Source organism: Stenotrophomonas sp. 115C5 (assembly GCF_056861055.1).
Genome location: NZ_JBSPUQ010000002.1, coordinates 285,053 through 341,397, shown reverse-complemented (window position 1 = coordinate 341,397; position 56,345 = coordinate 285,053). Strand labels below are relative to the sequence as shown.

The window sequence follows — 56,345 nt, the reverse complement described above, 5'->3', positions numbered from 1 at the left end:
CGTGCATGATGTTGCCGGCACGGATCACGGTGCCGCCGTAGACCTGGCCGATGCCCTGGTGGCCCAGGCACACGCCGAGGATGGGCGTGGTCGGGCCGAGGCGCTGGATCAGCTCCAGCGACACGCCCGCCTCGTTAGGTGTGCACGGGCCGGGCGAGATGACGATGCGCTCGGGCTTCTGCGCGACGATCTCGTCCACGCTCATCGCATCGTTGCGCACCACCTTCACCTCGGCGCCCAGCGTCTGCAGGTACTGCACGAGGTTGTAGGTGAAGCTGTCGTAGTTGTCGATCATCCACAACATGGTCAGGTTCCGTCGCTTATCAGGAAAATGGCGTATACGTTTTCGGTGTAGGTGATGGGGCCGGCTTCGATCGACTCCGGCGCCATGGGTGCGGGCGCTGCAGCGCTGCTGGTCAGGGCGATATCGGTAAGGCGTGGCTCAGGCACGCCGCTCACCTCACCCTCGACCGGCTGTGGCCATCGGCCGGCCTGGATGCCATAGGCGAAGTCCGGGGCCACGTCGGAGATGCTGTACAGGCCTCGCAGCTGGGTGCCGTAGGCCTTGGCCAGGCCCTGCGCGGACTCGCGGGTCCTGGCTGCGGCCTCGCCCTTGAGTTCACGGCGCAGCGCCACTTCGCCCGAGTAGGTCGACGCGACACTGCTGACCTGCAGGTTCTCGTTGGCCTTCAGTGCACCCAGCGTTGCCTGCATGGCCTGCACGCTGGCGAAGCTCGCACGCAGCTGGCGCGCCACGCGGGTACCGATGAAAACCTGCTTGCCATTGTCATAGCGATGGGCCGGACCGATACGCAGGTTGTCCGCACGCACACTGCCTTCCACCGCCTTGTTCTGCTTGAACACCGCCAGCACGCGCGCGACGTTGTCCTGCACGCGGCGGCGCGCGGCGTCGGCATCCATGTCGGTCTCTTCGATGTTCAACTGCAGGCCGAACCGGTCCGGCATCACCACGCGGCGCGCCTCGCCTTTCACCAGCAGGTGCGGCTGCGAGGGAATGGTATTGGCCTGCGCCCACGCAGACGGGGCCATCGTGGCCAGCAGTGACGACCACAGCAATGCGCTCAGCAGCTTCATGCAGTACTCCTTGTCTTGAACGGGAACAGCGGAACGACCACGGCGCAACGGCCGTGGCGAGGCAGGCTCACAGGCCCTTGGCGGCCTGGGCGACGGCGCGGAACAGCGCGCGGCCCTTGTTCATCGTCTCGTCCCATTCCTTGTCCGGATCCGAGTCGTAGACGATGCCGGCGCCGGCCTGCACGTACAGGCGGCCATCCTTGATGACGGCGGTGCGGATCGCGATCGCGGTATCGGCATCGCCATGCCAGCCGATGTAGCCGATGCTGCCGGCGTAGACATTGCGCTTGATCGGTTCCAGCTCGCGGATCACTTCCAGCGCGCGGATCTTCGGCGCACCGCTGACCGTACCGGCCGGGAAGGTGGCGCGCAGCACGTCGGCGTAGCTCAGGCCCGGCTGCAGCTGTCCGGTCACTTCGCTGACGATGTGCATGACGTGGCTGTAGCGCTCGATCACGAACTGCTCGCCCACTTCCACGGTGCCGGCCCTGGACACGCGACCGGCATCGTTGCGGCCGAGGTCGATCAGCATCAGGTGCTCGGCGCGTTCCTTCGGATCGGCCAGCAGTTCGGCTTCCAGCGCCAGGTCCTGCTCGACGGTGGCACCGCGCGGACGGGTACCGGCGATCGGGCGCACGGTGACTTCGCCATCCTGCAGACGCACCAGGATTTCCGGCGACGAGCCGACCACCTGCAGGTCACCGACATCCAGGAAGTACATGTACGGCGACGGGTTCAGTGCACGCAGCGCGCGGTACACGTCCACCGGGCGCGCCTTGAACGGCACGCTCAGGCGCTGGCTCAGCACCACCTGGAAGATGTCACCGGCGCGGATGTATTCCTTGCTGCGCTGGACCGCATCGACGAAGCCTTCGCGGGTGAAACCGGAGACGAAATCGGACTCGTCCAGCACATCGCTGTTGAGCGGTGCGGGATAACCGGCGCCCGGTGCGCGCAGCTTGGCAGTCAGTGCATCCAGGCGGGCCTGGGCCTGCTCGAAGGCGCCCTCGACCCGGGGGTCGGCATGCACGATCAGGTACAGGCGGCCCTTGAGGTTGTCGAACACCGCCAGCTCGTTGGAGTCCAGCAGCAGGATGTCTGGCGTGCCCAGCTCATCGCGGCCGGCCGGCGGGGCCAGGCGCGGTTCGATGTAGCCGATGCACTCGAAGCCGAACCAGCCGACCAGGCCACCGGTGAAGCCCGGCAGGCCGTCCAGCTTCGGCACCGAGTGGGCGCTGCGCAGCGCCTCGACCTCGGCGAACGGGTCGGCCACCTCGCGGGTTTCCACCACCTGGCCGTCTTCGCGCACGGTCAGCGTATGGCCGTGGAAGGCGTACACGCGGCGCGCCGGCAGGCCGATGATCGAGTAACGACCAAAGCGCTCGCCGCCTTCGACGGATTCAAACAAGTAGGTATTGGGGCCGTCGGCGAGCTTCAGATAGACCGAAAGCGGCGTGTCCAGGTCGGACAGCACTTCACGGACGACGGGAATATGAGTGTGGCCTTCAGCGGCCTGCTGCTGAAACTGAGCGTGCGAGTTCAAGACGACTTTCCTTCCGGGACACAGCGTTATGGGGGCGGACGACGGCAACGGGCCACCATCGCCACCAACGGCGTGCGGAAGAAAGGGTATGCGGGGTCGTCAGGCTGGACACCCCTTGACTGTATCGCAGCCGGGGCGGGAGGGGAACCCCGCCGCGGCGTCGCGGTTCATTCGGCCATTAGCCCATCCGCCGGGCGTTCTCCTGGGCCTCCAGCCCCTGTTGCTGGGCCAGTCCAGCCGCCGTCGCCTGTTCGCGACCCGTGTTCAGGGCGTCAACCTGCGCCGTGCTCACGGCCAGCGGCTGGGCCATGCCGGCCGCCACGTCCACGTGCGCATGTCGGCGGTGGGCCGCCTGCAGATCCGGGGTGTCGACCGCGAATGCCCGCGTGCGGTCGTCACTGAGCAGCACATGGGAGATGGCCTGCAGCCCATCGCGCTTGGCCTGCGCAGCCAACGCCCCGGCCAGCTGGTCGCTCTGCAGGTTCGGGATGCGGCCATGTGCCACATCGAGGCCGTGCACGCCGGTCTGCGCGCCCTTGAACAGATGGAAATCGATGTGCCCCGGATCGTTCAGCGCGGGTATCTTCGCGGCCCCCTCCTGCAGCTGCGCATGCGGCCGTCCAAGCAGCTTGCGCGCGGCCGCCTCCTGGCTCGCGATTGCCGCGTCGAGACTGGGGTTCATCGTCTCGCTCATGCCATGCCGGTCCACCGACTCCCCCAGGGTCGCACTGCCGCGCCCGATCACCCACGACGTCTTGGCCAGGTTGACCAGGTTCTGCGGCAATGCCGGCGTGGGCAGGTGCGTGGCAATGCCCTTGTTGGCCATCGCGCCCAGCCCCACGGTACCGGCCAGCACGGCCGGCGCCTGCGAGGTCAGCCCGGTGATCTGATGGCTGCTCCAGTTCATGCCCATGTGGAAAGTTGCGCCGTACACCGCATAGCCGTTGCGCAGCCCATTGGCCACGCCATGCACACCCTGCTGCAGCTGGCCGCCCAGATGATGGCCGCCGGCGCGGATGCGGCCGGCATCCGCCGCCGCTTCACGGGTGGCTTCACGGGCCTTGGTTTCGTGTTGATTGCGCGCCGCGTCACCGTGCTCACGCATCTGCCTGGCCATGTCGTCGGCACCGAGCGCACCCAGCACGCTGGCCCCGATGTTCCAGCCATAACTGCCCTTGGCCTGCACGCGGTGGCTGACCGATTCGACCAGACCCTGCAGCTCGCGACCCTTGGCAATGACCGTCGCACCGCCTTCGATGCCCACCCGCATGCTCTTTCCACCGTAGTCGACCACGGTGCCGATCGCATTTCCCTGCAGGGTCGACGCACGCTCGACGGCAACGCCGGACAGGCTCATGCCCCGGCCCGCCAACGCGCCGACCTGCTCGACATGCTCACCGGCAACCCGTCCGGCACGCATGCCGCGCGCACCTGCGATCAGCACCTCGGCCAGCGGGCCACCGTATTCGGCAAGCTGGCTTGGCGCTTCTCGATGGCGGCGGTCCACCACCTTTCCGTTCACTTCGGTCTTGGCGTCCAGCAACAGTTCCATCCTGCCCGCGGCCACCGGAACATTGCGCAATGCTTCTGCCCCGGATTTCGACGCCAGCTGGTCAACCAGCTGGGCCGTGGCCGTCTGCGCGCCGGCCGGCATCATCTCCTGCAGCTTGCGGGTAACCATCTGCTGCACGCCCGGCTGGCGCAGCAGCTGGCTGGTCTCGCTGGCCAACAGGCCAAAGCCCTGCCGGTGATGCTCGTTGAGCCGCTTCAATCCGTTCTGCACATCGTTGAGCACTTCACCCGAGGTCTGGTAGGTGTGCACCGTGTCGCGCGTGTTGAACACCGGCAATCCGTGGGATTTCGCGTAGCGATCGGCGGTGGCCGGATGCAGGCCCGCCGAATTGAAGGTGGTCGCACGTACACCGGTCACCGCCGAAGCGGCAGAGGCCATGCCGCCGCCAAGCGAATGACCGGCGAGTTCAAAGTGGGTACCGGAGGTCTTCAAGCGACTGGCCAGTGCCATGGCCCGATCGTAGTAGTCGCTCTGCATGCCCACGCCCTGGCGTCCGTTGTTGAGGAAATCCTCGCCTCCGGACTCACGCCGCCCGCCTTTCGCCCGGGGATCGATGATTTCGCCCGTGGATCCCTTGAACACCAGCACCGGCTTGGCGTCATCACCGAACACTCTTTTGTCCGGAATGTAGATCTCTGCGCGGAAACCCGAGTCGTTCGGCCGCATCAGCTTCTTCAGGTCGGCTGCACCCAGGCTGATGCCCGCCGCTTTGAGCGTGTCCGGGTCGGTCACGGCACTGGCTCGCGTCCACCCGACCGGCGGTTCTCCTTTGCCCTTTGCCGAGGCATACACATCATCAGCAAGCGAACCCAGCTCGCGGGCGTGATAGGTCTCGCGCAAGCGCGCCGCTTCGGTGGCGTGTCCACCGCCCTGCAGTTGCTCGACCAGGTGCTGCTGCGCCTGGACGCTCCTGGCGCGGGCCTGCAGCAGGCGTTCCTGCTGCTCGGGATCGTGACCGCTCATGGCAGACTCCATTGCTCATCAGTGAAGACGCGGTCATCCAGGACCTGCTGGAATGACCACGGCCAACGCTATCATCCCCCGAACGCGTCCATGTCAAGGAATCACATGCACCGTCACCCTCACAGTTCCTTTACGCCATTTTCCTGCCTGGCGCTGATGCTGCTGATGCTGCTGAGTGCCTGCGCGCGCACGTCTTCACATGGCGCGGAGCGCTATTTCGAGGGCAAGGCCCTGGAGCTGGCCATCGCTGCCGAACAGGGTGATGCGGCGACGATCACGCGCCTGATCAAGACCGAAGGCGTGAACCCCGACAAGGAGTTCTCGAAGCAGGATGGCATTCCGCTCATCGCGTGGCCGTTGCGCGCGCAGAACCTGGAAGGCCTGCGCGCGATGCTCGACAACGGCGCCGACCCGAATGCACGGCGTATTGAAACGCTGGACGGCGAGACGTTCCGCCACAACAACGCCATGGTCTATGCCGCGAAGATGGACGATCCGCGCTACCTGGCCCTGCTGCTGGATCATGGCGGCGACCCGGACACGCGCACCTCCAATACCGAAACGCTGCTGTTCCAGGCCTTCATTTCCGGCAACCTGTGGAAGAACATCCAGCTGCTGGTGGAGCGAGGCGCACACGTCAACGAATCCAACATCGGCCAGGCCGATACCGTTCTCAGCTGGTACACCGGCCGTGGCGGCTTCGAGCAGGCCTACTGGCTGCTTGAACATGGTGCGGACCCCACGATTGCATCGCCGTCATCGGCGCAACCGGGCGCGCCCGATCGGATGGCCATGGTCGAAGCGATCTACTGGGAAATCACCACACCGGACCTGCTGCCGTGGCAGAAGAAGTGCCAGCAGTGGCTGATCGATCACGGCATTGCCCGGCCGCCGCTGCCGCAGTACATCCGCGAGAAGCGTGAAGCATTCGGGTTCCCGGCGAAGGAGCAGGACATACCGCCGTTGTAGGAGTTCCGGTCCGGCTCAGCGCGGCTCGGACAACAGTGCACAGCCCACGGGCAGGTGCATCCGCACCCGGCCCGGCACGCACGCGATGCGGAACTGGCGCGCCTGTACCGGTTCACCGTCCAGGTTGAGCGTCAGCGGGCGCTCGGACTCCACCTGCAGCCATGGCAGCCGCGCGCGCGTTGCCAGCTGTTCCAGTGCGGCCTGGGTGCCGGACTTCAGCATCTGGCCGAGCGTGGCGGTGACTTCCCCCTCCAGCTCCGGAAGCACCGTCACGTCCAGCTGCCCATCATCGATCAGTGCCTGCGGGCACAATTGCTGGCCTCCGCCGGCTTGGCGGCCATTGCCGATGCCGAGCGCGATGAAGTCGCCTTCCCACGTGAAATCCGGGCCGGTCAACCGTGCGGTGATCGGCTCGATGCGACCCAGCTTGGCGATGCCGGTGATCACGTAGGCCAGCCCGCCCAGCATCTTCTTCAAGCCGGCATCGGTCTCCACCGTCACCTGTGTGCCGAAACCACCGCTGGCAAGGTTGGCGCACCACCAGTGGGTGCCATCGGCGTCCACGCGCAGGAGATCAATCGCATGCGGCGTTGCCTGCCCGATCAATCCGAAGGCCTCCTTCGGCTCGGTGGGAATGCCGGCAGCCGTGGCGAAGTCGTTGGCGGTCCCCATCGGAATCAGCGCCAGTGATGGCAGCGCATCCGCCGGTTCCTCACGGTGGGCCAGGGTCTCGGCCACCGCACTGAGCGTGCCATCGCCACCAGCAGCCACGATCACGTCCACGCCATGATCAATCGCCTCGGCCACGTAGCGTTCGGCGTCGCCGTCCTCCCAGGTCACCCGCACTTCCAGCTGCACGCCCTGCCCGCGCCAATGGCCGACGGCGTCGCGCAACTCATCGTTGCCAGCGGATTTGCCATTGAGGATCAGGCGCCAGCGCGGTGCGGCCATGTGGTGCTTCCAGGACGGGGGCGCACAGGCTAGCAATGCGCTGTTTGTCCGCGGTGAATGTCACGCAGATGTCATTCAGCAACCGGAGAATGGAAGGCCATAGCAGGGACGACGGATGGAGGCAGGATCAGCCTCCCACGCATGCAGCGAGGCCACGCCAGTGATTGGCGTGGTCTTTTTTTTTTGGTTCTTCTCCCAGCTGGTTGGTAGATCCACGCCATGCGTGGATGCACTTCACTTCAACCGTTGGCGAAGTCGTGCAATGCCTGGCCCTGCAGCCGGTACACGGTCCACTCGTCCTGGGGCTTGGCACCAGCGGCGGTGTAGAACTCGATGGCCGGAGTATTCCAGTCCAGCACCGACCATTCGAAACGTCCGCAGCCCTCGGCTACGGCCTGGCGTGCGATGTACTTCAGCAGCGCTTTGCCGGCGCCTGCCCCGCGCTTTTCCTGGCTGACGTACAGGTCTTCCAGGTAGATGCCCTTGCGGCCCAGCCAGGTGGAGTAGTTGTAGAAGTACACCGCATAGCCGATGGCCTCGCCGTCGGCTTCGCAGATCAGCGCGCGCGCCGTGGCGTCGGCACCGAACAGGCTCTCGGCGATGCCGATCTCATCGGTCTGCACCGAATGCTCGGCCTTCTCGTAGATGGCCAGCTCACGGATGAAGTGCAGGATCAGGCCGGCGTCGGCCACGGTGGCCGCGCGGATGTTCAACAGTGCCATGGGCGGAAAAGGGGACGGAGGGGATCAGGCGAGCTTAATCCCCTCCGTCCCCTTTTTGTCAGCGCGCCGCAGCGACGTTGGCGCGCATCTGCGCGATCACGTCCTGGTAGCTGGTCTTGGCGTTGAAGATGGCCGAGCCGGCGACGAAGGTGTCCGCACCGGCGGCGGCGATCTCACCGATATTGTCGGCCTTCACACCGCCGTCGATCTCCAGGCGGATGTCCTTGCCGCTGGCGTCGATCATCTTGCGCACCACGCGCAGCTTGTCCAGCGCCGACGGGATGAAGGCCTGGCCGCCGAAGCCCGGGTTGACCGACATCAGCAGCACCAGGTCCAGGTCATCCAGCACCCAGTCGAGGATGTCCACCGGGGTGGCCGGGTTCAGCACGATGCCCGGCTTGCAGCCCAGCGAGCGGATCAGCTGGATGGTGCGGTGCACGTGGCGACTGGCCTCCGGGTGGAAGCTGATGTAGGTGGCACCGGCTTCGGCGAAGTCCGGGATGATGCGGTCCACCGGCTCAACCATCAGGTGCACGTCGATCGGCGCGGTGACGCCGTGCTTGCGCAGGGCCTGGCAGACCATCGGGCCGATGGTCAGGTTCGGCACGTAGTGGTTGTCCATCACGTCGAAGTGGACCCAGTCCGCACCGGCGGCGAGGACGTTGTCGACTTCCTCGCCGAGGCGGGCGAAGTTGGCGGACAGGATGGAGGGGGCAATGAGGCAGTGGGACATGGCCGGGCCTTGCAACGAGGGGAAAGTGGGTCAGCGCTTGCGCAGGGTCTTGATGCGATCGTAGGCGGCGTTGATCCGCCGCGACTTCTGCTCGGCCTGCTGCTGCAGCTCGGGGGCGGCGCCGCCAAGCTTGTCGGGGTGGTACTGCGAGATCAGCTTGCGATAGGCGCGCTCGACCTCGGCATCGGTGGCCTCGGAGGTCAGCCCCAGCTCCCGGTACGGATTCTCCTTGTTCAGGCGGAACCAGTCCGAGTCGAAGGCATGGCCGATCAACAGGCCGACCACCGCGCCAAACAGCGGATTGGGCCGGAACAGCAGGGCGCCGGCGATGAATCCGAGCAGTTTTCCGTACCAGCGCATGGCGCTCCGGGGGCGACCGACGAAATGGACGCTCATTTTACGTCACAGCGGGCCCGGACGGCTTTACACTAGGCCGCCCGCTGGTCAGCGGGCCCGCCGGGTCCGTTGGGCAGCCGTATCGACAACGCCCCAGGAGTGCCCGTGCCAACCACGCTGTTGCAATCCGATCTCCCCGGCCTGCCCTTGCGCCATCGCGGCAAGGTGCGTGATGTGTTCGATATCCCGCGCGAGCGGCTGCCCGCAGGGACCCCACCGGGCGACTACCTGCTGATGGTGGCCACCGATCGCCTGTCGGCGTTCGACGTGGTCCTGCCCGACCCGATTCCGGGCAAGGGCGAGATGCTCTGCCAGGTGTCCAACTTCTGGTTCGCCAAGACCGCGCACCTGATGCCCAACCACCTGACCGGCATCGACGTGGCCAGCGTGCTGCCCGAGGGCGTGGACCCGGCCCTGTATGCAAAGCGCGCGGTGGTCACCCGCAAGCTGAAGCCGGTGCCGGTGGAAGCGATCGCCCGCGGCTACCTGATCGGCAGCGGCTGGAAGGATTACCAGCGCACCGGCAAGGTCAGCGGCATCGACCTGCCCGACGGCCTGCGCCAGGCCGAGCAGCTGCCCGAGCCGATCTTTACCCCCTCGACCAAGGCCGCCGTCGGCGACCATGACGAGAACATCGATTTCGATGCGATGGTGAAGCAGGTCGGTGCGGACCTGGCCGAGCGCGTGCGCGATGCCACCCTGCGCATCTACAAGTTCGCCGCCGACTACGCCCGCGAGCGTGGCATCATCCTGGCCGATACCAAGTTCGAGTTCGGTACCGACGCCGATGGCCGCCTGTACATCATGGACGAGATGCTGACGCCGGATTCCTCGCGTTACTGGCCGGCCGACGAGTACGAAGTGGGCACCAGCCCGCCGAGCTACGACAAGCAGTTCGTGCGCGATTACCTGGAGACGCTGGACTGGGGCAAGACCGCCCCGGGCCCGAGCATCCCGGCCGAGATCATCGAGCGCACCCGCGCCAAGTACGCCGAGGCGCTGCAGCGCCTGGCCGGGATCAGCGTCGACTGATCCGCCTGCGCCCCCGGCCCGCCGGGGGCGTTTCATTTTGGTGGTAGTGCCGGCCGCTGGCCGGCAACCTCGGCGAATCCGCAGCCAGACATGGCCTGGCTCTACTGTCGGCCCTGGCGGGAGTATGCTGGCCGCATGCAGACATCCACCGAGCTTGCGCGGCCGATCGACCGCTATTTCGCCAGCTACTCCGACGACCACCGCAATGTGATCAACCAGCGCATCCACGTGGTGGCGGTACCGGCGATCCTGTGGTCGGTGGTGGCCCTGCTGTGGTGCCTGCCGCCGCTGATCACCTGGTTCCAGTACGGCATCTGGTCGGCGTTCGCGATGTTCAGCGCGTGGTGTTTCTACAACAAGCTGTCGCGCCCGCTGGGCATCGGCATGCTCATCCAGTTCTTCGTGTTCGGCTGCCTGTGCCGCCTGCTGGAGGCCGAGATCGGCCTGCAGGCCCTGCGCTGGCTGGCGGTGGGCGTGTTCGTGGTGGCCTGGATCGCGCAGTTCATCGGCCACACGTTCGAGGGCCGCAAGCCCAGCTTCCTGACCGACCTGACCTACCTGCTGATCGGCCCGGCCTGGGTGATGGCCAAGTTCTACCGCAAGCTCGACTGGCGCTATTGAACTGCGGCCGGCCGACGGCGACCGTCGTTTCCTGAACGGGCAGATTCCGTCACCCGCACTCCACGACGGCCCTGCCAGCCTGCCCCGGTGACTCGCTCCCCACTTCCCGCCCGTCGACGGCAGCCCCTGTGCGACAGGGCCTGCGGTCTCCCTGCGTGGGCGTAGGGTGTCCTCCCAGGGCTAGCGGGGAAGAGATGCAGGAACGCGATGCTGCACCGCAGAAAAAATGAATCAGCGAACGTTACATGCAATTGATCGCTGTTCGATGGGTTTCGGCGACATTTCGCAGCCTGTTATCCTCCCTGACCTGCTCGTGAATCATGGATTCCCTGCATGCTCCCCAGCCTGCCCCTGCTGCTGGCCCTGCCGTTCCTGATGGCAGCGGCTGTTGCGGCCTTCCCCCGTAGTTCGCGCTCGACTGCTGCCTGGCTGGCGGCGCTGGCGCCGTTGGGCGGACTGGCCATCCTCGGCTGGCTGACCCCGTCCGTACTCGACGGCCAGGTGGTGCGGACGATGGTCCCTTGGCTGCCACAGATCGGCCTGGACTTCACCCTGCGCCTGGACGGGCTGGCCTGGATGTTCGCCGGGCTGGTGCTGGGGATCGGCGCGCTGGTGGTGCTGTATGCGCGCTACTACCTGAGCCAGCAGGACAACGCGCACCGCTTCTACTGCTACCTGCTGCTGTTCATGGGCGCCATGCTGGGCATGGTGCTGTCGGGCAACCTGCTGTTGCTGATGATCTTCTGGGAAATGACCAGCATCAGCTCGTTCCTGCTGATCGGCTTCTGGTCGCACCGCCAGGACGCCCGCGAAGGCGCGCGCATGGCGCTGGTGATCACCGGCGGTGGCGGCCTGGCCCTGCTCGGCGGCGTGCTGCTGATCGGCCGCATCGTCGGCAGCTTCGACCTGGACGTGGTACTGGCCGCCGGCGAGCAGATCCGCGCCAGCGCGCTGTACCCGTATGCCCTGTTCCTGGTGCTGGCCGGCATCTTCACCAAGAGCGCGCAGTTCCCGTTCCACTTCTGGCTGCCGCACGCGATGGCGGCGCCCACCCCGGTCTCGGCCTACCTGCACTCGGCCACCATGGTGAAGGCCGGTGTGTTCCTGCTGGCGCGCCTGCATCCGGCGCTGGCCGGCAGCGACCTGTTCTTCTACACGGTCAGCGGCATCGGCGCGATCACCCTGTTGATCGGCGCCTGGAACGCAATCTTCCAGCACGACCTGAAGGGCCTGCTGGCCTATTCAACGATCTCGCACCTGGGCCTGATCACCCTGCTGTTCGGCCTGTCCACGCCGATGGCGGTGGTGGCCGGCGTGTTCCACATCCTCAACCACGCCACCTTCAAGGCCTCGCTGTTCATGGCCGCCGGCATCATCGACCACGAAACCGGCACCCGTGACATGCGCAAGCTCGGCGGCCTGCGTAAGCTGATGCCGTTCACCAGCGCGCTGGCGATCATCGCCTCGCTGGCGATGGCCGGCATCCCGCTGCTCAACGGCTTCCTGTCCAAGGAAATGCTGTTCGCCGAAGCGCTGACCGCCGGTGGCGGCCCGGGTGCGATGCGCACGGCGGTGTCGGTCGCCGCGCTGCTGGCCGGCGTACTGGGCGTGGCCTACAGCCTGCGCTTCGTGCACGACACTTTCTTCGGCCCTGGCCCGCACGACCTGGACCGCGTGCCGCATGAACCGCCGCGCTGGATGAAGGTGCCGGTGGAACTGCTGGTGGTCATCTGCGTGGCGGTAGGCATCGCCCCGGCACTGACCGTGGCGCCGGTGCTGCATGCCGCTGCGGCGTCGATCCTCGGCAACGCCATGCCCGAGTACAGCCTGGCGGTCTGGCACGGCTTCAACCTGCCGCTGGCGATGAGCGCGATCGGCGTAGTCGGTGGCGTGGCGCTGTACTTCGGCCTGCGCAAGCTGATCAACCTGCACGGCGTGGAAACCCGCACCACCGGCCGCAACGTGTTCCATGCGCAGCTGGATGCCCTTTCCGCGCTGGCCATGCGCCTGACCAATGGCATCGCCAATGGCAGCCTGCAGCGCATGCTGCTGGGCCTGGTGCTGGTGGCGATCGTGGTCGCCGCCGCGCCGTTCGTGGCCAACCCGGCCTCGCCGAACTGGACCGCGCCGCAGCCGATCCCGCTGCTGGGCTGGGTGCTGTGGCTGGTGATGATGGCCTGCGCCGTTGCCACCCTGCGCGTCTACAAGCAGCGCCTGCTGGCGGTGCTGCAGGTGGGCGGTGTCGGCCTGATGGTGGCACTGACCTTCGTGTTCCTGTCCGCACCCGATCTGGCCCTGACCCAGCTGCTGGTGGAGATGGTGACCCTGGTGCTGATGCTGCTGGGCATGAACTACCTGCCCGCGCAGTCCGGGCCGGAGCGGCCGCGCTGGCGCAAGCGCCGCGATGCGGTGATCGCGATCATCGCCGGTGCCGGGCTTGGCGCGCTGGCGTACTCCGCGATGACCCTGCCGCCCAACACCATGGCCGGCGAGCTGCTCGCCCGTGCCCTGCCCGAGGCATATGGCCAGAACGTGGTCAACGTGATCCTGGTCGACTTCCGCGGCTTCGATACCTTTGGCGAGATCACCGTGTTCGGCATCGCTGCGCTGGTGGTGCACGCGCTGCTGCGGCGTACGCGGATGGCACCTGAGCAGATCATGCCCGGCCCGCCGATCAAGCTGCCGGTGCCGGCCGACCTGGCGCAGATCATGTTCCCGCTCACCCTGACCGTGTCGATCTTCCTGTTCCTGCGCGGCCACAACGCACCGGGCGGCGGCTTCATCGCCGGCCTGGTGCTGGCGGTGCCGCTGCTGATCCAGTACGTGATCCAAGGCACCGCGTCGGTGGAGTCGCGCTTCGGCTTCGACTACATCCGCTGCATTGGCATGGGCCTGCTGATCGCCCTGCTCAGCGGCTGCGCCTCGATGCTGTTCGGCGTGCCGTTCCTGACCAGTGGCCACCTCGACCTGCACCTGCCGCTGATCGGCGACGTGCCGCTGGCAAGCGCGATCGGTTTCGACATCGGCGTCTACCTGGTGGTGTTCGGCGGCGCCATGCTGATGCTGTCGATGATGGGCACGATCAAGCCGTCGCGTACCCGCACTGCCCGCAAGGGTGAGATCGACCTGCAACGCCGTTCGGCCCGCACCGGGGAGATGCACTGATGGAACTGGCCCTGGCTACCGCGATCGGCGTGCTGACCGCCATCGGCATCTACCTGCTGCTGCGTGCGCGCAGCTTCGATGTGATCCTCGGCATGACCTTCCTGTCCTACGCCACCAACCTGCTGATCTTTGCCGGTGGCCGCGTGGTGCTGGGCAAGGCGCCGGTGCTGCAGGAAGGCGTGGACAGCCATCTCGGCAACTACACCGACCCGTTACCGCAGGCACTGGTGCTGACCGCGATCGTGATCGCCTTCGCGATGACTGCGGTGAGCATCGTGCTGGCCATGCGCAGCCGCAGCGACAACCACAGCGACCACGTGGACGCCCACGAGCCCGACGACGACCTGCAGGATGAGCGCGTGCCGCCGCGCCAGGGCGAGGACCGCGCATGAACCACCTGGTGATCCTGCCGATCCTGATTCCCCTGCTGGGCGCTGCGCTGTCGCTGTTCGTCGAACACCGTCGCTACGGCCCGAGGGTGCAGCGCGCGGTGGCCTGGACCGCGCTGTCGGCGCTGGCCCTGGCGGTGGGCCTGCTGTTTGCCAGCACGGCCAGCGGTGACATCAACGTCTACCTGCTGGGAGACTGGCCATCGCGGCTGGGCATCGCGCTGGTGGCCGACCGGCTGTCGGCGTGGATGCTGCTGACCACCCTGCTGCTGGCCATTCCCTGCCTGCTGCATGCCTGCTCGGGCTGGGACCGCCGCGCACCGCACTTCCATGCGCTGTTCCAGTTCCAGCTGGTGGGCCTCAACGGTGCGTTCCTGACCGGCGACATCTTCAACCTGTTCGTGTTCTTCGAGGTGATGCTGATCGCCTCCTACGGCCTGCTGCTCAGCGGTGGCCGCGGCCTGCGCATGCGCATCGGCCTGCATTACGTGGTGTTCAACGTCACCGCCTCGACCCTGTTCCTGATCGCGCTGGGCCTGCTGTACGCCTCACTGGGTTCGCTGAACATGGCCGAGCTGTCGCAGCGCATCGCCGAAGTGCCGCCGGCGCAGCTGACCCTGGTGAAGGCGACGATGGGCCTGTTGCTGCTGGTGTTCTGCGCCAAGGCTGCGCTGATGCCGCTGTACCTCTGGCTGCCGGAAGCGTATTCGCGCGCACCGGCCGCCGTGGCCGCGCTGTTCGCGATCATGACCAAGGTCGGCCTGTACTCGGTGCTGCGCATCCAGATGCTGTGGTTCGGCGACGATGCCGGCGCGATGACCGGCTATGGCCGCGACTGGCTGCTGTGGGCCGGCGTGGCAACGCTGGTGCTCGGTGGCCTGGGTGCGCTGGCCGCAACCCGCCTGCGCGTGCTGATCTCCTACCTGGTGATCGTGTCGGCAGCCACGCTGTTCATCGCCTTCTCGGTAGGCACGCCGCAGGTGCTGTCAGCCGGCCTGTACTACTTGCCACACAGCAGCTTCGTCGCCGCCGCGCTGTTCCTGATTGCCGACCTGATCCGCCGCCGACGTGGTGGCGCCAGCGACCGCAAGGAAGTGGTGGCACCGATGCCGGGCAAGGAAACCCCAGCGGTGCTGTTCCTGATCGGCGCGGTATCGGTGGCCGGCCTGCCGCCGCTGTCCGGCTTCCTGGCCAAGGCCGCGCTGCTGGCTGGCATGCCGGCACAGTACACCGCCCCGGTCTGGACCGCGGTGCTGGTCAGCAGCCTGCTGGTGATCATGGGCCTGACCCGCGGCGGCATCCGCCTGTTCTGGCGCGTGCCACCGGTGGATCCGGAGGCACCGAAGCCGCGCAAGGCACGCCTGCGCCGGGTCGAGCTCTACGCCGCCTGCATCCTGCTGGGCTACGGCATCGGCATGACCCTGGGCGCCGCCCCACTGATGCGCTACACCGACGCCACCGCCGCACAGCTGCTGCACCCCAGTGAGTACGTGCAGCAGCTGCGTGCGACCACGCCGGAGATCCGCCAGCCATGACCGCCCAGCGCTCCCTGTTCCGCCGCGTCATTCCCTCGCCGATGCTCAGCATCATGGTGGTGGCGTTCTGGCTGCTGATGTCCGACAGCTTCACCCTCGGCCAGATCGTGCTGGGGCTGGTGCTGGGCGTGGTGGTGCCGCTGTTCGCTGCACGCCTGGACCGCGAGTTCGCGCGCATCGGCACCCTGCGCCCGTTGCCGAAACTGCTGTGCGTGACCCTGTGGGACATCCTGATGTCCAACATCCGCGTCGCCATCCAGGTGCTCGGCCCGGAGAAGAACATCCACCCCGGTTTCATCTGGTTGCCGCTGGACATCGCCAACATCCACGGCATCGCCGCGCTGACCAGCATGATCACCCTGACCCCGGGCACGGTCTCGGCCGCGCTCAGTGACGACCGCAAGTACCTGCTGGTGCACGTGCTGCACCTGGAGGACCCGCAGGACCTGATCGATACGATCAAGCGCCGTTACGAGGCGCCGTTGATGGAGATCTTCCCATGACCGGTTTTGAAGTCATCCAGACCACGCTGGTGGTGTGCATGCACGTGGTCGGCCTGGCGATGCTGCTGGCCACCTGGCGCCTGCTGCGCGGGCCGACCGTGCCCGACCGCATCCTCGCGCTGGACACGCTGTCGGTGACCGCGATCGCCGAACTGATGCTGTTCGGCATGTACCTCAACTCACCGATCTACTTCGAGGCCGCGCTGATCATCGCCATGCTCGGCTTCGGCAGCACCGTGGTGCTGAGCAAGTTCGTGCTGCGCCGGGACATCGTCGAATGATCACCGCGATCCAGATCGGCCTGTCGATCCTGCTGCTGTTCGGCTGCTTCTTCATCCTGGTCGGCGCACTGGGCCTGGTGAAGCTGTCCACCTTCTTCAAGCGCCTGCACGCACCGACCAAGGCCAGCACGCTGGGCGTGGGCTGCGTGCTGGTGTGCTCGGTCTGCTACCACATCTTCCTCGGCCAGGACCCGCAGCCGCGCGAGCTGCTGATCACCGTGTTCCTGTTCATCACCGCGCCGATCAGCGCGCACATGATGGCCAAGGCCGCGCTGTCGCTGCTGATGGAGACCCGCCCCAGCCTGCCCGGCAACGAGCCGGCCGCTGAAGAGCAGCTGCCTCCGCCGGAACCGGTGCGCGAGGAAGAAGGTTCGCAGAGCCGGTAAATCCGGTAGCGGCCGACCTTGGTCGGCGCTTTGTTTTCGCGAGTGCCAACCAAGGTCGGCACCCACCAGGTGATCGGTGGTTGGCCCCCACCGGGAGATCGGTGGTGGGTGCCGACCGTTGGTCGGCACGGAAACAACCGCATCCACGCATGGCGTGGATCTACAACGACGGGGCGCCGACCAGCAGCAGCTCCAGCACGAACCAGCCGACGAACGCGACCAGCAGGATTGCGCCCTCGCCGCGGCTGATCTTCAGGTCGCCACGCAGCATCGGGTACAGCACCAGCGCGAACGCCAGCAGCGCCGGCAGTTCCAGGCGCACGAACGAGGCCGGCAGCGCCAGCGGCTGCAGCACCGCCATCGCACCGATCACCAGCAGCAGATTGACCACGCTGGAACCCAGCACGTGGCCCAGCACCATGTCGCCATGCCCGCGACGGGCGGCGGCGATGGCGGTGGCCACCTCCGGCAGTGCGGTGCCGATCGCTACCGGCAGCAGGCCGACCAGCAGGGGCGTCCAACCCAGGGCTACGCCGAAGTCCGCCGCGGCCCCGACCACCAGGCGTGCGCCCCAGTACAGGGCCAGCGCGGCGATCAGCACCCGCAACACGTTCAACGGCAGGCTGGTGCGGCTCAGTGCGGATTCGGCAATGGCCGCCTGCACCTCGGCGCTCTCGCCGCGGCCACGGCGCAGCAGCAGCACCTGCACCACGATGAAGCCGGCCAGCAGTACGCCGCCCTCCCAGCGTGCCAGGCCGCCATCAAGACCGAACAGGATCAGCAGCACGCCGGCCGCCAGCAGCGACCACCACAGCACCGTCTGCAGGCGCGCGCGCAGCAGCAGTGGCGCAGCCATGGCCGCCGCGGCCAGGGTCAGGCCCAGGTTGACGATGCTGCTGCCCACCGCGTTGCCCAGGGCCAGCTCCGGTTGGCCCACCGCCAGCGCGCGCGCATTGACCGCCAGTTCCGGCAACGAGGTGGTTACCCCGAGCAGCAGCAGCCCGGCAGTGAACGGGCTGGCCCCGAAACGTTGGGCCAGGCCGGACACGGCCTTGACGATGGAGTCCCCGCCCAGCGCCAGCAGCAGCAGGCCGAGCAGGAACCAGGCAATGGCAATGGCGATCATCGAGCACTCCCCCCAGCAGTGGTGGCGCGATTCTACGCTTGGCCCGCACGCGCGGCTGGGCCGTGGATCAAGGATCAGCCACACCCTTCCGCATAATCGACCTGCGGGGTCTGCCCGACGCGCCAGGCACCCACCCGGCCATCGGCACCGAGCGCGAAGTCGATCACCGCCCCGCCCTCCTGCGCCGGGCGAACGCGCAGGTGCTGGGCCTTCTCGTCGTACTTGTCAGGGCCGACATCGGCCCGCTCCGGGTACAGCACCTGCAGCTCACCCAGGGTCATGCCGACCTTGCCGCCGCCTGGTGCGGTGATGGCGGCGCTGCGCACGTCGTAGCGCACCAGCTTGCGGCCTTCGATCATCAGGCGCGGGTCCTCGGCATCCTGCGGGCGCAGGAAGTAACAGCCATCGTTGCCATCGTCAGCCGCCAGCGGCTTGCCGGCGGCATCGGTGCCCAGCCCCTGCAGGGGCTTCCCGAAACCGCTGCGGACTTCGGCAATGCCAGCGCCCAGCTTTACGCCGGCGAAGCCATCCAGCTGCGCCGGGCTGTCGGTGCGAGGATCGGCCGGCGACTGGGTCGCCAGATCGGCATCAGCTGTGGCAGCAGCCGGCGTAGCGCCCTTGGCCGAGGCATCAGCAGGTGTCTCAGGCGTGCGGTTGCAAGCGGCAAGTGACAGCAACAACAGACCGGCAATCGGAAGGTGCTTCATCGGTGCGGTTCCCTGGCACGAAGGTAGCTGCACGCTAGCGCAGCACACGTGCAGATGCTGCATTGTCATCGCGGTTTCATCGCCTTCGTTCAGGCTCGGCGAGCACCGACCTGGCTGTCCCTTCCATGCAACCGCGCAAGACCGATCTCGCCCGAACCGCGCTGCAGGCCCACCGCGCGCCGCTGGACATGCGCCAGCGCCGGCTGCTGATCCTGTGCGACGGCCAGCGCACCGTTGCCGACCTGACCGGCCTGCTCGGCCAGGAAGCACCGGCCATGGTCATCCAGCTGGTGCAGGCGGGATACCTGAGCACCGGCACTGGCGCCACAGCCCCGGCACCGTCGCCCGCAGCCGCGGTAGCGTCGGTGCCCACAGCACCGGCAGCGGCGCCTGCTGCACCCGCGATCGAACGTCGCCGCTCGCTGGTGGCCGCGCGCATCTACGTGCTGGGCATATTGGAGATGCAGCGTCACCCGCAGGCGGCAGCACTGTTCCGCGACCTGCAGCAGGCGCGTGCGGAAGAAGAGGTGCTGCAGCGGCTGCAGTCAGCGATGCAGATGCTGCCCGGGCTGACCTCGGAGGGCTATTGCCAACGCGTGCGGCAGCGCCTGCTGGAGGCGTTGCCGCTGGAGCATTGCGACGCGTTCGCGGCCACGGCCTGAAAAAAGGGGACGGAGGGGATTAAGTCGTTTGTGGCACAAACGACTTAATCCCCTCCGTCCCCTTTTTTGATCAACGGAAGTTGTTACGCAGGCCGTTCCAGCACTGCTGGTAATCGCCCTGGCGGTGGCCGGCGGCCAGCGCCTGTGCGGTCGGGCGGATCACCGCACGGGTCTCGAACATGAAGGCCATCGTGTCCTTGATCACATCGGCCTTGGACAGATCGGCGTTGGAGGCCTTGTCGAAGGTCGGTGCATCCGGACCATGGCCGCTCATGCAGTTGTGCAGCGAGGCACCGCCGGGCACGAAGCCTTCGGCCTTGGCGTCGTAGGCGCCATGCACCAGGCCCATGAACTCGCTGGCGATGTTGCGGTGGAACCACGGCGGGCGGAACGTGTTCTGCGCCACCAGCCAACGCGGCGGGAAGATCGCGAAGTCCATGTTGCTGGTTCCCGGCGTGTCGCTGGGCGAATGCAGCACCAGGAAGATCGACGGGTCCGGGTGGTCGTAGCTGATCGATCCGATGGTGTTGAAGCGACGCAGGTCGTAGCGGTACGGCGCGTAGTTGCCGTGCCAGGCCACCACGTCCAGTGGCGAATGGTCGATCGGCGCACGCCACAGTCGGCCTTCGAACTTGGCGATCAGTTCGAAATCACCATCAATATCCTCGAACGCCGCGTGCGGGGTTTCGAAGTCGCGCGGGTTGGCCAGGCCGTTGGAACCGATCGGGCCGAGGTCGGGCAGCTTCAGCAACGCACCGTAGTTCTCGCAGATGTAGCCGCGGCTCGGGCCATCGGGCAGTTCGACGCGGAAACGCACGCCGCGCGGAATCACCGCGATCTGCTGCGGCTCGATCTCGATCACGCCCAGCTCGGTCAGCAGGCGCAGCGCGCCCAGCTGCGGCACGATCAGCAGTTCACCGTCGGCGTCGTAGAAGTAGCGGCCGACCATGTCGCGGTTGGCCGCATACAGATGGATGCCGACACCGGCATGCGCGTCGGGTGAGCCGTTGCCACCCATCGTGTACAGGCCCTCGACAAAGTCGGTCGGCAGCTCCGGCAGCGGCAGCGGGCTCCAGCGCAGCTGGTTCGGCGAGGCCGGCTGTGCGCCGAAATCACACTGCAGCTGCGACTGCGCAAATGGAGTGAACTCGCCATGGGTCACCGCCGGGCGGATCCGGTACAGCCAGCTGCGGCGATTGCTGCCGCGCGGCGCGGTGAAGGCGGTGCCGGTCAGCTGCTCGGCGTAAAGGCCGTGCGCCACCTTCTGCGGCGAGTTCTGCCCGACCGGCAGCGCGCCGGCGACGGCCTCGGTGGCGAATTCGTTGCCGAAGCCGGACTGGTAGCCGCGGGCGGTGATGGCGGGGGACATGGGGGCTCCTGGGTACGGCGAGATCGGAACGGAAAGCAGCCGAGCATGGCCCGGCTCTACAGATGGGCAGGCGCCGGGACTGGCCCGGCGCTACCGATGACCTTACAGCACGCCGCGGCGGATCTGGTCGCGCTCGATGCTCTCGAACAGCGCGGTGAAGTTGCCTTCGCCGAAGCCTTCGTTGCCCTTGCGCTGGATGATCTCGAAGAAGATCGGGCCGATGCAGTTCTGGGTGAAGATCTGCAGCAGCTTGCGCTGGTGGGTTTCCGGATCGGCGTCGATCAGGATCTTGTTCTTCGCCAGGCGCGGCACGTCTTCACCGTGGTTCGGCACGCGCTGGTCGATCACATCGAAGTAGGTCTCCGGCGTGTCGAGGAAATCCACGCCCTGCGCGCGCATGGCTTCAACGGTCTCGTAGATGTTCTCGGTGAAGCAGGCGATGTGCTGGATGCCCTCGCCCTTGTACGCGTCCAGGTACTCGTTGATCTGGCTCTTCGGGTCGGACGATTCGTTCAGCGGGATGCGCACGATGCCGTCCGGCGCGGTCATCGCCTTGGACACCAGGCCGGTCTTCAGGCCCTTGATGTCGAAGTAGCGGATCTCGCGGAAGTTGAACAGGCGCTCGTAGTAGTCCGACCACTGCTGCATGTTGCCGAAGTACAGGTTGTGGGTCAGATGGTCGATGAAGGTCAGGCCGAAGCCGAACGGGTGCAGGTCGGCACCGGCGATCGGCTCGTAGTCGCCGTCGAAGATGCTGCCGGCCGCACCGTAGCGGTCGACCAGGTACAGCATGCAATCGCCGATGCCCTTGATGACCGGGGCGCTGACCGCCTTGCTGTCCGGCTTGAAGGCGATGGCTTCGGCACCGTTGCCCAGCGCGGTCTGGTAGACCTCCTGGCCCGGCTTCTTGAAGCGGATGGCGAAGCCGCAGGCGCACGGACCGTGCTTCTCGGCGAAGTCGGCGGCGAACGAATCGGGGTCTTCATTGACCAGGAAGTTGACGTCGCCCTGGCGATAGACGGTAATCGGACGCTGCTTGTGCTTGAGCACCGCGCTGAAGCCCATCTTCCGGAAGTACTCGTGCAGCTCCTGGCCACGGCCGGCCGGGGCGGCGAATTCGACGAACTCGAAGCCGTCGATGCCCATCGGGTTCTCGAAGGTGGTGACCTGCATGCCGGGGTTGGGGTGCGAGGCGGTCGGGACTGCGGTATTCATGGCGTGGCTCCGAATCGGTACCGCATCGGTACAAACCAGGTGCGGGCAGGTAGGGACCCGGCGAGAATGCAGGGTCTGGACCTACCCCTTATAGTTACACTTGAAACCACCAGCAAGGTGCACCGCAACATGAGCCCCGCCGATCCCGCCTCGACCCGCCTGCGTGCCTCGCACGTCCTGCTCGACCTGGAACAGTTCCTGCCGTACCGGCTGAGCGTGCTGTCCAACCGGGTCAGCGGCAACATCGCCAAGCTATACGGCGATCGTTACGGTCTGGCGATTCCCGAATGGCGGGTCATCACCATCCTGGCGTTGTACCCGGGCTCCTCGGCCAGCGAGGTCTCCGACCGCACGGCGATGGACAAGGTGGCGGTCAGCCGCGCTGTGGCCCGCCTGCTGGAACGCGGCTTCATCAAGCGCGAGACCCACGGCGACGACCGCCGCCGCTCGGTGCTGGCGCTGTCGGCAGCCGGCTTCGAGGTCTACGAGACCATCGCGCCGATGGTGATCGAGATCACCCGCAAGCTGATGTCGGTGCTGAGCGAGGAGGAGGAGCAGGTGCTGGAAAAGCTGATCCTTCGCCTGGCCGGTGACGGCCTGGAGCGGATGGGCGAAGGGGTCTGAAAGAAAAAGGGGACGGTGGGGATCAAGCCGTTTTGGGCCCCAAGTCGCGGGAGCCGACCCTGGCCGGTAGCGGAACAGCGGCTGGGCGATTGTCGTCCGCCACCTTTGATCTGACGGGACCCGCTCTTTGGCGGGCTGTGGGCCGGCCACAAACAAGGCCATCGGACACATTCACTTCCCGCAGAACCCGTCCTGAAGTGTCGCCCTCGCCCGGCGGCATTTCCGCATTGGCCTGATACGGCCCGTTTCCGCGAGGCTGGTGTATCGAAACGGGCTGTTCCAGTGAGTTCTCCTATTGGACTGTCCGTGTGTACGGCCTGACGGTAAGCGTTCAACGGGTATCAGCCCGGCCATGGATCCACATCGGACGGGCTCCCTCATGGATGACTCGCGTTCAACGCTGCCGCATGGCCAGGAATTGCTGGCCGATCTCAGAGAGCTGATCTGCGCGGCGCGCAGCAGGATGCACAGGACCATCAACACCGAGCTCACTCTGTTGTACTGGCGAATCGGGCGTCGCATCCATGTGGACCAGATGGCTGGGCGACGTGCGCGCTACGGAGAGGTCCTCTTCCCCCGGATAGCCAAGGCGCTGTCCGCCGAGTTCGGTACCTCCTTCGGTGAGAAAAGCTTGCGCAGGATGGTGCAGTTCTCCACTGCATTTGCAGATGAGCAGATTGTCGTATCGCTGATACGACAATTGAGCTGGACCCACTTCATCGCGCTGATCCCACTGGCGGATCCGCTCAAGCGCGACTTCTATGCGCAGATGGCCGCCACCGAGGGCTGGAGTGTGCGCACATTGCGCCAACGCATCGATTCGATGCTGTACGAGCGCACGGCGCTTTCCAGTCAACCCGAGCAGACCATCGCCGATGAGTTGGCAGCACTGCGTGGCAACCAGCAGCTGTCTCCGGGGCTGGTACTGCGTGATCCCTACGTACTGGATTTTCTTGGCCTGAAGGACAGCTGGGATGAGCAGGACCTTGAAAGCGCGATCCTTCGCGAGATGCAGGGCTTCCTGCTCGAACTTGGCACGGGTTTCAGTTTCGTCGCCCGCCAGAAACGCATCCAGATCGACGGTGATGACTTCCACCTGGACCTGCTGTTCTACAACCGCCGCCTGCGCAGGCTGATCGCCATCGAACTGAAGATCGGCGAGTTCAAGCCCGCCTACAAAGGGCAGATGGAACTCTATCTGCGATGGCTGGACCGCTACGAACGTGAGGACGGCGAGCAGGCGCCGTTGGGCATCATCCTCTGCACAGGGAAGAAGGCCGGCCAGATCGAATTGCTGGAGCTGGACCGCTCAGGCATCCATGTTGCGGAATACCTGACCACCTTGCCCTCTCGTGAGGTCCTCAAGCAAAGATTGCAGACCGCCATGGAGCGGGCCAGGCAACAGCTGCAGACCGCGGCACCCAGCTCCCTGTAGATCCACGCCGTGCGTGGATGGCGCCCACGCCTCAGCTCAGATGCTTGCGGCGCGCATGGATCCACGGCACCGCCAGCGCGGCAATGGCACCGCCGGCGAAGCCGAGCGAGGCGGCAACCGTGGCCGCTTCGACTGCCCCCGGCAACGCCAGCGCCGCAGCCACCAACAGCAGCGACGGCAGGCCGACGAAGGTGCCCAGGAAGAAGTGCCAACGCGGCGACCAGGTGTTGAGCTGCAGCAGGCTGACCGGCTGCCAAGCATCGGATGCGGCATCTTCGGCGATCTTCGCCACGGCCTTGGCCAGATCTACTTCCGGCAGCGCGCGCCCCTGCCGTGCGGTGGCCAGCAGCTCGGCCACGGCCTCCACCGGCGGGAAGCTGGACGGCCACGCGACGGGGGCCGGCACGCCGTAGGCGGTCAGCAGCGGCACACTCAGCCACGGCGCCACCAGCGGGCGCATGCGGCGGCGACCGTGCACGCACCAGATCTGCGGCTGGCCGTGCGCCGTGACGCTGTACAGCGCCAGTTCGTTGGCCGGCGGATAGCCGAGCATGGTCACTCGCGCCGCCAGGCTGTCCTGGCCCATCGCGCGCAGGAAACCGGGGCGGCTGCGCCCCTCCTGCATCCACGCCAGGCCGAGTGCACCCACCAGATAGGCCTCGGCCACGTCCTTGCTGCCGGCGGTGGCGCGTTCGTCGCTAGCCAGGTACCAGGCCAGAGATTTCGGTTCGGACACATCGTCCAGGCCCCAGCGGCTGTCGTCCCCCAGCACATGGCGCACTGGCAGGCGCGCGGGCGCGGTCTCGCCACGCTCGCCCGGCTGCAGGAACGGCAACACGCCCTGGATGAAGGTGGACAGTTCGATCGCACGCACGCCATGGCCCTGCCATTCCGGCGGCAGCAACCCGGCCAGCTGGCCGTCGGCGGCCAATGCATCGAGCCGTGATTTCTGCTCGACCAGTTTCTGCACCGCACCCTTCAACACCACGTTGTCGGGCAGCGCGATCTGCGGCAGGCGATGGCGCGGCGGGGCCAGTTCAACACTGTCCTCGCCGGTACCGGCGTCATCCAGCAGCACCTCCTGCGGCGGCAGGGTCACACCCTCGCCTGCTTCGCCTTCGGCCAGAGTACTGGCAGGTTCGGGCAGTCGTTCGGCGTGGTCGCTGTGCATGGGCGTTCCGGTAGGTTGCATCGACGGGGCGTCGACTGAGGTCCTTGCCGGTAACGGCGTACGTGCGGTGAAGTTGAGATGCCGATTCGAAGAGTGTGACGGCGCGCGCAGTAGATCCGCGCGGGGCGTGGATGCGCCACAGTGCCGACCAACGGTCGGCACCCACCGGGTTGGTGGCCAGCAGATGGCATCCACCAGAGCATGCCGGCCAGCGGCCGGCACTACCCTATTCCGGTTTGTCAGGTGCCCACTGCTTGAGGAACGCGGTCACGCGCGCGGGCTGGAAGGTTTCGCCCTTGCGCAGTTCACCCGTCGCCTGCGATACCAGCAGGCCGCCATCGGCGTCGAGCACCAGCAGGTACGGGTAGTCGCGCTCCATCACCGGGTAGTGGGCGAAGAAGGCGGCGTTGGGTTGTTCGTCGCTGGCGTTGACCTTCACCCACACGTAGTGGGCATCGCGGAAGCGGCGCAGGTCGCCGTTGCCTTCCACCACTTCGTCCAGCGCCCGGCAGCGATCGCAGGCGGCGTTGCCGACCTCGAGCAGGATGCGCTTCTTGCCGCGCTGGGCTTCCACCTTGGCGGTGGCCAGATCATCGGCGGGGTTGCGGGCCGGGTCGAACTGCGCGCCGAGACCGGCGATGGCGGCGATGTCCGCCGCCACCGGGGTGTTGCCCGAGGCCACCGGTTCGCTGGGGTCAGCGACCGGTGGCTCGGTGGGTCGGGTATCCAGGGGCTGCGTAGGCTCGGCGGCGGCAGGTGGTTGCGGTTGGGAACAAGCGCCGATCAGCGCCGCACAGACCACCACTACCGCAGTACCGAGCTTGCTACGCATGCCTTCTACCCTCTCATCATTACTTGACGCCGTGCATCAGCTTGTTGATCAGCGGGGCGACCAGGAACAGCACCACGCCGGAGCCGATCAGGGCCCAGAACCCGAAGGTATACCCCTTCAGGGCCGACTCGACCGTCATGCCGCCTTCACCACTGACCACGCCAGCGAAGATGCCCGACAGGTTGTTGCCGATGCCGGTGGACAGGAACCAGCCACCCATGCCGAAGCCGACCAGGCGCACCGGGGCCAGCTTGGTCACCATCGACAGGCCGATCGGCGACAGGCACAGCTCACCCACCGACTGGATGACGTAGACCATGAACAGGGTCCAGAACGGGATCTTGCCGTCCACGACCATCTGCGACAGGGCGAACATCAGCAGCGCGAAGGCGGCACCGTTGAACAGCAGGCCCAGGCCGAACTTGCGCGGGATGGACGGATTGGCGCGACCCATGGCCACCCAGATCCAGGCGATGATCGGGGCCAGGGTGATGATCGCCACCGAGTTGACCGACTGGAACCACGCGGTCGGGAACGTCCAGTCGCCGAACTGGCGGTTGACGATGTTCTCGGCCAGGAAGGTGAACGAGCTGCCGGCCTGTTCGAAGAACATCCAGAACATCACGTTGAAGGCGAAGATGATCAGCATGGCGATCACGCGGTCGCGCTGCACCTTGCCCTCGCGGATGCCCTCGACCAGCAGCAGGATGGCCAGGGCGGTGAACATCGCACCCAGGATCCAGGCCAGCGCGGTGGCGCCGGTGGCCAGCAGGAAGTACGCGACCGGAATGGCGACCACGGCACCGGCCAGCACCATGATGATGCGGCCGAAGCCTTCAGCGCCGGCCGGCGGTGCACCGATGCCCTTCAGGCCGGCGCGACCGATGTAGAACCACACCAGCGAGATCAGCATGCCCACGCCCGAAGCGATGAACACGACCTTGTAGGACGGCATGGCATCGGTACCGAACACCTTGCGGGCCAGGTACTCGGTCAGCACCGGGGCGATCATCGCGCCGATGTTGATGCCCATGTAGAAGATGGTGAAGCCCGAATCGCGGCGCTCGTCCTTCAGGCCGTACAGCTTGCCGACCATGGTCGAGATGTTGGGCTTGAACAGGCCGTTGCCGACGATGATCGTGGCCAGGCCGAGCTTGAAGATGTGCTCCTGCGGCAGCGAGATCATGAACAGGCCGGCGGCCATGATGATCGCGCCGGTCAGGATCGATCGCTGATAGCCCAGGACCCGGTCAGCCACGTAGCCACCGAAGATGGCTGCGGCATACACCAGGGCCAGGTAGGCGCCGTAGATGCGGCTGGCGTCGCCTTCACCGGCAGCGCTGCCGTTGTAGAACTGGGCAACGATGTACAGCACCAAGGCCCAGCGGATGCCATAGAACGCAAAGCGCTCCCAGAACTCGGTCATGAACAGCATCCACAACGGGCGCGGGTGGCCCAGCGTGGTCTTGAAGTCCGGCAGCGCCGGCTCTGGGGTGTTCGCAGTGGCGTTTACGCTCATGCGTGTTTCCTGGTTCGGTGGATGACGAGCACGTCCGCTGTGCAGTTGGAGCAACGCGCGAGGATCACCGACTTCTGGCGTTCACGTCAAATACACGCCGTTTGAGGCAGGTGCCGGCCTGCTCGCTGAACTTGCATCTGAAACGATCCAGCCAGTGGCCGGGATCCAAGCTGAATACGGATCAGCCCTGTGCTGACGGGGGCCCGGCCTGCAGGCTGGTGCGCACCTGGAACAGCTCGGGGAAGAAGGTCAGTTCCAGCGCCTTGGCCAGGAAGCCCACCCCGGACGAGCCGCCGGTGCCGCGCTTGAAGCCGATCACCCGCATCACGGTGCGCATGTGTCGGAATCGCCATAGCTGGAAGGCGGTCTCCAGGTCCACCAGGTCCTCGCACAGCGCGTACTCGCGCCAGTAGCGGTCGGTGTCCTGGTAGATGCGTTCGAAGACCGGCTGCAGTGCGTCGTCGGCCACATGCGGCTGGGTCCAGTCGTGGTTTTCATACACGGCCGGTACGGCGTGGCCGAAGCGGGCCAGGTACTTCAGGAACTCCTCGTACAGGCTGGGCGCCTCCAGCACGGTGCGCAGCTGCGCCTGTCCGGCCGCATCGTGCTCGAACACCTGCAGCATCTGCGCGTTCTTGTTGCCCAGCAGGAACTCGATGTAGCGGTACTGCAGCGACTGGAAACCCGACGACGGGCCCAGCACGTCGCGAAAGCCCATGTACTCGGACGGGGTCAGCGTTTCCAGCACCGACCACTGCTCGGTCAGCTGGCGCAGCACCTGCTTGCTGCGCGCCAGCACCTTGCGGCACTGCCAGACTTCATCGCGCTGCAGGAAGCCGATTGCGGCGCGCAGCTCATGGCCCAGCAGCTTCAGCCACAGCTCCGAGGTCTGGTGCTGGATGATGAAGAGCATCTCGTCATGGTGCGGCGGGTTGGACAGCGGCTGCTGCGCGCTGAGCAGCTGGTCCAGCCGCAGGTAGCCGCCGTAGGTCAGGCGCCCCTGCAGGTCGGTGTGGATGCCGGCTTCGAGATCGCGTTGGTTGTTGTCGACGGACATGGGCGGGACCAGATCGGGGGCGGCAAGGGTAGCGCGTTGCCGCCGCGCTGGCAGCCGCCGGGCCCATACCCGGGCGTGCGGTTGGCCGTGGAGCATCGGCCGATCCCGGGCCTGCGCGTGGAACCGTCCAGGCCGTTGTACTGGCGGTCAGCCAGAGGGGTATTCTGATGCTTTGCAGCAACGACTGAATACGTTGTTGTTATTGGCCCCCCACCCGCCGGCAGGGGTAAAACGGGGAATCGCCGTGTTGCGGCGCAGGAAGGCTATTCCGTACGCGTTCCTTAACATGGCGATTCATATCATTTGTAACTTCTCTGTCGAAGGTGCAGTACGCAATGACGGTTGCCGCTGAATTCAAGATCGAATACCTGCAGTACCTGGATACGGACGGCACGCTCGTCCGCGACGACCTGCCCGCGTCGCTGCGCGACCCCAAGGTCCTGGTACCGCTGTTCAAGCAGATGCTGTTCGTACGTACGTTCGACAGCAAATCCATCGCGCTGCAGCGCACCGGCAAGCTCGGCACCTATGCCGCCTGCCTGGGCCACGAGGCTGCGCACGTGGGCATCGGTGCTGCGATGCAGAAGGACGACGTGTTCGCACCGTCGTACCGCGAGTATGGCGCGATGTTCATGCGCGGCGTGCGCCCGCACGACGTGCTGATGTACTGGGGCGGCGACGAACGCGGCAACGATTACGGCGGCAACGCGGCCAAGGACTTCCCGTTCTGCGTGCCGATCTCCACCCAGTGCCTGCACGCCGCAGGTGCCGCGCTGAAGTTCAAGCTCAACAAGGAACCGCAGATCGCGGTGGCCGTGTGCGGCGACGGCGGCAGCTCCAAGACCGACTTCTACGCGGCACTGAATTCGGCCGGCGCCTACAAGCTGCCGCTGATCCTGTGCATCGTCAACAACGGTTGGGCCATCTCGGTTCCGCGTTCGGCCCAGACCGGTGCCGAAACGCTGGCGCAGAAGGGCCTGGCCGGCGGCCTGCATTGCCTGCAGGTGGACGGCAACGACCTGATCGCGGTGCTGGCGGCAATGGAGCAGGCGCGCGAACGTGCGCTGGCCGGCGACGGTGGCACCGTGCTGGAACTGATGACCTACCGCCTGTCCGACCACACCACCGCCGATGACGCGCGCCGCTACCGCGACGACGCCGAGGTGAAGGATGCCTGGCAGCGCGAGCCGATGCTGCGCCTGCGCAAGTACCTGATCAACGCCGGTGTGTGGAGCGAAGAAGAGGAAAACGCCTGGGTTGCCGAGTGCGGCACGCGCGTGGACGAGGAAGTGAACCTGTACCTCAACACGCCGGTGCAGCCGGTCGAGGCGATGTTCGACTTCCTGTATGCCGATCCGCCGCCGGACCTGCTGGCCCAGCGTGCCCAGGCGATCGCCCTGGAGAAGCGCCATGGATGAGATCAAGAACGGCGCGCCCGGCGCGCACACCAACGCCGCCGACAGCGCTGCTGTCGCGCGCGGAGATGACAGCATGACCACCACCCCGATCACCCTCATCGAAGCCATCACCCAGGCGCTGGCCTGGGAGCTGGAACACGACCCGTCGGTGCTGGTGCTGGGCGAAGACGTGGGCGTCAACGGCGGCGTGTTCCGCGCCACTGCCGGTCTGCAGCAGCGCTTCGGCTCGGACCGCATCCTCGACACCCCGCTGGACGAAACCACCATCGCCGGCCTGACCATCGGCCTGGCCGCACAGGGCATGAAGCCGGTGGCCGAAGCCCAGTTCGACGGCTTCATGTACCCGATGGTCGACCATATCGTCTGCCACGCCGCACGCCTGCGTTACCGCACGCGTGGCCGCCTGCACTGCCCGATGGTGCTGCGCGTGCCGTGGGGCGGTGGCATCCGCGCGCCGGAACACCACAGCGAAGCCAACGAGGCGATCTTCACCAACGTGCCGGGCCTGCGCGTGGTGCTGCCGTCGTCGCCGCAGCGTGCCTACGGCCTGCTGCTGGCCGCGATCCGCGAACCGGATCCGGTGATCTACATGGAGCCCAAGCGCATCTACCGCCAGTACAAGGAAGTGGTCGTCAATGACGGCGAAGCCTTGCCGCTGGACGTCTGCTTCGTGCTGCGCGACGGTACCGACGTGACCCTGGTGACCTGGGGCGCACAGGTGAAGGAAGCGCTGGAAGCGGCCGACAAGCTGGCCGGCGAAGGCATCAGTGCCGAAGTCATCGACGTGGCCACGCTGCGTCCGCTGGACTTCGCCACCATCGCCGAGTCGGTGGCCAAGACCGGCCGCTGCGTGATCGTGCAGGAGGCCCCGAAGACCGCGGGCTTCGGCGCCGAGATCGCCGCGCGCCTGGCCGAGGAATCGATCTACGACCTGCTGGCCCCGGTCGAGCGCGTTACTGGCTACGACACCCACATTCCGCTGTTCCGCCTGGAAATGAAGTACCTGCCGAGCGTTGAGCGGATCGTGGCGGCAGCCAAGCGCGCGGTGGCGGCCGGCTGACATGCGGGCCCGCCTTCTGGGGGCTTACCGCAGCCAGTATCCCAACCCGCTCCGGTTCCACACCGGCCAGATCGTCGAAGTAGGTGTCCGTGACGAGGAATGGCCGGCGTTTGCCTGGGTACGCACCAACGATGGGCGCGCTGGATGGGCGCCCATCGCTTGGTTGCAGCTGCTGGACGAGGGTCGCGCCGAAGCCCTGTGCGACTACGACGCCCGCGAGCTGGATGTGGAAAGCGGCGAGATGGTGAAGCTTCATCACGAACACGGTGGGTGGTGGTGGTCCGAGCGCGCCAATGGCGCGACGGGCTGGCTGCCGGCCCGCGAACTGGAACTGCTGGAAGAGAACTGCAAATGAGCCAGACCAAGAACTTCAACCTGCCCGACCTGGGCGAAGGCCTGCCGGACGCGACCATCGTCGAGTGGTTCGTCAAGGAAGGCGATGTGATCAAGCTGGACGAGCCGCTGGTCTCGATGGAGACCGCCAAGGCCGTGGTGGAAGTGCCCTCGCCGTTCTCCGGCAAGGTGCTGAAGCTGTCCGGCGGCGCCGGCGACATCATCCCGACCGGCTCGGTGCTGGCCAGCTTCGAACTGGACCCGAACCTGCCGCAGCGTGCCGATGGCCAGGACACCGGCCACAGCCATGGTCACGCCGCACCTGCCGCTGCACCGACGCCGCCGCCGCTGCCGGCCGCTGCCGCACCGGTCGCCGTGGAAGAAGCCAAGCCCGCCGCGGCCGAGCGTGATGACGCCGGTACCGTGGTCGGCGCGATGCAGAGCTCCAATGCCGTGCACGCGGAGCAGGCGCTGGCCGTCGGTGGCGTCAAGGCCGTGCCGGCCGTGCGTGCGATGGCGCGCAAGCTGGGCGTGGACCTGAGCCGCGTGCCGGCCACCGGCACCGATGGCGCCGTGACCATGGCCGACGTCAAGCAGGCCGCCGCCAACGGCAGCGCCAAGCTGGGCGCTGCTCCGGCGCCGGTCGCTGCCGCCGCGTATGCCGCGCCGGCCCCGGCGCAGGTGTCTGCCCCGGTGCAGAGCGAAGCCCGCACCCCGCTGTCTGCCGCCGGCAAGCCGATGCGCACCCAGCCGCCGGGCGTGGTCGCCAAGGGCCAGCCGGAACCGCTGAAGGGCGTGCGCCGCAACATGGCCCGCGTGATGGCCGACGCGCACAGCAAGGTCGTGCCGACCACGCTGAACGACGACGCCGACATCCATGCCTGGCTGCCGGGCAACGACGTCACCGCGCGCCTGGTGCGTTCGATCGTGGTCGCCGCGCAGAAGGTGCCGGCGATGAACGCCTGGTTCGACGGCGAAGCACTGACCCGCACCCTGCATGCGCAGGTGGACATCGGCATCGCCGTGGACACCGACGACGGCCTGTTCGTGCCGGCCCTGCGCAATGCTGACATGCTTGATGCACGTGGCATCCGCGAAGGCGTCAACCGCCTGCGCGAGCAGGTGGAATCGCGTTCGATCGCCGCCTCGGAACTGAGCGGCTACACCATCTCGCTGTCCAACTTCGGCATGTTCGCCGGCCGCTACGCGACCCCGGTCGTGGTACCGCCGTGCGTGGCCATCGTCGGTGCCGGTCGTGCCCGCCACCAGATGACCCCGGTGATGGGTGGCGTGGAAGCGCACAAGGTGATCCCGCTGTCGGTCACCTTCGACCACCGCGCGGCTACGGGTGGCGAGGCCGCCCGCTTCCTGCGCGCGATGATGGACGATCTGGCGCTGGCCAGCTGATCCAGCTGATCGGTGGGTGCCAACCGTTGGTTGGCACATGAAACTGATGGGTGGGTGCCAACCTTAGTTGGCACATGATTTGGAGAAACGCCGGGCACTGCCCGGCGTTTTTTTGCCTGCTGTACTGTAGAGCCGAGCCATGCTCGGCTGCTTCTTGCTGATCAACCGAAGGTGCGCGCAAGCACATTTGGGAATAGTTGCATGGACTCCCACGGCAGGCTCATTAGCATCAAGCCACCAGACCTGTCTGTTCTGCCATGTCAAATCCAACCACGATCATTGATGCATTCCTGTCCAAGGGTGCCCAGCTATTTCGCGAGCGGCCCTTCGGGCCATTGCCATCACCGGAAGAAGCACTGGACGAGCTTCCGATTCCAACACTGGTCTATCTGCGATGGTTGGCTTCAACGGGCGCCTTCATCGATCAGCCGGTGGGATCGACCATCGCTCGGTCAGATTCCCCAATGGAACTCGTCGCAAACCTGCAGGCGGCATTTCATGGTGAGATTCCCGGCAATGCTCTCAGCGAGGATGCACTGGACTTCACTGTCGAGTACTTCAGTCCACGCGCCACCTTCCTCTCAGACTTCTTCTCGTTGTTCCCTCAAGATGCCACGCCTTCGCCGGACGCCATGTGGGACAAACAGGAGCAGGTGTACGCAATTATCGACTCCCGTCTGCAGTCATGGCGCAACGGCGAGCCCATCGTCCGGGCGGTCATCCCCAGTGCCGATCAACAAGGACACGCCGAACCGGCTACACCGCTGGATGCTGACGTCTGGATCACGACGCTGGCAACGCTATCGGATGCTGCGGTCACACAAGAAGGCTCCTGGGCATATGCCGACCACTTCTACCGGCCTCTGACGAAACCACCGTCAGTAGAAGTCGTCCTGGCAGTCATGAGGGAATTTCTTCGCGACCCACCACATGATGCGTCGATCATGACTGCAACGGACAACTTCCTGTCGGATATTCCGCTCGCCCTCTACATCAAAGCCTATTCCATCCTCGCGCCTGAACTGCTGGACCGTTCTTCAGATGCCGCGCTCAATCTGTTTGATTTTCCAGGTTGTGAACTGACGCCCCGTCAGATACGGCAGTTCATCAAGGAACTCAGGCGGTGCAATCCCGGCCGCGATGTGGTCGGAGAGCTGGCCCAGCTGGCCATTGAGTGGGATTCGGAAGACGACGAGACATTTTCAATCGTCATCGAAGCAGCGCAGAAGCAAGGGTAGGTCCAGGAGCCGGCACGTACCGGCTCCCTCCCTGATTCAATCGCGCGCGACCATGCCTTCGGCGCGGCTGTAGACACGCAGGCGGTGCCCGTCAGGATCCGCTCCAACGAAGGTGTGGCCGAACTCCAGCGTCACCGGCGCCTGCAGAATCTGCACGCCGAGCGCGCGCCACGCATCGTGCGTCTGCTGCACCGTCTCGGGGTTGGCGACCACCATCGCCAGTTCCGCGGCGCCGGCCTGCGCGGACACCGCCGGCTGCACGTCATCGCGCTGCCACAGGCCCAGTGCGGCGCCATCGCCGAGCAGGAACAGCGCAAAGCCGGGCGACTGCTCGACCGGCGGTTTGCCGAGGATGCCGCTGTAGAAGGTGGCGCTGGCGGCGACGTCGCGCACGTACTGCAGCAGGGTGCTGGGCTTGAACATAGGGAAGCTCCGTTGTTGGGAGCGTCCATGGTGGTACGGACCTGCTGACAGATTCTGTCAGCAGCGTCGAGCTTGCTCGACTGCTGTTGCCATTGCCCTGGTAGAGGTCGAGCTTGCTCGACTGCTGTTCGCGAAGATCCAAGGCGGTCGAGCAAGCTCGACATCTACCAAGAGCAATCAGCAAAGAGCAAAGAGCAAAGGCCACCACTCCATCCCACCAGCAGCAGAAAGCGAAGTGCGGAAGCAGGCGGGAAAACCCGACGCTACGAACGATCCAGCCAATCCGGCGCAATGCCCTGCGCCTTCTGCCAGCGCCGCAGCAGGGTGGCGCGTGGCACGAGGTAGTGATCCTCCAGCACGCGCACCTGACGGATCCGGTCCAGCCTGAAATGCCGGAAGTCCTCGCGGCCTTCGCACCACGCCGCCAGCATCGGCACTTCGTCGAAATAGCCCAGCGCGAACGGCCAGACGATGCGCTCGCTGCGCTGGCCCTGCGCGTCTTCGTAGCCGAACTTCAATCGCTGCTGCGAACCCACGGCTTCACGCACGGCCTGCAGGCGCGCGGGGGGAACCTTGCTCCCAGCGCGCGAAGGGCCCACGCGCAGACCACTGTCACGCAGCGCTTCGCGGCGCGCCGCAGGCAACACATGCGCGATACGCGCCAGGGCGTCACGCGCAGCCTCGGCCAGCGCCGGCTCGGTGCGGGCGGCGACCCAGCGCAGGCCCAGCACCAGCGCATCGATCTCGGCCGGTGGCAGGGTCATGGGAGGCAAGGTATCGCTCGGTGCCAGCAGGTAGCCGACGCCGGCCTCGCCACGCAGGTCAGCGCCCTGCTCGCGCAGGGTTTCGATATCGCGGTACAGCGTGCGCAAGCTGATGCCCAGCGCGTCGGCCAGCGCCTGCCCCGCCACCGGACGTCGATGACGGCGCAGCAGCTGCAGCAACTGGGTCAGGCGCAGCGCACGTGACATCAGCCGACCAGTGCGCTCGATGCCACCACGTGCTCGCCCGGCTGCGGGGTCAACGCGGCCTCGACCAGCGCTTTGGCAATTTCAGCGGCCGGATTGATCCGCCACGCCCGCGGCAGCACCGGCCCCAGCACGCCCAGCACCTTCAATGCGAGGCGCTCACCGCGGCGGACCTCGCTGCGCTCGCCCCCGATCAGCCCTGGGCGGACCAGGGTCAACGAATTGAAGCCCAACGCGCGAAGGTCGCGCTCCAGCTCGCCCTTCACCCGGCTGTAGAAGATCGACGACTGCGGGTTGGCACCGGCTGCGGAATTCAGCACATACGTCTGAGCACCTTGTGCCTGCGCCAAGCGGGCGAACGCCAGCGGGTAGTCATGGTCGATCCGATGGAAGGCCTCGCGGCTGCCAGCCTGGGCAATGGTGCTGCCCAGTGCGCAGATGACCGCATCCACTCGCGCCCACTCCGGTGCGGCCGGCAACGCATCGAAGGCCAGCACCGGGTTCTCCAGCTTCCCGAGAGTTACGCCCAACGGGCGGCGAGTGGGCGCCACGACGGCGCTGCAGCGCGGGTCGTCCAGCAGCCGGGACAGGGTCAGCCCGCCGACCAGGCCTGTCGCCCCCAGCAACATCACGCGCATCACCACCTCCACTGCGGCATCCTGTCGCCCATCGTAGCCGTTCAAGCCATCGGCAGCCGCGCCGATATGCTGGAACCAGTCCCTGCCAGCCCCAGGATTCGCTCCATGACGGACCAGCCCGACCACCGCCCTGCCCCCGGTACCGCCCTTGGGCCGCCGGCACGCGTGCGCGCGGTGGTGGACGATGGCCTGGGCGACCGCGTGGTGCTGCAGGGCGGCGGTGGCGTGGCCCTGCAGCAGCTGTTCGCAGGCGCCGACGCGCCGGAACCGCTGCTGGCGGCGTTCGCCAACGGCATGGCCACCCTGCCCGGCGAACTGGGCGACATGGGCGACCGCCTGCAATCGGCGCAGGCCAGCGCCGATTGGCCGCGCTACGGCCGCGCGATGCGGCAGTTGATCGACAAGTACATCCGCACCATCGAGCAGCATTCCCCGGACGGGCAGCCGGAAAGCCTGCGCCTGTCCGAGCAGCTGCGGCTGCTGCTGGGCGGTGCGGTGGTGGCCCTGCTGCAGCACGACCCGGATCTGCGCGAACAAGCGCAGACCCTGGCCACGCGCCTCCGCCAGTGGCAACCGGGTACCGCACTGGAGCCGATCGAACAGGGCGTGCGCGAACTCGGCCACCAGGTCGGTGTGCGTGCCGAGAGCTGGCAGGAGCAGCAGGCGCTGCTGCTGGAGCTGTTCGCGTTGCTGCTGGAGAACGTGAGCGAGCTGCTGGATGACCGCAGCTGGCTGCAGGGCCAGATCGCGGCGGTGCGCCAGTTGCTGGACGGTCCGTTGGAAGCCGAAGCGGTCGAGCGCACCCGCGCCGAGTTGCGCGAAGTGATCTACAAGCAGGGCCTGCTGCGCCAGGGCATCGACGATTCGAAGGCGGCGATGCGCGGGTTGATGGGCGAGTTCATCGAGCGCATGGATGGCATGGCCACCAGCACCGGTGAGTACCACGACCGCATCGGCAGCTACGCGCTGCAGCTGCGTGAGGCGCGCAGCATCGCCGACCTCAACCAGCTGCTGCAGGAGGTGATGCGCGATACCGGCAAGGTGCAGCAGCAGGCCGCGCAGGCCCGCGATCATCTGGCCAGCGCGCGACAGGAAGTAGAACGCGCAGAGCAGCGCATTGCCGAGCTGGAGCAGGAACTGCGTGCTGCTGGTGACCTGGCGCGTATCGATCCGCTGACCCAGGCACTGAACCGCCGCGGCCTGGACGAACTGCTGCAGCGTGAGCTGGCGCGTGCCATGCGCAACAACTCGCCGCTGGGCGTGGCGGTGATCGACCTGGATGATTTCCACCTGACCAACGAGGCGCACGGCCACGCCGGTGGCGATGCGCTGCTGCAGCACCTGGTGGCCGTGTGCAAGCTGCTGCTGCGCGCCACCGACGGCATCGCGCGGCTGGGCGGCGACGAGTTCGTGCTGGTGCTGCCGGAAACCCAGGGTGCCGACAGCATGGCCACCGTGCAGCGCCTGCAACGTTCACTGGCGCACCGCGTGCTGACCGTGCAGGACCGACGCGTGCCGGTGCATTTCAGCGCCGGGCTGGCGCAATGGCAGCCCGGCGACGATACCGAGACCCTGCTGCGCCGCGCTGATGACGCGCTGTATGCCGCCAAGCGGCAGGGCAAGAACCGGGTGCAGGCGGGGTAGTCCGCTCCGCCGGGCATGGCCCGGCGGCGGTGGTTGGTGGGTGCCGACCGTTGGTCGGCACGCCCTTCGCTTACTTCCCGCGCAGCTTCTGGAACCCGGTCACCGCCGCCAGCACGATGGCGCCGGCGATGATGCCGACCACCATGTTGGCCGCAGCACTGATCAGCCAGCCCCACTGCCCTTCACCGCCCAGCGCCTGCACCGCGTGGTGCAGCGCCGGCACGTTGTGCACCAGGATGCCGCCGCCGACCAGGAACATGGCGATGGTGCCAGCCACCGACAGGAACTTCATCAGCCACGGCGCCGAGGCCACCAGGCCGCGACCGAAGGCGGCAATGGCACCGCCCTTGCGCGACAGGTACAGGCCGACGTCATCAAGCTTCACGATGCCCGCCACCAGCCCATAGACGAACACCGTCATCGCCAAGGCAACCACGGCCAGCGTGACCACCTGGTTGGTGAACGGCGCGGTGGCCACCACGCCCAGGGTCAGCACGATGATCTCGGCCGAGAGGATGAAGTCGGTGCGGATCGCGCCCTTCACCTTGTCCTTCTCCCACGCCACCATGTCCACCTGCGTATCGGCCAGCGCCTTGCGACGCTCGGTCTGGCGCTCGGCATCGTCGTCGGAGGAATGCAGGTAGCGGTGCGCCAGCTTCTCCACACCCTCGAAGCACAGGAAGGCACCGCCGATCATCATCAGCGGCACGATCAGCGGCACGTTCCAGCCGCGGCTGTGCAGCCAGGCCTCCAGCGCGCTGATCGCCAGAGCCGCCGGCACCAGGATCACCTTGTTGACCAGCGAGCCTTTGGCCACCGCCCACACCACCGGCAGCTCGCGGTTGGCGTTGACCCCGGTGACCTGCTGCGCGTTCAGCGCCAGGTCGTCGCCCAGCACGCCGGCGGTCTTCTTCGCCGCGACCTTGGTCAGGACCGAGACATCGTCGAGGAGGGTGGCGATATCGTCGAGCAGGGCGAACAGGCTGGCACCGGCCATGGGAAGTCCAGAGAGGGAATGAGCGGATTCTGACCGATACCGGGGCGGCTGCGGAAGCGGTCGGATTCACCGCGTGCCTACCGCCCCCCGGCGACACTGCGGAATCCGGACATTGCTGGCCAGCGGCCGGCACTACCGTCTTTGCCGCATGGGAGTTCCGCTTGAGCAATCCGCCCACCGCCAATGGCAATCCCCCGCTGGTCAAAGGCATGAACCGGCGCAGCCAGATCCTGCGCCTGTTGATGCGCTACCGCCATTCAGGCGTGTTTTCCGGCATGAACCTGGATGCCGCGGGCAATCCGGCCGACGTACCGGCAGATGGCAACCCGGAACAGTTCGTCAGTGACCTGGAAGCCTTGGGGCCCACCTTCGTCAAGCTGGGCCAGATGCTCTCTACCCGCCCGGACATGGTGCCGGTGGAGTTCGCCACGGCGCTGGAGCGCATGCAGGAGAAGGTGGCCGAGATTCCGGTCGAGCGCATCCATGCCATCGTCGAGCAGGAACTGGGCGCCCCGGTGAACAAGCTGTTCGCTGCGTTCGATCCCGAGCCACTGGGCTGCGCGTCAATCGCGCAGGTGCACCGCGCGGTGCTGCACGATGGCCGCCAGGTAGCAGTGAAGGTGCAGAAGCCTGAAGTCGCCGCGCAGCTGCGCTCGGACCTGGAAGCGCTGCGCAGCTTCGCGCTGGCCGCCGACCACCTGACCCAGGTCGGCCGCCGCGTGCGCCTGCGCGACTGGCTCAACGAGTTCGCCAAGACCCTGATGCAGGAGCTGGACTACCACGCCGAGGCCGAGAACCTAGCCCGCTTCGGCCGCCACCTGAAGCCGTTCCGCCGCCTGTGGATTCCGCAGCCGCTGTGGGATTACAGCAGCCAGCGCGTGCTGACCATGGAACTGGCCACCGGCGTGCGCGTGGATGCGATTCCCGATGTGCGCCGCACCGAGCAATCGATGGATCCGCTGGCCGCCGCGCTGATCCGCGGCTACCTGGACCAGATCTTCGTGCATGGCGAGATCCACGCCGATCCGCATCCGGGCAACCTGCGGGTGATGCCTGATGGCCGCTTGGCGATCTTCGACCTGGGCATGGTCGCGCATATGCCACCGCGCCTGCGCGAGCGCCTGCTGAAGATCCTGTTCGCCGCGGTCGATGGCCGTGGCGAGGAAGTGGCCGACGACCTGATCAGCATCAGCACGCGGCTGGAGGCCTTCGACGAGGAGCGCTACCTGCGCGAAACTGGCCAGCTGATCGCGCGCTACGCCGCCAGTGGCAGTTTCTCCGAGGGCCGCGTGGTGCTGGACATGGTGCGCATCGCCACCGCCTGCGGGCTGCGCACGCCGCCGGAACTGAGCCTGCTGGGCAAGGCACTGCTCAACCTGGAAACCGTGTGCCGGTTGCTGGCACCCGAGCTGGAAACACGTCGCATCGTCGAGCGCCAGCTGCAGCACGTGATGCGCGCACGCCTGAAGAAATCGCTGTCTGCCGCCAACCTCGCCAGCGAGGCGATGGAGCTGCAGCAGCTGCTGCGCGATGGGCCGCGCAAGCTGTCGGACATCATGGCCCTGCTGGCCGAAAACCGCCTGCAGATGAAGGTGACCGGCCTGGAAGAATCGCGGTTGATGGAGAACCTGCAGAAGATCGCCAACCGCGTAGCGGCCGGCATCATCAGCGCGGCGTTGATCATGGCCGCCGCGATGATGATGAAGATCGACACCGGTTGGCATCTGTTCGGCTATCCCCTCATCGCGCTGGTACTGCTGTTGATCGGCGTGGTGCTGGGGTTGGGCATCGTCATCAGTGCATTGCTGTTCGACCGTCGCGCACGGGCACGCGAGGAACGCGGGCACCGTTAGTACATCGACGAAAAGCCACGCATTCATGCGGTTTTTAATGCAACCCAACGAATCATTTCACGCTCGTTTTACCTTCTGAGCGCGATTTCACGCGCGTCATTTCAACAAACATTTCAGTCAGGTTCGTGCATGCACTATCGGGTCATCGGCCTGTCACATGCATGTGCTTGCGGCAGCGCCGGTCGGATGGACACGCGTCGGTACGACGTCCATCACCACCACCCCGTCACTGCCGAAGCTGCCTATGCTCTGGATACTGCTGCTGTCGTTGTTGCTGCTGTGCTGGTTGTTCCTCGCGTCCGACAAGTGGGTGTGGTGGAAGGCCGGTGCGTTCTCGCTGCTGCTGCTCACGCTCAGCGCATGGTGGCTGATCGACAAGCTGTCCGGTGACGGGCTCAACGCCGCCACCCTGTACCACCTGGGCGCCGACATGGAAGGCGCCGGCGTCTCCGACTTCAAGGGTTACATCGCCGGCTTCATCGTGCTGGCACTGGTCTCGCTGCTGCCGCTGTTCGCCACGCGGGTGAAGCGCTGGCGCCAGTCCGGCCACGGCGCTGCCTGGTTCGCGGGCTTCGCTGCGGTATGGGTGGCCACGATCATGATCAGCCCGCTGGCCCGCGACGGCCAGCGCCTGTACCAGCAGCTGCGCCCGGTCGACTTCGCCCGCATCGCCCCCGAGTACCAGGTGCCGACGCAGCCGCTGCAGCGCCCGCGCAACATCGTCTGGATCTACGGCGAAAGCCTGGAGCGCACCTACCTGGATGAGAACGTGTTCCCGGGCCTGATGCCCAATCTCAACCGCCTGGCCACAAAGTCGCTGGACGTGCGCGGGCTGGCCTCGGCCGAAGGCAGCGGTTGGACCATCGCCGGCCTGGTGTCGTCGATGTGCGGCGTACCGCTGACCACCTCGCAGGGCGATGAGAACAGCATGGACCGCATGGGCAGCTTCCTGCCCAAGGCGGTATGCCTGGGCGACTACCTGAAGCAGCAGGGCTATACCAACCACTATCTGGGCGGTGCCAACGGCCAGTTCGCCGGCAAGGGCCAGTTCCTGGCCAGCCACGGTTTCGATGAAGTGCATGACCTGGCCTGGTTCAAGCAGCAGAAGAAGATCGGCCGCATCCACTACTCGGCCTGGGGCGTGCATGACGATGTGCTGCTGGACACCGCCTACCAGCGCTTCGAGCAGCTCTCGCGCGCCGGCTCGCCGTTCATGCTGACCACGCTGACCATGGATACCCATCACCCAGCCGGCCATCTGCCGGTGTCGTGCAAGGGCGAGCGCTACCAGAGCCAGTACGGCAACATCAACATGCTCAACGCGCTCAAGTGCAGCGACCGGCTGATCTCGCAGCTGGTGCAGCGCATCCAGGCCAGCCCGTACGGCAAGGACACACTGATCGTGATCGCCTCCGATCACCTGGCGATGCCCAACGATCTGACCCACATCCTGACCCGGCAGAAGCGCGAGAACCTGCTGCTGTTCCTGGGCGATGGCATTGCCCCGCAGCAGCTCAGCGCCGACGCCGGCACCACCCTGGATTCGGGTGCGACCCTGCTCAGCCTGCTGGACCCGAACCTGAAGACGATGGGCTTTGGCCGTTCGCTGATCGATACCCAGCGCGCGCCCAGCGCCAGCGTGGCCACCCAGCGCGATGGCGGCCGCGATTACCCGCAGTACCTCGCCTTCGCCCGCTCGCTGTGGCTGGGTGAACCGACCCGCGAACTGAAGATCGATGGCGATGACCAGGTGGTGGTCGGCCTGCAGCATGTGCAGCCACCGGTGTTGCTGGAGTACGACAAGGACTGGGGTTTGAAGTCCGTGTATCTGGAAAACACTTCGCGCCAGTTCGATGATGCCAACCCGGACAACACCCTGGCCTATGTCGACCGCTGCACCGCGTTCGAGGATGGCTCGGCCGACGGGGACTGGTGCGCCCTGCTGGTCAACCGTGACAACGGCATCAAGCTGTACCGCGACAACGACCTGCGTGGCGGCATCGCGGTGGATGCACCGCTGGACGCCTTCCAGGGCCCGCGCCCGAGCGTGCGCCAGGCACACATGATCACCCAGAAGGGCCGCCGTACCCGCGCCGGCCAGTACATGCTGCAGCTGGTGGCGAGCACGCGCCCGGATCGCGGCTTCTGGATCGAGGCGGTGTCCTCGCAGCGCAAGGTGGTGCTGGCCCAGCAGTGGGTGCAGCCCGATGCCAACGGCAAGATCAACGTGTCGTTCGGGCTGGACCACGAAGTGGATGATCTGGAGATCCGCGCGTGGTTGAATCATGCCGAGAAACTGGCGGTGGATACGTTCGCACTGGTGCCCTCGCGCAGCCGACCGCGAGGGTAGGGGTTTCTTTGCAGGGCTGCGCCCTGCCACCCGCTACAAGCCGGAGAAACAGCAACGGCAACAGCGTGCATTCCGTGGTTGGGTGGGGCGGTGTCGGAGTGCGGGGACGCCGTGAATCCGTCCTTGGAGGCTTGGCAGCCGCATCCATGCGGCTGACACCCCGCACTCCGCGGCCGCCCCCCCCCCCCCCCCCCGCGGCGCGGCGCCCCCCCCCCCCCCCCCCCCCCCCCCCCCCCCCCCCCCCCCCCGCCCCACCTCTGACAGATTCCTGCGGCTGTCGGTAGGTGTCGACCTTGGTCGACACAATCTGTCAGATATCGAAAATCAAAATGGGGTCAGATCCGTTTTCCTACGGAAAACGGATCTGACCCCAAAAGCAATTCCAACAGATCGCGGAAATCTGTCGAAGGCGGGGTGGGGCCGGTTGCGGGAGTGTCCGCGGCATGGATGCCGCGGCCAAGCCCCCAAGGATGGGTTTACGGCGTCTCCCGCAACCGGACCCACCCCGCCAATCCTCGGAATGCCAGCTTTTGCTGTTGCTCTTGCGGTTGACGTTGCTTCGGCGGGTGCAGGGCGCAGCCCTGCAGAACACTCCCTACTCCTGCGGATCGCGGGTGATGTGGATGTCGGTCGGGGTCGACAGCGGAATGTTCCGCTCCGCCAGGATCTGCAGCAGGCTGAAATACAGATCGCTGCGGGTGGCATACACCTGCCGCGGGCTGGCTACGTACGCGAAGCTGTTGATGGTGATCTGGCCACCGGCAATGCTGTCGATGTAGACCGTTGGTGCCGGCTGCTTCAGCACGTTGGTGTGCGCGGTGTACGCATCCAGCAGCGCCTGCCGCAGGTTGCCGACATCGGTGCTGGGCGGCACCGCGAACTGGATCTGGATGCGGCCCTGGTTGTTGCCCATTGTCATGTTGCGTACGGTCTTGGTGACCAGCTCGGAGTTGGGCACGATCAGGGTCGATTTGTCCCCCACCTGGATCTCGGTCGAGCGCAGGCTGATGCGGCGGATGTCGCCCTCCTGGTCCCCCAGCTTCACCCAGTCGCCGATCTTCACCGGGCGCTCGGCCAGCAGGATCAGGCCGGAGACGAAGTTCTGGGTGATCACCTGCAGGCCGAAACCAATACCCACCGACAGCGCGCTGACCAGCAGTGCCAGCTTGCTCAGCTGCAGGCCCATCGCGCTCAGCGCCCAGATCACCGCGATGATGATGCCGACGTAACGGGCGACGGTGCTGACCGAATTGCGTGCGCCCAGATCCAGTTCGGTCTTGGGCAGATAGGTGTCGGTCAGCCAGCGCTGCACCAGCTGGGTAATCGCCAGGCCAGCCAGCAGCGCCAGTACCGCCATCACGATCCCCGCCGGTGCCAGCTTGGTGCCACCGATATCGAATCCGGTCGTGAACAGTGAAGTGAATCGCTCCACCACTGCGCCGATGTTGCCGAACGGCGCCACCAGGGCAAGCAGCGTGAGCAGCACGACCACGGTACGCAGCGCCGCCGACAGCAGCACGCCGGCCTGTTCCAGGCGCGACACGCTCAGGCCGGTGCTGAGCAGGATGGTCTGGCCCACCTTGCTGTCGGCATTGAGCATCCACGTGCTGAAGTCATCGACGAACTTGAACAGCAGGGTCGCCGCCAGCACCACGATGCTGCCGCCAATCAACTGCTGGTTCACGAACTTGGCGAAATTCAGGTAGCCCAGCAACGTCGCGACGATGGCGGCCACCACCGCGACGTTGCCCGCCACGCGTGCCAATACCAGCCAGCTGCTGCGACGCACCGGCGTGGCCGCGCCCACGCCATCGGCCTGTGCCTCCAGCTTGGCCTCGGCCTCGGCGGTCTGCCGGCGATGCAGGCGTGCCAGGGTCACCAGCATGGCCATGATCAGGCCCAGGTAGGTCAGGGCAATCAGACCATCCAGCGCAACCGTGGTGACATCGCTGGTGCGCGTGGCCTGGTCGAGGGCGACCAGCACCGTACTCAGCCAGGCCAGTGCCGCCGCGCCCCACGCGTACTTGCGCAGCTTGAGTGCGGCAGTGTCATCCAGATTCAGCAACCGCCACGACGGACGCTTGGGCACCAGCATGCAGGCGCTGAGTGCAGCGATGAAGGCGGCACGGAAGGTGGCCGTCTCCAGGCCGTCGGCCACCACCTGCAGGCGCGGCGCGATGGCATCGATGGCGTCCAGCGCCGCCATCAGCACCACCACGGCATAGCCGGGCAGCAACGTGCCGACCAGCAACAACCACATGGCCAGGCCGGAACGGCGCAGGCGACCATCGGGCGCACGCTCCGACGCCGCAAAGCGCCGCCCCAGCCTACGCAGCCACAACCGCAGCGGGAACATCATCACCAGCGCGGCGATCATGCCCAGCAACGGCGTGCCCCAGCCATTGGCCCGGATGCCGGCAACGAACGTATCGCGCCCCTGCTCGGCCAACGGCGCGACGCGTGCGATATCAATCGGCAGGCGCTCGGCCACCTTGCTCCACAGTGCCGGAGACAACGGCGAGGCGACCTTCTTCCCCATGTCTTCGGCGCGCTGCGCAGTGCGCTGCTGGTCGATGTCGGCTGCCAGCTGCTGGGCACGCACGGCGCTGGTCTTGGCCTGCGCCACCGACGCGGCCAGTCCGTCGCGCTGCTTGTTTATCGTGCGCCGTTGCGCCGCCAGTTCGGGCGGCTCGGTGGTGCCCTCGGCAGGCGTGCCCAGCTGCGCCAGTTGTTCGTCGAGGCGAACCAGCTGGGGCTGCAGCGCCTTTTCCAGCGCCTCAGCATCACGCCGTGCCTGCGAGGCATTCTCCGACAGCATCGCCAGCGTCTCGATGGCTTCAGCATCGCCACGCTTGCGATCGATCTCCTTCAGCCTGGAATCGATATCCGCCAGCTGCTGCTTTGGCGTCGGGTCCTCATCCTGTGCCAGCACCGGCGCGGACAGCAGGAGGGCGGTGCACAGCATCAGGACCCACCAGAGCCCCCGTGCACGGATCGTTCGCAGGAAAGAAGACACGCCAGCCACACCGGTTCGCGCGGACCACCGCGCCTGCGCGCGACTATACGGCACAGGCGGTAAAGGGCGGATGGGCGGTATTCAGTACTTCAGGCGCAGCTCTTCCACGGCCGGCTGCTGCAGCGCGTACCAGTCCTGGAACTCTTCCTCGGTGATCTCATCGGGCGCGTACACCGCCACCGGGTGCCAGTCGTGGTCGGTCGGCAGCGGCTGGCGCGGGCCGGCACGCAGGCTGTAGGCCACGCCTTCGTAGTCCACCAGGTCATCGACCTGCGGCCACTGTTCGCGTGCGAACGCGGATTCACTCTTCAACAGGATCACCTGGTACATCGGCACCTCCACTTCGGTTGGATCAGGAAAACACGGCGCTGGCGGCAGCATACCGCCGCACCGGTGACAACGGGCACGCCGCAGCGGCGACGGAACGTTCTGGACACGGCCATCGCCCCGGCTTCACCCGCCCATGGCAAGGCCATCGGCATCGTGGAGGCCCCCCCTGCCACGACCGCCGATGACCGAGCACCCGCCGCTGAAGACCGTTGCCGACCTCAAGCTGCCCCGCTACCTGGGCACCTGGTACGAGATCGCACGCCTGCCGATGCGCCATGAACCGGAAGGCTGCACCGACGTGTCGGCGCACTACACCCTGCTCGACAACGGCAACGTCGGCGTCACCAACCGCTGTCGTATGGACGGCGAGGTCGAGGAAGCCACCGGCGAGGCCTGTGCCGTCGACAACGACAGCGCGCGCCTGGAGGTGAGCTTCCTGCCCAAGGGCCTGCGCTGGTTGCCATTCGCCAAGGGCGACTACTGGGTGATCCAGGTCGCGCCGGACTACAGCGTGGCGCTGGTCGGCAGCCCGGACCGCAAGTACCTGTGGCTGCTGGCCCGCGAACCGCAGCTGGACGCCACCGTGCAGGACCATTATCTGGCCACCGCCCGCCTGCAGGGCTTCGATCTGTCCGAACTGATCCAGACCCCACATACCGGCCACCCGACCGCCTGAGCAGCTGCGCATGGACCTGAAAAGTGGCTACCCGTGGTGGGCGGTGCGCAACGGCCTGATCCACGCCTTCCCACCGCTGGAAATGGACCTGCACAGCGACGTGCTGGTGGTCGGCGGTGGCATCACCGGTGCGCTCATCGCCGATGAACTGTCCGCCCACGGCCACGAAGTCGCGGTCATCGAGCAGCGCGACATCGGCTGGGGCAGTACCGCCGCCAGCACCGCGCTGCTGCAGTACGAGATCGATACCCATCTGCTGGAACTGGCCCAGCGCTATGGCCAGGACGCCGCCGCGCTTGCCTACCGTGCGTGTGCCGAGGCGATTCCGGCCCTGGGAGAGGTCGCTCGCGGCCTGAAAGACGTTGATTTCCAGCGCATGGACAGCCTGTATCTGGCCAGCCGCCATCGCGACGTGCCGCGCCTGATGGCCGAAGGTGGGGCGCGGCGCAGCATCGGCCTGGATGCCCGCTGGCTGGGCCCGGAGGCACTGCGGGAACGTTTCGACGTTGAGGCCGGCGGCGCCCTGCTGACCCGGCAGGCGGCGCGGGTCGATCCGTATCGGCTGACCTATGCGCTGCTGCAGCGCGTGCGCCGGCGCGGCGGCCACGTGCATGACCGCACCGTACTGCACAGCCTCGATGCCACCGCGCGCAGGGTGACCGCCCGTACCGAAGCCGGTGCCACGGTCCGCGCACGCCACGTCGTGCTGGCGATGGGCTATGCCAACCAGCGCTGGCTCGATCAACGCGTCGCCCGCAACCGCAGCAGCTATGCCTTCATCACCGACCCCATCGATGCGGACGTGCTGGGCCGGCTGCGCAACACGATGGTCTGGGAGAGCGCACGCCCCTACCTGTACCTGCGCGCCACCGGCGAGCGCCGCCTGCTGGTGGGCGGGCTGGACGACGCCATCGACATCCCCGCCCGCCGCGACCTGCGCGTGCAGCGCAAGGCCGACAAGCTGATGAAACAGCTGCGGCATTGGTTCCCACGGCTGGACCCGGTACCGGCGTTTTCCTGGGCCGGCACCTTCGCCGAAACGGCGGACGGCCTGCCTTTCTTCGGCCCGCACGATCAGTGGGGCCCGCGGGTGCACTTCGCCATGGCCTACGGCGGCAACGGCATCACCTATTCAATGATCGGCGCGCAGCTGCTGCGGGCCCGGATCGAGCGCTGCGGGCATCCGCTGACGGGGCTGTTCGGGTTCGGGCGGTTGCCGTAGCGCCCGCCTCTTGTAGAGTCGAGCCACGCTCGACTGCATCTGCCACCCGCAGCCGAGCATGGCTCGACTCCACGGGGCGCCGACAGGCATCATTCAAGCAACCCCTGCTAGCGTCGGCTTGTACCGCCGCGTGTTGCGTGGCCACCTGTCCGCTGGAGCGCCGTCATGATCCGCCCCCTGACCCTGCTGCTGTGCCTGGCCCTGCCGGGAACCGTGCTGGCCCAGTCCGCCGCAGGCGCCACCGCGCCGCAGGCGGCCGGCCTGGATCTGACGCTGCCGCAGGCGCCGATGCGCTACCTCAACGACCCGGCCCTGCAGCAGGACCCCCCGGGCACGTACTACGGCGACAAGAGCGGCCCGCGCGTGCACGACGACGCGAAGATCGCCGACGTCACCGACGACAAGGTCAAGGTATCCGGCAGCTTCACCACCGGCATCGGCTATTCCAAGAACGGTGGCAACAGCCACTACAACGCCGCCACGCTGAACCTGAGCAAGAACTACACCACCGATGAGGGCAAGACCCACGGGGTCAACGTCAACATCCACATGAGCGAAGGCAAGGGACCGGGCTTCTTCGGTCCGTATGGCGGGTATTACGGCCGCGGGCCGGGCTATTGGGCTTACCCGCCGCCGTACGGCTGGTAAGCCAGCTCCTGTAGAGCCGAGCCCATGCTCGGCTACGGTTGGCCGCAAAGCCGAGCATTGGCTCGGCTCTACATGGGCCAACGTCAATCCAGCCAGCCATCGCGCTCGCTGTGCAGGATGCGGCCGTCATAACCGCTCAGGCGCACGTCCACCTTCTGGTTGCGTGCATTGCGGGCTTCCAGCGACCAGGTCGCACCATCGCGTTCCAGCGAATGGATCTCGCGCAGGCCATGCGCCTGTGCTCGTGCCAGCACCTGCTCGGTGGTCAACAGCGCGCGGCTGCTGTGCTCGTCGAAGATCTCGCCGGTCTTCGGGTCCACGTAGACCTCGCTGAAGCGGCCATCGGCGCGGCTCACGTCGGCCTCCCACAGGCCATCATCGCGTTCGATCTCGTGGATCTGGGTGTAACCGGCCTTGCGCAGGGTCTGTTCGACCTGGGCCATGCCCAGCGGCGCGGCCTGTACGGCCGGTGCGATGGCCAGCAAAGCAACAGTGGCAAGGGTGAGCGACTTCAACATGGGGGTTCTCCTGTTCGTGTTCGTGGCCGGACCATCCCGGCAACGCCACAATGCACCGCGTGGTTAACAGCGCCTTAGCCGGCACTGTTAGCCAGCTGTTAGTCACCCCCGGCACACTCACGCCTGTTCCTAAAGCCTCCCCCCGCCCCGATGCTCTCCACCCTGCCCCTGCTGCTGGCCCTGGCCAGCGCCCCGACCGCCGCCGCGCCCGCTCAGGACCCGGCGCAGCAGGTCGCGCGCCGCGCGGTGCAGCAGGGCCGCTACGTGCCATTGGAAAGCGTGGTGCGCGATGCGCTCAAGCGCTTTCCGGGGCAACTGCTGGAAGTGGAGCTGGACGATGGCGTCTACGAAGTGGAGATCCTGCGCGGCGACGGCGTAGTGGTAGAGCTGGACTATGATGCGCGCAGCGGAAAGCTGCTGAAGACGGAGCTCGACGACTGATGCGCATCCTGTTGGCCGAAGACGATGCCGCACTGGCACAGCGCCTGGTGCCCCTGCTGGAGCAGGCCGGCTACGTGGTGCATGTGGTTGCCGATGGCCGCCAGGCCGAGGAGATCGGCCAGATCGAGGACCTGCAGGCGGCCATCGTTGACCTCGGCCTGCCCGGCCTGGACGGACTGAGCGTGATCGAGCGCTGGCGCGGCAATGGCCGCAGCTTTCCGGTGCTGGTGCTGACCGCACGCGGGCGCTGGCACGACAAGCTGGCCGGCTTCGATGCCGGCGCCGATGACTACCTGACCAAGCCGTTCCAGGCGGACGAACTGGTGCTGCGCCTGCGCGCCCTGATCCGCCGCAGCCATGGCCATGCCAGCCCGCGCCTGCACTGCGGGCCGCTGCAGCTGGACGTCAACGCCGGCCGCTTCGAACTGGACGGACAGCCGCTGGCACTAAGCCCGCAGGAGTTCCGCCTGCTCAGTTACTTCATCCACCACAGCGGCCAGGTGATCGGCCGTGATCGTCTGGGCGAGCAGGTGTTCGAGGGCGGGTTGGATCCCGACTCCAACGCGCTGGATGTGCTGCTGGGGCGCGTGCGCCGCAAGCTCGGCATCGATCTGATCCAGACCGTGCGCGGCCAGGGTTGGCGGCTGGCGGCACCGTGACGCGCCAGCCCTCGCTGCGGCGGCGGCTGCTGCTGGCCGGCGGCGTTGGCCTGCTGCTGGTCTCGCTGCTGGCCAGTGCATTGCTGGGCGAACTGTTCAAGCGCAGCGCGCGTGATCGGCTGGACCACGAACTGCAGCAGGACATGCTGACCCTGCTGGCGCAGGCCGAGGTGGACCCGGAAGGACAGCTGCGCCTGCGCCAGGAACCGAATGACGCGCGCTTCCAGCGGGTGTTCTCCGGTTCCTACTGGCAGATCGCCGGTGCCGATGGCCGTGTGCTGCTGCAGTCGCGCTCGCTGTGGGATGAAACACTGCCGGCCACGGCCGCCGGCCCGGCCACGCGCAACTTGGCCGGGCCGCTGCAGCAATCCTTGCGCGCACGTGTGCAGCAGGTGCGCCTGCCACGTGCCAGTGAACCATTCGTGGCGGTGGTTGCCACCGACCGCAGCGCGCTGGATGCCGATGTTGCCGCGTTCCGGCAGCGCACCGCCATCGCGCTGGGTGTGCTGGTCGCAGCGTGGCTGGCGGTGCTGGCCAGCCAGGTGCACTTCGGCCTGCGTCCGCTGCATCGCCTCGGTGCACAGCTGGAACGAGTGCGGCGCGGTGATGCGCAGCGCATCGAGACGCGCGGTTTGGGCGCGGAGGTCGCGCCCCTGGGTGAAGAACTCAACGCACTGCTGGAGCACCAGCAGCGCATGGTCGCGCGGGCACGCACCAGTGCACAGGACCTGGCGCATGCGCTGAAGACCCCATTGAGCGTGCTGGCCACCGAGGCCGACGGCGACGGTACGCATTGGCGTGCCACTGTGCGCGAACAAAGTGCGCGCATGCAGGCCAGCGTCGACCGCTACCTGGCTGCAGGACTGGCTGCCGATCATCGCCAGCGCACCGACGTGGCCGCTGTCGCGCAGGCGCTATGCCGGTTGATGGCACGCGTGCATGGCGAACGCGGCATTTCGTTCACGGCCGCAGGTATCGATCCAGCGTTGCAGTTCGCCGGTGCCAGTGCGGATCTGGAAGAGATGCTGGGCAACCTGCTGGACAACGCCGGGCGGTGGGCGCGACAGCAGGTAGACATCACTGCGGACATCAGCGACGGACAGCTACGCATCGAAGTACGCGACGACGGCCCGGGCTTGGCCGCGGAGTCACTGTCACAGGTCACCCAGCGCGGTGTGCGGCTGGATGAGCGCGAGGGCAGCAGCGGGCTGGGCCTGGCAATCGTGGGCGATATCGCCGCCAGTTATGGCGGGCGTTTGACGCTGGAAAATGCGCAGCCCGGCCTGCGCGCGACGGTGTGGTTGCCGCTGGGGTGACGCACCGCTACCGGTTCACGCGCTTCCGGTAGGTGTCGACCTTGGTCGACATGCACCAAAAGCGCCGACCAAGGTCGGCATCTACCAAAGCAGTGCATCGGTTCCGCCGACTATCGTGCACCCGGTGTCGACCTTGGCCGACACGCATCAAAAGCGCCGACCAAGGTCGGCATCTACCAAAGCAGTGCATCGGTTCCGCCGGCCACCGTGCCCCCGGTAGGTGTCGTCCTTGGCCGACACGCATCAAGAGCATCGATCAAGCATCAACGGTGGTGCATCCACCAGCAGTCAATCGCGTCCAGCACGATGTGGATGATCAAACCGATGCCGAACAACCGCGTTCTCTTCGGCACGCACAGCCCTGCATAGACCGCGATGGCCGGTGCGGTATGCAGCGGGTGGAAACCGATGCTGCAGCGGTTGGGTGCGTAGATCGGATCGGCCAGCAGGTGGTCCAGATCGATGATCCAGCCCAGCAGCATCAGCAACCACGCCGAGGCGAAGCGCTTGCGCCAGAACAGCCATGCCAGCAGGGCTGGCACGGCGGCATGCAGGAACAGGTGGAAGATCGCGCGCGCGCTCATCGCAACGGTAGCGCCGGGCAAGCCCGGCGCTGTCCATCAGACCAGAGGTTCGTCGGACAGGTAGGTGTAACCGGTCAGGCCGGCTTCCAGTGCCTCCGACAGCTCCTGCGCGCGTTCCGGCGACAGCTGCGCCTCGGCCACGCGCTGCGCATAGGTCGCACGCAGTTCGTCCAGGCGGTAACCCACGTAATCCAGCATCACGTCGGTGGTGTCGCCGCGGCGCTGCTGGGTGATGGCGTAGCCATCGGCGTCGGCCAGCACTTCCACCGCGTCGGTATCGCCGAACAGGTTGTGGATGTCGCCCAGGATTTCCTGGTAGGCGCCGACCATGAAGAAGCCGATGCGGTAGCTCTCACCAGGCTTCATCTTGTGCAGCGGCAGCGAGCTGTCCAGGCTCTCGTTCTCGACATAGGTTTCCACCATGCCGTCCGAGTCGCAGGTCATGTCGGCGATGATGCCGCGGCGGTCCGGGGTTTCGTCCAGGCGCTCGATGGGCACGATCGGGAACACCTGGTCGATCGCCCACACGTCCGGGATCGATTCGAACACGCTGAAGTTGACGAAGTACTTGTCGACCAGGCGCTCGTTCAGTTCGTCCAGCACCGGGCGATGGCTCTTCTCGTCATAGCTCAGGCGCGCACGCACGCCGTGGGCAATGGCGTAGAACAGATCGTCGATGCGCGCACGCTGCGGCAGGTCGATCTGGCCCAGCGCGTAGCTTGCCAGGCCTTCGGCATGGAAATGCTGCGCTTCCTGGAACAGCTCCACCGCCGGGCGCACGTCCAGTTCGTCGTGGATCTCGCGCAGGTGGCGGATCGCCGCCGGCTCGTCATCGTGCTGGTCCGGCACGCGGCCTTCCTGCGCCTCTTCCACTTCCGACACGTTGGCGATCAGCACCGCGTGGTGCGCGGTCATCGCGCGGCCGCACTCGGTCACGATGCGCGGCGGGGTCAGGCCGAACTCTTCGCAGGCATTGGCCAGCGGCTGCACGATGTTGCTGGCGTAGGAATGCAGGCCGTAGTTGATCGAGCAGAAGCTGCGCGAACGGGTGCCTTCATAGTCCACGCCCAGGCCACCACCCACGTCGACGTGGGTGATCTTCGCGCCCAGGCGCGACAGCTCCACGAAGTAGCGGGTGGCTTCGCGCATGCCGTTGGCGATGTCGCGCACGTTGGAGATCTGCGAGCCCATATGGAAGTGCAGCAGGTTCAGGCAGTCGGCGTACTCGGTGTCACGCAGCGACTTCCACAGGTCCAGCAGCTGGCGCGGCGACAGGCCGAACTTGGCCTTGTCGCCACCGCTGTTCTGCCACTTGCCGGCGCCCAGCGAGGCCAGGCGCATGCGCACGCCCAGGCCCGGCTTCACGTCCAGCGCCTTGGACTCTTCCAGCACCAGCTTCAGCTCGGACGGCTTCTCGATGACGATGAAGGTCTGCAGGCCCAGCTTGCGGCCGATCAGGGCCAGGCGGATGTACTCGCGGTCCTTGTAGCCATTGCAGACGATCAGGCCACCCGGACGCGACAGCGCCAGCACGGCCATCAGCTCGGGCTTGCTGCCCGCTTCCAGGCCGAAGCCCTCGCCGTGGTGGCTGGCCAGGGTGCCGGCCACGCCGCGGGTCTGGTTGACCTTGATCGGGTACACGGCGGTGTAGCCGCCGCTGTACTCCCAGTCCTGCTGGGCCTGGCCGAAGGCCGCCTGCAGCTTGCCCAGGCGCTGGCCGAGGATGTCCGGGAAGCGCACCAGCAGCGGCAGCTTGGCACCGGCCGCGCGCGCAGCATCGACCACCTTGGGCAGCGACACCACCGGGCCGTCCGCCCCGGTCGGTCTCACCACCATGTGCCCGGCCTGATCCACGTCGAAGTAACCGTCCGCCCAATGCGGGATCGAGTAGGTCTTGCGGGCTTGGTCGAGGGACCAATCGGTCATTTCAGTCGGCCTTGTTGGCAATAAAAGGGGGGGCATGATAACGCCTATATGCCCACAGGTTCGTTATCATGCGCGCCCGCGCCCGTGACAGGTTTCAACCTGAACGGGCCGATCCGTCCGGATGTGGCATCTGTGCCACGCGGCCCCGCCCGCCAGCCCGGCTCCACCCCTCCGAACAGGACTGTTTTCCAATGACTGACAGCAACAACTGGTACATCGAACACTTCGAGCGCACCGGCTCGGCCATCGGCTACCGCATCACCGGCAAGCTGGACGAGGTGCAGTCGCCGTTCCAGAAGATCGAGATCTTCCAGACCACCGACTGGGGCAACCTGATGACCATCGACGGGGCCATCATGCTGACCAGCAAGGACAACTTCTTCTACCACGAGATGATCAGCCACCCGGTGCTGTTCACCCACGCCGCGCCCAAGCGCGTGGTGATCATCGGTGGCGGCGACTGCGGCACCCTGCGCGAAGTGCTCAAGCACACCGGCGTGGAGAGCGTGACCCAGTGCGATATCGACGAGCAGGTCACCGTGATGGCGCGCAAGCACTTCCCGGAACTGTGCGACTCCAACGACGACGCCCGCGCCGAGCTGCTGTTCGACGACGGCGTGGCCTACATGGCCAACTGCCCGGCCGGCAGCGTGGACGTGGTGATCGTCGATTCGACCGACCCGGTCGGCCCGGGTGAAGGCCTGTTCAACAAGGCCTTCTACGAGAGCTGCTTCAAGGCCCTGAAGGACGACGGCATCCTGGTGCAGCAGTCCGAGTCGCCGCTGATGCAGCTGGAGCTGATCAACGAAATGCGCACCGAGATGGGCAAGGCCGGCTTCGGTTCGTTCAAGACCCTGCCGTTCCCGCAGCCGTGCTACCCCACCGGCTGGTGGAGCGTGACCATGGCGCGCAAGGGCGACAGCAGCTTCGACTTCCGCCAGGCCGACTCGGCCGCCAAGACCTTCAACACCCTGTACTACACCGCCGCGCTGCACACCGGCGTGCTGGTGACCCCGCCATTTGTGCAGGCGGCACTGAAGTAAGGCGTGCCGACCAACGGTCGGCACCCACCCAATGAAAAACCCGCGCTGGCGACAGCGCGGGTTTTTGCTTTCTGTAGAGCCGAGCATGGGCTCGGCTCTACAACATCCCCCGCGCACGACCCGGCGGCGGTTCGCTCAGAGCGCCCAGATACCGGCAATCACCGCCACCACCAGGCCCCACTTGATCACCTGGTAGGCCACCACGCTGCGCTCGCGCAGTGCCTTGGCCTTCAGGCGCACCTTGTAGACACTGCCAAACGCCTTGTTGACGCCACCGGTCGGGTCACCCGGCAGGTTCGGCGAGGCACCGCCGGCCAGCAGCGTAGCCGCCACCGCACGATTGAACAGGCTCGGCAGGCCGAAGCGCAGCGGGCGGGCGATGTCGCAGAACAGGATCACGCGGTCATCGGGCGTCTCGTTGTGCGCGTGGTGGATGTAGGTCTCGTCGAACATCATCCACTCGCCATCGCGCCAGCTCTTCTTGATGCCGTCCACTTCGATGTAGCAGCCGTCGTTGTTCGGCGTGGCCAGGCCCAGGTGCAGGCGCAGCGAACCGGCGAACGGGTCGCGGTGCGGGCGCAGTTCGCTGCCCGACGGCAGCTGCGCGAACATCGCCGCACGCACGTCCGGCAGCGACTCCAGCAGCGCGGTGGTCTTCGGGCACATCGCCTTCGCCGACGGGTGCGACGGGCCATACCACTTCAGGTAGAAGCGCTTCCAGCCACGACGGAAGAACGAATTGAAGCCGGCATCGTTGAACGTGCTGGAGGCGGCGATCTTCTGCGCATCGCGCAGCGCCAGCGCCTCGTCGCGGATCATCTGCCAGTTCTGGCGCAGCGGCTCCAGCTGCGGGAACTCCTTGGCCGGGTCCAGGAACGGCGTAGTCGGCACCTTCGAGAACATGTACATGACCACGTTGATCGGGGCCATGAAACTGGAGTGGTCCAGCAGCTGGCGCGACCAGCGCGCGCGCACCTTGCCACGGAAGTGGATGTACAGCACGCAGGCGACGAACAGCGCTGCAATGACGATTTTGATGATCAAAACACTTTCCTCCAGCCGC

At 66.6% G+C, this 56,345-nt stretch carries 53 protein-coding genes (1 of these 53 cut by a window edge); 27 read left to right on the top strand and 26 right to left on the bottom strand.

The annotated features are described in order from the left end of the window. The 4 genes from AC13FN_RS04990 to AC13FN_RS04975 all read right to left on the bottom strand — a co-directional run. Nucleotides 1-304, bottom strand: partial view of an anthranilate synthase component II gene (locus AC13FN_RS04990; protein ID WP_217014414.1) — the 5' portion only. The gene continues 284 nt to the left of window position 1, outside the view; 304 of the gene's 588 nt are visible here — the first part of the coding sequence; the start codon lies at nt 302-304; its stop codon lies off the left edge, out of view. Nucleotides 305-306: 2 nt separating this feature from the next. Beyond that, the gene (locus AC13FN_RS04985) at nt 307-1,095 is read right to left on the bottom strand and encodes an SIMPL domain-containing protein (protein WP_482985267.1); all 789 of its coding nucleotides are present in this window, start codon (nt 1,093-1,095) and stop codon (nt 307-309) included. Between the two features lie 67 nt (nt 1,096-1,162). After that, nucleotides 1,163-2,638: an anthranilate synthase component I gene (gene trpE, locus AC13FN_RS04980; RefSeq protein WP_099554075.1), complete on the bottom strand. Its 1,476-nt coding sequence runs from the start codon at nt 2,636-2,638 to the stop codon at nt 1,163-1,165. 178 nt (nt 2,639-2,816) lie between these two features. Further along, nucleotides 2,817-5,174 (bottom strand): Tle-like phospholipase domain-containing protein, encoded by a 2,358-nt coding sequence (locus AC13FN_RS04975; RefSeq protein WP_482985268.1) that lies wholly within the window; start codon nt 5,172-5,174, stop codon nt 2,817-2,819. A gap of 105 nt (nt 5,175-5,279) precedes the next feature. Between AC13FN_RS04975 and AC13FN_RS04970 the strand changes: the two genes are divergently transcribed. Next, nucleotides 5,280-6,143 (top strand): ankyrin repeat domain-containing protein, encoded by an 864-nt coding sequence (locus AC13FN_RS04970; RefSeq protein WP_230080636.1) that lies wholly within the window; start codon nt 5,280-5,282, stop codon nt 6,141-6,143. 15 nt (nt 6,144-6,158) lie between these two features. Here AC13FN_RS04970 and yegS read toward each other — a convergent pair whose 3' ends face one another. From yegS to AC13FN_RS04950, 4 genes are all read right to left on the bottom strand, one after another. Further along, a complete protein-coding gene (yegS, locus tag AC13FN_RS04965) occupies nt 6,159-7,094 on the bottom strand; it encodes a lipid kinase YegS (RefSeq protein ID WP_049435694.1) in 936 nt (311 codons plus the stop codon). 239 nt (nt 7,095-7,333) lie between these two features. Continuing rightward, nucleotides 7,334-7,816, bottom strand: coding sequence for a GNAT family N-acetyltransferase (locus tag AC13FN_RS04960; protein ID WP_043399382.1), 483 nt, complete (start codon nt 7,814-7,816; stop codon nt 7,334-7,336). Nucleotides 7,817-7,874: 58 nt separating this feature from the next. Further along, entirely contained in the window at nt 7,875-8,549 is a 675-nt protein-coding gene (gene rpe, locus AC13FN_RS04955; protein WP_049435695.1) for a ribulose-phosphate 3-epimerase, read from the bottom strand. Between the two features lie 30 nt (nt 8,550-8,579). Next, nucleotides 8,580-8,909 (bottom strand): J domain-containing protein, encoded by a 330-nt coding sequence (locus AC13FN_RS04950; RefSeq protein WP_005411327.1) that lies wholly within the window; start codon nt 8,907-8,909, stop codon nt 8,580-8,582. A 141-nt stretch (nt 8,910-9,050) separates the two neighbouring features. Between AC13FN_RS04950 and AC13FN_RS04945 the strand changes: the two genes are divergently transcribed. The 8 genes from AC13FN_RS04945 (at nt 9,051) to AC13FN_RS04910 (ending at nt 16,857) form a co-directional block, all read left to right on the top strand. Beyond that, complete coding sequence (locus tag AC13FN_RS04945) at nt 9,051-9,977, top strand: phosphoribosylaminoimidazolesuccinocarboxamide synthase (protein WP_008266180.1); 927 nt, start codon at nt 9,051-9,053, stop codon at nt 9,975-9,977. Between the two features lie 135 nt (nt 9,978-10,112). Then, entirely contained in the window at nt 10,113-10,598 is a 486-nt protein-coding gene (locus tag AC13FN_RS04940; protein WP_010482667.1) for an Mpo1 family 2-hydroxy fatty acid dioxygenase, read from the top strand. 333 nt (nt 10,599-10,931) lie between these two features. Continuing rightward, the gene (locus tag AC13FN_RS04935) at nt 10,932-13,763 is read left to right on the top strand and encodes a monovalent cation/H+ antiporter subunit A (RefSeq protein WP_482985269.1); all 2,832 of its coding nucleotides are present in this window, start codon (nt 10,932-10,934) and stop codon (nt 13,761-13,763) included. After that, a complete protein-coding gene (locus tag AC13FN_RS04930; RefSeq protein WP_005419863.1) occupies nt 13,763-14,155 on the top strand; it encodes a Na+/H+ antiporter subunit C in 393 nt (130 codons plus the stop codon). The genes AC13FN_RS04935 and AC13FN_RS04930 overlap by 1 nt, the downstream gene beginning before the upstream one ends. Then, a complete protein-coding gene (locus AC13FN_RS04925) occupies nt 14,152-15,687 on the top strand; it encodes a monovalent cation/H+ antiporter subunit D (RefSeq protein WP_049480631.1) in 1,536 nt (511 codons plus the stop codon). Before AC13FN_RS04930 ends, AC13FN_RS04925 begins: the two co-directional genes overlap by 4 nt. Further along, entirely contained in the window at nt 15,684-16,190 is a 507-nt protein-coding gene (locus tag AC13FN_RS04920) for a Na+/H+ antiporter subunit E (RefSeq protein WP_049435698.1), read from the top strand. Before AC13FN_RS04925 ends, AC13FN_RS04920 begins: the two co-directional genes overlap by 4 nt. Then, nucleotides 16,187-16,471, top strand: a complete 285-nt coding sequence (locus tag AC13FN_RS04915) for a K+/H+ antiporter subunit F (protein ID WP_005411334.1) — start codon at nt 16,187-16,189, stop codon at nt 16,469-16,471. Before AC13FN_RS04920 ends, AC13FN_RS04915 begins: the two co-directional genes overlap by 4 nt. Then, complete coding sequence (locus tag AC13FN_RS04910; RefSeq protein ID WP_019338586.1) at nt 16,468-16,857, top strand: Na+/H+ antiporter subunit G; 390 nt, start codon at nt 16,468-16,470, stop codon at nt 16,855-16,857. The genes AC13FN_RS04915 and AC13FN_RS04910 overlap by 4 nt, the downstream gene beginning before the upstream one ends. Before the next feature lie 160 nt (nt 16,858-17,017). Here AC13FN_RS04910 and AC13FN_RS04905 read toward each other — a convergent pair whose 3' ends face one another. Together AC13FN_RS04905 and AC13FN_RS04900 are read right to left on the bottom strand one after the other, a co-directional pair. Further along, nucleotides 17,018-17,983, bottom strand: a complete 966-nt coding sequence (locus AC13FN_RS04905) for a sodium:calcium antiporter (protein WP_054172654.1) — start codon at nt 17,981-17,983, stop codon at nt 17,018-17,020. Nucleotides 17,984-18,057: 74 nt separating this feature from the next. Beyond that, entirely contained in the window at nt 18,058-18,690 is a 633-nt protein-coding gene (locus AC13FN_RS04900; RefSeq protein WP_054172655.1) for a hypothetical protein, read from the bottom strand. 125 nt (nt 18,691-18,815) lie between these two features. On the opposite strand from AC13FN_RS04900, the gene AC13FN_RS04895 reads away from it, so the two are divergent. Next, nucleotides 18,816-19,352, top strand: coding sequence for a hypothetical protein (locus AC13FN_RS04895; RefSeq protein ID WP_054172656.1), 537 nt, complete (start codon nt 18,816-18,818; stop codon nt 19,350-19,352). A 70-nt stretch (nt 19,353-19,422) separates the two neighbouring features. Here the strand turns inward: AC13FN_RS04895 and hmgA are convergent, their stop codons facing one another. Beyond that, on the bottom strand, nt 19,423-20,721 hold the full coding sequence (gene hmgA, locus AC13FN_RS04890; RefSeq protein WP_049435702.1) for a homogentisate 1,2-dioxygenase: 1,299 nt from the start codon (nt 20,719-20,721) through the stop codon (nt 19,423-19,425). A 102-nt stretch (nt 20,722-20,823) separates the two neighbouring features. Continuing rightward, nucleotides 20,824-21,936, bottom strand: a complete 1,113-nt coding sequence (hppD, locus tag AC13FN_RS04885) for a 4-hydroxyphenylpyruvate dioxygenase (protein ID WP_180836308.1) — start codon at nt 21,934-21,936, stop codon at nt 20,824-20,826. A 129-nt stretch (nt 21,937-22,065) separates the two neighbouring features. On the opposite strand from hppD, the gene AC13FN_RS04880 reads away from it, so the two are divergent. Further along, nucleotides 22,066-22,560 (top strand): MarR family winged helix-turn-helix transcriptional regulator, encoded by a 495-nt coding sequence (locus AC13FN_RS04880; RefSeq protein ID WP_050815698.1) that lies wholly within the window; start codon nt 22,066-22,068, stop codon nt 22,558-22,560. A 379-nt stretch (nt 22,561-22,939) separates the two neighbouring features. After that, entirely contained in the window at nt 22,940-23,995 is a 1,056-nt protein-coding gene (locus tag AC13FN_RS04875) for a PDDEXK nuclease domain-containing protein (protein WP_049435707.1), read from the top strand. 31 nt (nt 23,996-24,026) lie between these two features. Here AC13FN_RS04875 and AC13FN_RS04870 read toward each other — a convergent pair whose 3' ends face one another. The 4 genes from AC13FN_RS04870 to AC13FN_RS04855 all read right to left on the bottom strand — a co-directional run bounded on the left by AC13FN_RS04870 (nt 24,027) and on the right by AC13FN_RS04855 (nt 28,574). Continuing rightward, the gene (locus tag AC13FN_RS04870; protein ID WP_049435709.1) at nt 24,027-25,166 is read right to left on the bottom strand and encodes a hypothetical protein; all 1,140 of its coding nucleotides are present in this window, start codon (nt 25,164-25,166) and stop codon (nt 24,027-24,029) included. A gap of 226 nt (nt 25,167-25,392) precedes the next feature. Next, nucleotides 25,393-25,998, bottom strand: a complete 606-nt coding sequence (locus tag AC13FN_RS04865; protein WP_460134196.1) for a thioredoxin family protein — start codon at nt 25,996-25,998, stop codon at nt 25,393-25,395. Between the two features lie 19 nt (nt 25,999-26,017). After that, the gene (locus AC13FN_RS04860; protein WP_014038761.1) at nt 26,018-27,517 is read right to left on the bottom strand and encodes a peptide MFS transporter; all 1,500 of its coding nucleotides are present in this window, start codon (nt 27,515-27,517) and stop codon (nt 26,018-26,020) included. A 181-nt stretch (nt 27,518-27,698) separates the two neighbouring features. Then, a complete protein-coding gene (locus tag AC13FN_RS04855; RefSeq protein WP_019338596.1) occupies nt 27,699-28,574 on the bottom strand; it encodes a tryptophan 2,3-dioxygenase in 876 nt (291 codons plus the stop codon). Nucleotides 28,575-28,909: 335 nt separating this feature from the next. On the opposite strand from AC13FN_RS04855, the gene pdhA reads away from it, so the two are divergent. The 5 genes from pdhA to AC13FN_RS04830 all read left to right on the top strand — a co-directional run bounded on the left by pdhA (nt 28,910) and on the right by AC13FN_RS04830 (nt 34,030). Further along, nucleotides 28,910-29,992 (top strand): pyruvate dehydrogenase (acetyl-transferring) E1 component subunit alpha, encoded by a 1,083-nt coding sequence (gene pdhA / locus AC13FN_RS04850; RefSeq protein ID WP_049435711.1) that lies wholly within the window; start codon nt 28,910-28,912, stop codon nt 29,990-29,992. Continuing rightward, complete coding sequence (locus AC13FN_RS04845; protein WP_005419896.1) at nt 29,985-31,052, top strand: alpha-ketoacid dehydrogenase subunit beta; 1,068 nt, start codon at nt 29,985-29,987, stop codon at nt 31,050-31,052. Before pdhA ends, AC13FN_RS04845 begins: the two co-directional genes overlap by 8 nt. Before the next feature lies 1 nt (nt 31,053). Continuing rightward, nucleotides 31,054-31,407, top strand: a complete 354-nt coding sequence (locus AC13FN_RS04840) for an SH3 domain-containing protein (protein WP_005411349.1) — start codon at nt 31,054-31,056, stop codon at nt 31,405-31,407. Then, nucleotides 31,404-32,792 (top strand): dihydrolipoamide acetyltransferase family protein, encoded by a 1,389-nt coding sequence (locus AC13FN_RS04835; protein ID WP_053443622.1) that lies wholly within the window; start codon nt 31,404-31,406, stop codon nt 32,790-32,792. Before AC13FN_RS04840 ends, AC13FN_RS04835 begins: the two co-directional genes overlap by 4 nt. Before the next feature lie 257 nt (nt 32,793-33,049). Next, complete coding sequence (locus AC13FN_RS04830; protein WP_392421514.1) at nt 33,050-34,030, top strand: hypothetical protein; 981 nt, start codon at nt 33,050-33,052, stop codon at nt 34,028-34,030. Nucleotides 34,031-34,066: 36 nt separating this feature from the next. On the opposite strand, the gene AC13FN_RS04825 is transcribed toward AC13FN_RS04830, so the two are convergent. From AC13FN_RS04825 to AC13FN_RS04815, 3 genes are all read right to left on the bottom strand, one after another. Next, nucleotides 34,067-34,453, bottom strand: a complete 387-nt coding sequence (locus tag AC13FN_RS04825; protein ID WP_401741272.1) for a VOC family protein — start codon at nt 34,451-34,453, stop codon at nt 34,067-34,069. A 263-nt stretch (nt 34,454-34,716) separates the two neighbouring features. Next, nucleotides 34,717-35,424: a helix-turn-helix transcriptional regulator gene (locus AC13FN_RS04820; protein WP_049435716.1), complete on the bottom strand. Its 708-nt coding sequence runs from the start codon at nt 35,422-35,424 to the stop codon at nt 34,717-34,719. After that, nucleotides 35,424-36,059 carry a Rossmann-fold NAD(P)-binding domain-containing protein gene (locus tag AC13FN_RS04815; protein WP_180836309.1) on the bottom strand — a complete coding sequence of 212 codons (636 nt, stop codon included), beginning with the start codon at nt 36,057-36,059 and terminating at the stop codon, nt 35,424-35,426. The genes AC13FN_RS04820 and AC13FN_RS04815 overlap by 1 nt, the downstream gene beginning before the upstream one ends. A gap of 105 nt (nt 36,060-36,164) precedes the next feature. On the opposite strand from AC13FN_RS04815, the gene AC13FN_RS04810 reads away from it, so the two are divergent. Continuing rightward, the gene (locus AC13FN_RS04810; protein WP_482985270.1) at nt 36,165-37,703 is read left to right on the top strand and encodes a GGDEF domain-containing protein; all 1,539 of its coding nucleotides are present in this window, start codon (nt 36,165-36,167) and stop codon (nt 37,701-37,703) included. 70 nt (nt 37,704-37,773) lie between these two features. Here the strand turns inward: AC13FN_RS04810 and AC13FN_RS04805 are convergent, their stop codons facing one another. Further along, complete coding sequence (locus AC13FN_RS04805; RefSeq protein WP_049435720.1) at nt 37,774-38,700, bottom strand: DUF808 domain-containing protein; 927 nt, start codon at nt 38,698-38,700, stop codon at nt 37,774-37,776. A gap of 209 nt (nt 38,701-38,909) precedes the next feature. Between AC13FN_RS04805 and AC13FN_RS04800 the strand changes: the two genes are divergently transcribed. Continuing rightward, nucleotides 38,910-40,553, top strand: coding sequence for an ABC1 kinase family protein (locus tag AC13FN_RS04800; protein ID WP_478416078.1), 1,644 nt, complete (start codon nt 38,910-38,912; stop codon nt 40,551-40,553). A gap of 244 nt (nt 40,554-40,797) precedes the next feature. After that, nucleotides 40,798-42,903 (top strand): phosphoglycerol transferase I, encoded by a 2,106-nt coding sequence (locus AC13FN_RS04795; protein WP_482985271.1) that lies wholly within the window; start codon nt 40,798-40,800, stop codon nt 42,901-42,903. Between the two features lie 595 nt (nt 42,904-43,498). Here AC13FN_RS04795 and AC13FN_RS04790 read toward each other — a convergent pair. Both AC13FN_RS04790 and AC13FN_RS04785 read right to left on the bottom strand, forming a co-directional pair. Further along, entirely contained in the window at nt 43,499-45,868 is a 2,370-nt protein-coding gene (locus AC13FN_RS04790) for a DUF3772 domain-containing protein (protein ID WP_329923709.1), read from the bottom strand. Between the two features lie 132 nt (nt 45,869-46,000). After that, nucleotides 46,001-46,249, bottom strand: coding sequence for a hypothetical protein (locus AC13FN_RS04785; protein ID WP_049422925.1), 249 nt, complete (start codon nt 46,247-46,249; stop codon nt 46,001-46,003). A gap of 181 nt (nt 46,250-46,430) precedes the next feature. Between AC13FN_RS04785 and AC13FN_RS04780 the strand changes: the two genes are divergently transcribed. The 3 genes from AC13FN_RS04780 to AC13FN_RS04770 all read left to right on the top strand — a co-directional run bounded on the left by AC13FN_RS04780 (nt 46,431) and on the right by AC13FN_RS04770 (nt 48,795). Beyond that, nucleotides 46,431-46,925: a lipocalin family protein gene (locus AC13FN_RS04780; protein WP_054172666.1), complete on the top strand. Its 495-nt coding sequence runs from the start codon at nt 46,431-46,433 to the stop codon at nt 46,923-46,925. Between the two features lie 10 nt (nt 46,926-46,935). Then, on the top strand, nt 46,936-48,147 hold the full coding sequence (locus AC13FN_RS04775) for an NAD(P)/FAD-dependent oxidoreductase (protein WP_482984600.1): 1,212 nt from the start codon (nt 46,936-46,938) through the stop codon (nt 48,145-48,147). A 165-nt stretch (nt 48,148-48,312) separates the two neighbouring features. Next, entirely contained in the window at nt 48,313-48,795 is a 483-nt protein-coding gene (locus AC13FN_RS04770) for a hypothetical protein (RefSeq protein ID WP_482984599.1), read from the top strand. An 83-nt stretch (nt 48,796-48,878) separates the two neighbouring features. Here the strand turns inward: AC13FN_RS04770 and AC13FN_RS04765 are convergent, their stop codons facing one another. Beyond that, entirely contained in the window at nt 48,879-49,313 is a 435-nt protein-coding gene (locus AC13FN_RS04765) for a PepSY domain-containing protein (RefSeq protein WP_046984202.1), read from the bottom strand. 150 nt (nt 49,314-49,463) lie between these two features. Here AC13FN_RS04765 and AC13FN_RS04760 point away from each other — a divergent pair, with 150 nt between their 5' ends. Genes AC13FN_RS04760 through AC13FN_RS04750 form a run of 3 tightly spaced genes read left to right on the top strand, consistent with a single transcriptional unit; the run spans nt 49,464 to nt 51,729 of the window. After that, on the top strand, nt 49,464-49,754 hold the full coding sequence (locus AC13FN_RS04760) for a PepSY domain-containing protein (RefSeq protein ID WP_005411366.1): 291 nt from the start codon (nt 49,464-49,466) through the stop codon (nt 49,752-49,754). Then, a complete protein-coding gene (locus AC13FN_RS04755; protein ID WP_049435726.1) occupies nt 49,754-50,413 on the top strand; it encodes a response regulator transcription factor in 660 nt (219 codons plus the stop codon). Before AC13FN_RS04760 ends, AC13FN_RS04755 begins: the two co-directional genes overlap by 1 nt. Next, nucleotides 50,410-51,729, top strand: a complete 1,320-nt coding sequence (locus AC13FN_RS04750) for a sensor histidine kinase (protein WP_054172672.1) — start codon at nt 50,410-50,412, stop codon at nt 51,727-51,729. The genes AC13FN_RS04755 and AC13FN_RS04750 overlap by 4 nt, the downstream gene beginning before the upstream one ends. A gap of 263 nt (nt 51,730-51,992) precedes the next feature. On the opposite strand, the gene AC13FN_RS04745 is transcribed toward AC13FN_RS04750, so the two are convergent. Continuing rightward, nucleotides 51,993-52,313: a DUF6122 family protein gene (locus tag AC13FN_RS04745; protein WP_019661547.1), complete on the bottom strand. Its 321-nt coding sequence runs from the start codon at nt 52,311-52,313 to the stop codon at nt 51,993-51,995. 36 nt (nt 52,314-52,349) lie between these two features. Further along, on the bottom strand, nt 52,350-54,239 hold the full coding sequence (speA, locus tag AC13FN_RS04740; protein WP_012512349.1) for an arginine decarboxylase: 1,890 nt from the start codon (nt 54,237-54,239) through the stop codon (nt 52,350-52,352). Nucleotides 54,240-54,430: 191 nt separating this feature from the next. Here speA and speE point away from each other — a divergent pair, with 191 nt between their 5' ends. Beyond that, nucleotides 54,431-55,282 (top strand): polyamine aminopropyltransferase, encoded by an 852-nt coding sequence (gene speE, locus AC13FN_RS04735; protein ID WP_005411371.1) that lies wholly within the window; start codon nt 54,431-54,433, stop codon nt 55,280-55,282. A gap of 135 nt (nt 55,283-55,417) precedes the next feature. Here the strand turns inward: speE and AC13FN_RS04730 are convergent, their stop codons facing one another. Next, nucleotides 55,418-56,323 (bottom strand): aspartyl/asparaginyl beta-hydroxylase domain-containing protein, encoded by a 906-nt coding sequence (locus AC13FN_RS04730; protein ID WP_049435834.1) that lies wholly within the window; start codon nt 56,321-56,323, stop codon nt 55,418-55,420. Nucleotides 56,324-56,345 lie beyond the last annotated feature (22 nt).

Coding starts and splice junctions, on each gene's coding strand:
- AC13FN_RS04915 (WP_005411334.1), top strand. CDS start 16,187: ATGACCGGTTTTGAAGTCATCCAGACCACGCTGGTGGTGTGCATGCAC.
- AC13FN_RS04805 (WP_049435720.1), bottom strand. CDS start 38,700: ATGGCCGGTGCCAGCCTGTTCGCCCTGCTCGACGATATCGCCACCCTC.
- AC13FN_RS04795 (WP_482985271.1), top strand. CDS start 40,798: ATGCTCTGGATACTGCTGCTGTCGTTGTTGCTGCTGTGCTGGTTGTTC.
- AC13FN_RS04835 (WP_053443622.1), top strand. CDS start 31,404: ATGAGCCAGACCAAGAACTTCAACCTGCCCGACCTGGGCGAAGGCCTG.
- AC13FN_RS04940 (WP_010482667.1), top strand. CDS start 10,113: ATGCAGACATCCACCGAGCTTGCGCGGCCGATCGACCGCTATTTCGCC.
- AC13FN_RS04925 (WP_049480631.1), top strand. CDS start 14,152: ATGAACCACCTGGTGATCCTGCCGATCCTGATTCCCCTGCTGGGCGCT.
- AC13FN_RS04950 (WP_005411327.1), bottom strand. CDS start 8,909: ATGCGCTGGTACGGAAAACTGCTCGGATTCATCGCCGGCGCCCTGCTG.
- yegS (WP_049435694.1), bottom strand. CDS start 7,094: ATGGCCGCACCGCGCTGGCGCCTGATCCTCAATGGCAAATCCGCTGGC.
- AC13FN_RS04830 (WP_392421514.1), top strand. CDS start 33,050: ATGTCAAATCCAACCACGATCATTGATGCATTCCTGTCCAAGGGTGCC.
- AC13FN_RS04985 (WP_482985267.1), bottom strand. CDS start 1,095: ATGAAGCTGCTGAGCGCATTGCTGTGGTCGTCACTGCTGGCCACGATG.
- AC13FN_RS04895 (WP_054172656.1), top strand. CDS start 18,816: ATGCAACCGCGCAAGACCGATCTCGCCCGAACCGCGCTGCAGGCCCAC.
- AC13FN_RS04810 (WP_482985270.1), top strand. CDS start 36,165: ATGACGGACCAGCCCGACCACCGCCCTGCCCCCGGTACCGCCCTTGGG.
- AC13FN_RS04875 (WP_049435707.1), top strand. CDS start 22,940: ATGGATGACTCGCGTTCAACGCTGCCGCATGGCCAGGAATTGCTGGCC.
- AC13FN_RS04755 (WP_049435726.1), top strand. CDS start 49,754: ATGCGCATCCTGTTGGCCGAAGACGATGCCGCACTGGCACAGCGCCTG.
- AC13FN_RS04860 (WP_014038761.1), bottom strand. CDS start 27,517: ATGAGCGTAAACGCCACTGCGAACACCCCAGAGCCGGCGCTGCCGGAC.
- AC13FN_RS04845 (WP_005419896.1), top strand. CDS start 29,985: ATGGATGAGATCAAGAACGGCGCGCCCGGCGCGCACACCAACGCCGCC.
- AC13FN_RS04855 (WP_019338596.1), bottom strand. CDS start 28,574: ATGTCCGTCGACAACAACCAACGCGATCTCGAAGCCGGCATCCACACC.
- AC13FN_RS04815 (WP_180836309.1), bottom strand. CDS start 36,059: ATGCGCGTGATGTTGCTGGGGGCGACAGGCCTGGTCGGCGGGCTGACC.
- AC13FN_RS04960 (WP_043399382.1), bottom strand. CDS start 7,816: ATGGCACTGTTGAACATCCGCGCGGCCACCGTGGCCGACGCCGGCCTG.
- pdhA (WP_049435711.1), top strand. CDS start 28,910: ATGACGGTTGCCGCTGAATTCAAGATCGAATACCTGCAGTACCTGGAT.
- AC13FN_RS04905 (WP_054172654.1), bottom strand. CDS start 17,983: ATGATCGCCATTGCCATTGCCTGGTTCCTGCTCGGCCTGCTGCTGCTG.
- speA (WP_012512349.1), bottom strand. CDS start 54,239: ATGACCGATTGGTCCCTCGACCAAGCCCGCAAGACCTACTCGATCCCG.
- AC13FN_RS04825 (WP_401741272.1), bottom strand. CDS start 34,453: ATGTTCAAGCCCAGCACCCTGCTGCAGTACGTGCGCGACGTCGCCGCC.
- AC13FN_RS04840 (WP_005411349.1), top strand. CDS start 31,054: ATGCGGGCCCGCCTTCTGGGGGCTTACCGCAGCCAGTATCCCAACCCG.
- AC13FN_RS04820 (WP_049435716.1), bottom strand. CDS start 35,424: ATGTCACGTGCGCTGCGCCTGACCCAGTTGCTGCAGCTGCTGCGCCGT.
- hppD (WP_180836308.1), bottom strand. CDS start 21,936: ATGAATACCGCAGTCCCGACCGCCTCGCACCCCAACCCCGGCATGCAG.
- AC13FN_RS04910 (WP_019338586.1), top strand. CDS start 16,468: ATGATCACCGCGATCCAGATCGGCCTGTCGATCCTGCTGCTGTTCGGC.
- AC13FN_RS04975 (WP_482985268.1), bottom strand. CDS start 5,174: ATGAGCGGTCACGATCCCGAGCAGCAGGAACGCCTGCTGCAGGCCCGC.
- AC13FN_RS04765 (WP_046984202.1), bottom strand. CDS start 49,313: ATGTTGAAGTCGCTCACCCTTGCCACTGTTGCTTTGCTGGCCATCGCA.
- AC13FN_RS04775 (WP_482984600.1), top strand. CDS start 46,936: ATGGACCTGAAAAGTGGCTACCCGTGGTGGGCGGTGCGCAACGGCCTG.
- speE (WP_005411371.1), top strand. CDS start 54,431: ATGACTGACAGCAACAACTGGTACATCGAACACTTCGAGCGCACCGGC.
- AC13FN_RS04930 (WP_005419863.1), top strand. CDS start 13,763: ATGGAACTGGCCCTGGCTACCGCGATCGGCGTGCTGACCGCCATCGGC.
- AC13FN_RS04780 (WP_054172666.1), top strand. CDS start 46,431: ATGACCGAGCACCCGCCGCTGAAGACCGTTGCCGACCTCAAGCTGCCC.
- AC13FN_RS04970 (WP_230080636.1), top strand. CDS start 5,280: ATGCACCGTCACCCTCACAGTTCCTTTACGCCATTTTCCTGCCTGGCG.
- AC13FN_RS04770 (WP_482984599.1), top strand. CDS start 48,313: ATGATCCGCCCCCTGACCCTGCTGCTGTGCCTGGCCCTGCCGGGAACC.
- AC13FN_RS04880 (WP_050815698.1), top strand. CDS start 22,066: ATGAGCCCCGCCGATCCCGCCTCGACCCGCCTGCGTGCCTCGCACGTC.
- AC13FN_RS04935 (WP_482985269.1), top strand. CDS start 10,932: ATGCTCCCCAGCCTGCCCCTGCTGCTGGCCCTGCCGTTCCTGATGGCA.
- rpe (WP_049435695.1), bottom strand. CDS start 8,549: ATGTCCCACTGCCTCATTGCCCCCTCCATCCTGTCCGCCAACTTCGCC.
- AC13FN_RS04800 (WP_478416078.1), top strand. CDS start 38,910: ATGAACCGGCGCAGCCAGATCCTGCGCCTGTTGATGCGCTACCGCCAT.
- AC13FN_RS04745 (WP_019661547.1), bottom strand. CDS start 52,313: ATGAGCGCGCGCGCGATCTTCCACCTGTTCCTGCATGCCGCCGTGCCA.
- AC13FN_RS04870 (WP_049435709.1), bottom strand. CDS start 25,166: ATGCACAGCGACCACGCCGAACGACTGCCCGAACCTGCCAGTACTCTG.
- AC13FN_RS04900 (WP_054172655.1), bottom strand. CDS start 18,690: ATGAAGCACCTTCCGATTGCCGGTCTGTTGTTGCTGTCACTTGCCGCT.
- AC13FN_RS04760 (WP_005411366.1), top strand. CDS start 49,464: ATGCTCTCCACCCTGCCCCTGCTGCTGGCCCTGGCCAGCGCCCCGACC.
- AC13FN_RS04790 (WP_329923709.1), bottom strand. CDS start 45,868: ATGCTGTGCACCGCCCTCCTGCTGTCCGCGCCGGTGCTGGCACAGGAT.
- AC13FN_RS04865 (WP_460134196.1), bottom strand. CDS start 25,998: ATGCGTAGCAAGCTCGGTACTGCGGTAGTGGTGGTCTGTGCGGCGCTG.
- hmgA (WP_049435702.1), bottom strand. CDS start 20,721: ATGTCCCCCGCCATCACCGCCCGCGGCTACCAGTCCGGCTTCGGCAAC.
- AC13FN_RS04785 (WP_049422925.1), bottom strand. CDS start 46,249: ATGTACCAGGTGATCCTGTTGAAGAGTGAATCCGCGTTCGCACGCGAA.
- AC13FN_RS04920 (WP_049435698.1), top strand. CDS start 15,684: ATGACCGCCCAGCGCTCCCTGTTCCGCCGCGTCATTCCCTCGCCGATG.